Here is a 53,527-nt window from a genome sequence, read left to right on the forward strand (position 1 = left end):
TCGAATTCCGGGGCGTCCTTCAGGATCGGGTCGCCCCAGCGCAGGATGGGCTCGGCGCGATAGCCGCGCGCGACATGATGGGTTTCATCCACGCCATGCTCGATTTCAGTGAATTTGAAGCGGGTGGGGTTCGGCTTTTCCGGTTCGGCGGCCTTCTGCGGTTCGCCGGTATCGTCGCAGGCGGCGAGCGCCAGAGGCGCGGAGGCCACACCGGCCAGCAGGGCGGCATTGCGCATTCCTTTCAGGAGGCCGCGACGGCCGATGCGCCGGTCCCAGATTTCGTTCAGCGAGGGCGCCGTTTCCCTTGCGGCCGGTTCGTCGTCAGCCGTTTCCAGTTGCCGGTCGAAAGAATCGCCATCCGCCATCATGCTCTCCTGATTTCAAAGCAGGCCGAAAAGCTATGGTTGGCCCATGACGATTGAATGACAAGCGGATGACCGCGCTATTGGCGCGCAGCGCATGAGCGGGCATAGTCGCGGGCAAAGAGAACCGAGAACAGGGAGTAAAAGACATGGCCATCTATGCGCTGGGCGACACGCAGCCGATTCTACCGGGCGAGGGCGACTATTGGGTCGCGCCGGATGCGCAGGTCATGGGCAATGTGAAGCTGGAGAAGAATGCCAGCGTCTGGTTCAACGCGGTTCTGCGCGGGGACAATGAGCTCATCACCATCGGCGAAAACTCCAATGTGCAGGACGGCTCCGTGCTGCATACCGATATGGGATCGCCGCTCACCATCGAGAAGGACGTGACCATCGGTCATATGGTGATGCTGCATGGCTGTACGATCGGCGAGGGAAGTCTGGTGGGTATCGGCAGCATCATTCTCAACAACACCAAGATCGGGAAAGGCTGCCTGATCGGCGCCAATACGCTGATCGCGGAGAACAAGGAAATCCCTGACTATTCCATGGTACTGGGCGCGCCGGGCAAGGTGGTCAGGACGCTGGAGAAAGAACAGTATGAAGCGCTGCGCCTTTCCGCCGAGCACTATGTGCAGAACTGGAAGCGCTATGCGGGCGGCCTGAAGAAAATCGGCTGATGCGCCGGCTGGTCCTTCTCGCCGCGCTGCTCTCGGTTTCGCTGCCGTCTTGCGCGATGGCGGCGGAAGCTCAGGCGGGTTCGGAGGGGCTTCGCCCGCTCGCTATCGCCGGGCAGGGCGGCAGGCATGATTTCCAGGTTGAAATCGCCGACGATAATGCCGAAAGGCTGCGCGGGCTTCAGGGGCGCGAGACGCTGCCGCGGGGGCAGGGAATGCTCTTTATCTATGAGGGCTGCCGGCGGGTCAGCTTCTGGATGAAGGATACGCCGGTTTCCCTCGACATCGCGTTTCTGGATCGCAATGGCGATATTCTGGATATCGCGGCCGGGACCGAGCCCTATTCGCTCGCGGGGATCGGTCCGGACAGGGATGTCTTCGCCGTGCTGGAGGTCGGCGCGGGAGAACTGGCTGCGCGAGACATTTCCGCAGGCGACCGGGTGCTCTACCCGGCGCTTGAGGGCCCGGCCTGCGAGTGAGGGATCGGCGTTAGACGGGGCGCTATCGGCTGATAGACTGTCCCGACCGTCATTAATGAAACGGCTTTGAAACAACAGATCAGGGAGTTGAGACCATGAGCGTTGCCGAGGACAGCACCGCGGCACCACAGGAGGTGCTTTACGAGGTTGCGGATCATATCGCGACCATCACGCTCAATGCGCCGGAGCGGATGAATACGATTTCCGCGTCCATGCTCAATCAGCTTACGGATTGTCTGCTGGAAGCGGATGGCGATCCGGATGTGCGCGTCGTCGTGCTGACGGGGGCGGGACGCGCCTTTTGCGCCGGGCTCGACCTGAGGCCCGGGCAGGGCGGCGGTATTCTGACCGGCGCGTCGCAGCCGACCTCGCTCGATCTGAAGTACACGCCGCCGACGGTGCTTCAGGCGATGGAGAAGCCGACCATCTGTGCGCTGAATGGCGGCGCGGCGGGCTATGGCATGGATACGGCGATGGGCTGCGATATTCGTATCATGGCGAAGTCGGCGAAACTTGCCGCGGCCTTCACCAAGCGCGGGCTGGTGCCGGAATCGGGCGGCACCTGGATCCTGCCGCGTCTGCTGGGCTGGTCCAAGGCGGCGGAACTCATTTTCACCGGCCGCACGCTCAGCGCCGAGGAATCGGTCGAATGGGGACTTGCCTCGGAAGTGGTCGACAATGAAAAGCTGATGGAGCGCGCCATGGAAATGGCCGGGGAGATCGCCGCCAATGCGCCGCTCGCCGTGCAGGCGTCGAAGCGCATGATGCGGATGGGGCTGAACGAGCCGTTCCCGGAGCATGTCCATCACGTCTATCTCCAGCTTCTGCCGCTGATGAAGACGGAAGATCTGCGCGAGGGCATGACGGCCTTCATCGAAAAGCGCAAGCCCGAGTTCAAGGGCAAGTAAGCCGAAGGAGAGCGGATGCGGGGCGGGGCGGATCAGGCTGGAGAGTGGTTTTCGTACGGTCGCGTCCCGCCGTTCCTGCAAGGGGTGTTGCTGGCGATTCTTCTGCTGGCGGCATCCGCCTTGCCACTCAGCGCCGCCGGGCTGTCGGGACGTTATGAGGGGATCGGTGCCGGGGCGGGCATGTCGCTCGTGCTCAACGAAACGGGGGAGCGCATCGAAGGTGCGTTCCGGCCGCGCGAGGGGCTCGAATACCGCCTGTCGGGCGAGCGTTCGGCGAAGGGCGCGGAAGGCTCTCTGATTATTGGCGGCAAGGCATCCGCCGCCTTCTTTCATCTTGAGAAGCGGCCCCTCGGTGTTCAATTCCTTTTCATTCCGTCCAATGCGAAGGGCCTGCCCGATATTGCTTCGGCGCGGGAATATTCCTTCCTGAACGAAGACGCCCGCAAAGCGTCATCGCCCGATTATCGCCCCGCGCCACAAGCGCCGGTCGATGTCGTGCGTTTCGTCGATCGTTATACGGAATGGTCGCCACGCGATGTGGCGCGCCAATATGCGGCGCTGCCGGACGATATGCGGGCGCTTATTCTGCTTTACGATTATGCCAGCGTGGATGTCATCTGGCGTATCTGCCGAAGCGGACCGCCCAACGATGTTTTCCCGCAAGCGGCCTTGGACGAACTGCTTGATCGCCAGACCGCCGATTGCCGAGAAATTCTCCGGCTCGTGAAGGACGTGCAGGACAAGAAGCATTTCGGCGAATTCCTGCGCCGCGCCAAGTTCGAGATGCAGCTTGTGCGCTCGACCGTGCAATGCGCGCGGGGGCGGATGCCGCAGGCGCGCTGCGCGGATGTAAGCGCCATTGGCGGGCCGCTCATATTGCGCTGGCAGGATGCGACGGTCTTGCTGGGGGGTGCGGCAAAGGGGGAGGCGGCCGTCACTGCGCCGCCTGCCGATTTGCCGCCGGATATGTCCGACGATGCATCGGCCGGGACGGAAGAGGTTCGCGGGCAGGTGCTTGTGCCGCTCTCGCGTCCGTCCTTGTCCGAGGTTGAGTCTTCGGGGAGCGTGCCCCCGGCCGACCGACCGGATGGTGCCGGGGCGGCTGGCCGTGAGGTGGAAACGCCGGGTGCGGATATGCGGACTACTCTCTCCGCTCCGCTGCCGCTTGCGCGGCCCCGGCGTTAAAAAGCGATGCGAGCGCGGTCCTAGTCGACCGAGACGAGTTCGATCTCGAAGGTCAGGTCCTTGCCGGCCAGCGGATGATTGGCGTCCAGGCGAACGGCTTCGTCCGACATTTCCGTCACCACAAGCGGGATCTCGCGGCCGTCCTGCGCGGTCGCGGTCAAGCGCATGCCGAGCTGGATTTCCATTTCCGCGGGAAGTTCGGTACGGGGCACTTCCTGCACGAGGCGGGGATCATGCTCGCCATAGGCCTGCTCGCTGGGAATGGTGAAGGTCTTGCTCTCACCGGGCTCCATGCCGACCACTTCCTGCTCGAAGCCGGGAATGACCGTCTGGCTTCCGACCGCGAATGCAATCGGCTCGCCATTCGCGCTGCTGTCGAACACAGTGCCGTCGCTGAGCTTGCCCGTATAGTGGACGCGGACCGTATCGCCATTTGCTGCTGCCACAATTTACCTTTCCGCATGCCCGCAGCCTCGCGGCGAACATGCAATATCCGGATAACAAAACGGGCCTTCAGCCATGTGCTGAAAGCCCTTATCGGCGGCAAGCCTAACATCCGCCAAGGCGCAATGTCACCCGCGCGCGGGCCGATAAAGGCCCGCTGTCGTCAAATCGTGACGTTCGGCAGCCGGGTTTCAGATGGGACGGCGCCAGACCTTGCGGATTTTGGCGTCCACTTCCGGTCCGCGCGAGTTCCACGCGGCGCGGTCCCGCGTCGCGTCGACCACGAAGATCGTATCGGTCGATCCGATATGCTGGCTCAGATCGTTGAGAAGGGCCGGGGCCGTCAAATCCGGCGCGGCGTTCACGCACCAGACATTCGGCGCCAGCTTGTAGGCGGGGCCGAGCGACATGATCGACTGTTCGAGCGGGCCCGCATAGCGCGACTTCACATCGAGCACGATCATGAAGTTGCTGCTTTCGGGCCGTTTGCGGCGGTCCTGCTGCCCCTTGCCCGGGCCGTATTTCGGACGGGCTTCCGTGCCGTCGATGACGGGGCGGTTGGTTTGGGTGACCGGGTATTCGGCCTCCTGCTGTTCGCCTTCATGCCGGTGGGCTTCACCCCCGAGGTCCTTGCCCCCCAGAGCAAAGAAATTCGTGAAATGGGGAACTTCGTCGGCGCGGCGCCAGTCGGCAGCGGCGAGCGGCGTGCCTTCGGGCGCGATCAGGCTATGGCCTGCGATACGCCCCTCGGCGATATATGTCTGCATCGCCTGAAACGAGTAGGGGCCGTAAATCCTGTCGCCATATTTGAGCGTCCAGCGGGTTTCCGCCTCGGGGCTCTCACCGGCCGACATGTCTTGTCCTGTGGGATTTGCCGCGCTCATGACTGTGCAGAATCAACCTGGAAAACGGGTGTGGCCGCGATCCCCCCGCATTGGCCGCGAAGGGGGTGATAATGAAGCCTAGAACCACTTGGTTAACGCGAGGTCAATTGCCGGAAACTTGCTCCATACGGAGAGCAGGGGCAGGATCGGCGGCCAAACGGGCAGAAAAGTCCCGTTTCAACAGCTATTTGCGGCGCCCCGGCGGGGCGACCGCCGACAGGGATGGATCTAAAAATGGGTACAGAATTCTGCACCGCGGAGCGCGAGGGAAATGTTCTCGTCGTAACGATCAACCGGCCCGAGCGCATGAATGCGCTGCATCCGCCGGCGAATTTCGAGCTGGAGGAAATCTTCAACGATTTCGAAGCCGATGACGATCTCTGGGTGGCCATCATCACCGGCGCGGGCGAAAGAGCGTTCAGCGCCGGCAACGATCTGCGCTTTCAGGCAGAAGGCGGCAAGATGGAAGTGCCGGCGACGGGCTTTGCCGGTCTTACGGCGCGCTACAACATCACCAAGCCGGTTATCGCGGCGGTGAACGGCGTTGCCATGGGCGGCGGTTTCGAGATTGCGCTGGCCTGCGATCTCATCATTGCATCGGACAATGCGAAATTCGCGCTGCCTGAGCCGAAAGTCGGCCTTGCCGCGCTGGCCGGCGGCCTGCACCGTCTGCCACGCCAGATCCCGGTGAAACAGGCCATGGGCATGATCCTCACCGGCCGTCAGGTCTCCGCCGAAGAAGGCAAGGAACTCGGTTTCGTGAACGAGGTCGTGCCGCAGGCGGAATTGCTCGATGCGGCGAAGCGGTGGGCGGGGCTCATTGCGGAATGTTCGCCGATGTCGATCCGGGCTTCCAAGGAATCCGTCTATCGCGGTCTGGACGAGGCCGATCTCAAGAAGGCGGTCGAAGGCAAATATCCCTCCGTTGCCGCGCTTTTCAAATCGGAAGACCTCATCGAAGGTCCGCGGGCCTTTGCCGAGAAGCGCAAGCCGCAGTGGAAAGGCAAGTGAGAAGGGGCAGGTAAGTCCCGTCAGGGCGTCGCGGCGGCGCGCGTTTCCGCCAGCGAGGCCGTCATCTGCTTGAAGCGCCGGGCCGCCGCCATGAAAGGCGGCTCGGTGCCGGGCGGCGGCAGGTTCGCGAGAACCGCCGGCCCGTCCTCGCCATCCGGATCCAGCGCGACCCAGATATAGGGCCGGCGATGCGACTGACGCATCAGCCATTCATAGGGCGCCTGTCGCCAGGGCAGGATTTTCCAGGTCATATTGTCGAGCACGAGATCGCCGCGATCGGTGGCGACCAGCAGAACGGCATGTCCTTCGCCGTTCCATTGGCGGACCACGGCGACGGAAAGCGCCGTGAGCGGCCAGCCGCGCTCCGTGAGCAGGCGTTGTTTCAGAAGCGCAAGGTCTTCGCAGTCGCCGCCCCGGTCGGGATCGGCATAGGCCCAGTATTCCCGCATTCCATAGAGCGAGAGATCGTCCCGCTCGGGAATGGACCTGTTCACAAAGTCGTTGATGTCGTTGAGTTCCCGCCACCGCTCCGACGACAGATGCATGGGGGCGGGGTGGTCGCTGCCGCCCGTGCACCCGGCCGGATTTCTCAGGCAGAAGCCGATATAGCCCGCAGGCGGCATGACCTGACGGCCAACGGGCAGCAATGCGCCGCTTTCGACGGACCGCTCTCCTGGTGCGGGGGCTGTGGCATCGCGTGGTATTTGCGAGGCCGTGCCGGTGACAAGGCCCGGCGGCGTGGCGGGCTGAAGCGCCAGGCCGAGCAGGACCAGAATAGAGCCGAGCCGTGCCGCGCGGGCATAAGGCCGGTTTGTCCGTTGCACCATCTCTCTTGTCTCGTCCGGTGGTTGCTGCGATTGCGACCGATACGTGTGTAGATCGATGGATGTATACTAAAGGGTGTGTCTTAAGTTTGTGTCAATGCGGCACAGCCAGGCCGGACCGGATGCGTTTACGAGTGCGTTTGCAGATGAGGCCGAAAAACAGCCGGCCCCGCCGGGGGGAACGGCGGGGCCAGCCTCTTTCGGCCGGACGATGTTGGGCGCATCGGCCCGGCCTGGGGTCAGTTGAGGGACAGGGTTGCCGTCGGCAGGTCGCCCTTGGCGCGGGCTCCGGCGCCGGATTCGTCGTCCGTCATCGTGGAACGCAGCCCGGCGCTCTCTTCCCTTTTCTGCATGCGCGCTTCCTTGCTTGCCGTGGTCACACGGCGCGCGGCCGTCAGGAAGGGCGGTTCGGCGCCCAAGGGCGGCAGCGAGGCATCGGCAAGGCGGGCCGGTTTCGCCGGATCGAGGCTTACCCAGACATAGGGCCGCTTGCGGGACTGCTTCTTCACCCAGGTGTAGGGCGTGTCCTTCCAGGGTTCGATTTTCCAGGTCTTGTTGTCGAGCACGACATCGCCCCTGTCGGTGGCGACGACGAGCACGGCATGGCCGGCGCCATTCCACTCCCGGACGACGGCGATGCTCAGCGCCTCTGCGGGCCAGCCGCGTTTTTCAAGCATCTTCTGCTTGAGGAGCGCGAGGTCTTCGCAATCACCGCCGATCTTCGGGTCTGCGACGGTCCACCATTCGGAGCGTCCGAAAAGCTGGCGGTCCTCATATTCCGGCACGTTCTGGTTCACCCAATCGTTGACCTTGTTGAGTTCGGCCCATTTCTGCGCATTCATCGCAATGTCGCGAGGCGCATCGGTGCCGCCTTCGCATGCCTTCGGGTCGCGCAGGCAAAAGCCGATATATCCATAGGGCGGCATCACCTGCCGTCCGGACGGCATCCTGGCCGAGGCCAGCTGAATGCCGGATGTGCTATTGCCTGTATCGAAGGCCTTTCCCGTTGCAAATGAATCTTCCGGTGCCTGACAACCACCCAGCGTCAGGCACACTCCCGCCATCGCGGCGAGATATTTCCACCACACCATTTTCTATGCCCAATCTCTTGCCCGCCTTAGCGGGCGGTAAGGAGCCCCTTCTGGGCTCCCCTTGATGGGCATATTGCGTATGAGAGGTTTGACGGCGTTTAACCGGTACGAGCCGGTTTAAGGCAAATGAAAAGCGTGTTTGAAGAACAGTCGATTCAAATTTTATCTAGTCGATTTTTAATCGAATTTCTCGTTTTGGCAGGAGGCAAAGATCCCGAAATTACGGTGACTTAGCTTGTAGCGGACCGCCTATTTTGTGGGTAAACAAGGCCCTAAATCCACATTTCGTTAGGAAATACCGCCATCGAAAAAATTTTCGGGGACCCTCGATTTTTGGCCCGAGGCCTCCGGTATGGGCGGGGTTGGCGCTTCTTCAGGGGTGGGGACAGACGAAACCCCGCCTTGAAGGGCGGGGCTCGAAGCCGGTCTGGAATAGGCGAGGGGCGTGTCGAGAGGTCAGCCGAACGGCTTGGACAGCGCCGATGCGTGTTCCGGCACGTCGATGAACTGGATGCCGATACCTTCTTCGGTATGACGGACGATGCGGCCCTTCATCCGGCCGAGCATGACCGGCGTGCCGATGGGCGGCCGGTCCTGGATCTCGACCTGGGCACCGCCAAGGGACATATCGATGATCCGGCATTCGATGGGCTGTGCGCCGTCGATCTGGAGCATCGACCTCGTGTCGACGCCGGCTTCGCCGGCGGCATAGCGCTGGAAGGTCCGGCGGCTGGTCGCGGCATCGCCTTCGCCACGCGCGTAGGAGGCGAGACGTTCCTGAATGCGTTCGCGGCGCGGGCCGTTGATGACGGTTTCGATGGCGAAGCCGCCTTCGAATGTCCGCACGATATTGCCCTCGAAGCGGCCGAAATTATCGAGATAGATGATGACCCGGTCTCCCGGCTGCGCTTCGTAGTCGGAGGAGATGCCAAGTCCGCCGAGCGACATATCGCGCAGCGTACATTGGTGCTCGGTTCCGTCCGGCGCGAGAAAACGGCCTTTCGCCTCGATGGCGACGCGCTCGTAGCGGCGGCGTTCTTCGTGTGCTTCAGTGGCCATGTCCAAACCGAATTTTCCGGAATCGAGGGGTTTGCTCAGGTTCAATAATAGAGGGGTCAGCGTTAACAAAGCCCTACATATGAAGTGTTCAGAACTGGTAATCCGTCCGATGCGGAGGCACAATTTGTATTGCCGAAAGACGTAGGGGCTTTCGGCAAACTGCCCACATGAGACGGGAATTTCCAAATTGACGCTTGCGTCAGCTTGGGCGATTCCGGAATATCGGGCCAAGCCCGCCCCGGACCGGCCGTCTGGGACGGGGTTTTCAACTACGCGAATGCCGCGGACACCGGAACAACCGGGCCTGCCGCGCGGACGGCAGGTATCCACGAAGGGCCCTTAGATGGCCTCCCCCCGGCGACAACAGGGACAGGAAACGATGAGTAAGTACGATTACATCATTATCGGCGCCGGCAGCGCAGGCTGTGTGCTGGCTGCAAGGCTGACCGAAAATCCGAACAACAAGGTTCTGCTGCTGGAGGCCGGAGGCAAGGACAAGAACATGATGATCCACATGCCCGCCGGTGTGGGATCGTTGATCGGTGGCGAAAAAGAGAACTGGTACTACTACACCGAAGAGCAGAAGCACCTGAACAACCGCAAGCTGTTCTGGCCGCGCGGCAAGGTGCTGGGCGGTTCGTCCTCCATCAACGGCATGATCTATATCCGCGGCCATGGGCGCGATTACGATATGTGGCGCCAGATGGGGCTCGAAGGCTGGGGGTTTGCCGATGTGCTTCCCTATTTCCGCCGCTCCGAAGGCAATGAAAACGGCAATAGCGCCTTTCATGGCGGAGAGGGGCCGCTCGGCGTTTCCAATTCGCGCAAGACCAATGTGCTGTTCGATGCCTTCGTGGAAGCCGGCAAGCAGGCCGGTTATCCCTATACGGATGACTTCAACGGTCCGCAGCAGGAAGGCGTGGGGCCTTATCAGCACACCATCAAGAACGGCCAGCGGTGCAGCGCCGCCAAGGGATATCTCGTACCGGCACTCGACCGGCCGAACCTGACGGTGGAAACCGAAGCGCTGACCAATCGCATCCTGTTCGAGGGCAAGCGCGCCATCGGCGTCGAATACACGCAGAAGGGGCAGGTGAAGACCGCGCATGCGGAGGCGGAAGTGCTGCTGTCGGGCGGCGCCGTCAATTCGCCCCAGGTGCTGATGCTGTCGGGCGTGGGCAAGAGCGACTATCTGTCGAAGTTCGGCATCGAGACGGTCGCCGACCTGCCGGGCGTCGGTCAGAACATGCAGGACCATCTGGACTGCACGATCATCTATGAATGCACGCAGCCCATTACGCTGCATTCCATGTCGAACCCGCTGCGCATGCTGATGGCGGGTATGCAGTACACCTTCTTCAAGTCGGGTGTCGCGACGTCGAACGGGCTTGAATCCGGCGCCTTCCTGAAGACGCGTCCGGAACTGGAAATCCCCGATGTGCAGATCCATTTCGTGGCAGCCATGATGCGCGACCATGCGCGTCAGCAGTCCGACCGGCATGGCTTTACCGTCCATGTCTGCCAGCTCCGTCCGGAAAGCCGCGGCTATATCGGCCTCCAATCGGCCAATCCGGCCGATCATGCGCTGATCCAGCCCAACTATCTGGAATCGGAAAACGACCTGCGCGTGATGCGCGACGGGACGCGCATGGTGCGCAACATCCTGGAGCAGCCCGCCATGGACGCCTATCGCGGTCCGGAATTCTGGCCGGGCGCCGACAAGCAGTCCGATGCCGAAATCGATGGCTGGATCCGGGACACGGCCGAGACCATCTATCATCCCGTCGGCACGGCCAAGATGGGCCATGACGAGATGGCGGTGGTGGATGAACGCTGCCGCGTGCACGGGCTGGAAGGCCTGCGCGTGATCGACGCCTCGGTCATGCCGACGCTGGTGGGCGGCAATACCAATGCCCCGACCATCATGATCGCGGAGAAGATTTCCGACGATATCCTCGGCAAGAAGCCGCTGCCGCCGGAAGATGTGACGATCGCGGAAGACCGCGTGGGCTCGGCTGCCTGAGCAGGCCGGGATCGTTGAAATGACGAAGGGCCGGTGCGATGCACCGGCCCTTTTCGTTTGCGCGAACGGAAGTGCCGTCAGGCGCTTTCCTGACCGCCCTTCACCAGGCGGAGATAGCTGCGTTCGGCGCGAAGCGGCGGGCGCTGGGCCATCTGGTTGCCGAAAGGCACGGTGCGTGCCGGGGGACGCTGGCGCAGAATGCGGCGCGCGGCAACCTGGGCCGGGCGTTCGCTCTTCGGCATCAATTCGGGATCCTTGAGCTGGACCCTGTCGATCCACTGGCGCGACAGAAGCCGGTCGCCGATCCAGGATACGTCGTCCAGCGGCACGATCGCGCCGAGGACACGGGTGATGGCGCCGTTTTCATGGGCGAGCGGCATCAGGATCATTTCGAAAGTGACTTCGGCACCGTCAGCGGTGGTCGCGGTATATTCGACCATGGCGATGCTGGCATTGCGGGTGACCTCGTTCAGCGTATTGCGCATCGTCTCGGCGCAATCGTCGGACCAGGTGGCGAGCATGTCGTGCCCGCGGAATTCCATGCCGTAGATATTGCAGAGGCCCGTGCCGGCAAGGCGGAAGGGATAGCTGTCTTCCGCGCGGCGCTCGAGGATGAACACATAGGGAAGAAGGCGCCGGATGTCGCCCGGGTCGATCTCGCTGCGGCGCGGGGCCGGGCGGCCGGCCCGGATCGCGTTCCAGTAATCGAACAGCGTCTGCGTGATCTTGTGTTTCATTATCGTGCCCCCGGCGATCCGATTGCCCTGGTTTCGAATGCCACCCGTGCCGTTTCTGAACGGGACCGGCGCATTCGCCTGACTTGCCCCGTTAAGAGCAGAAAGCGTGCCAGACATTAATGGCACCCCGACGACGACCGGCGAATTTTGGGAGGTGTTTTTATTTTTCATTTCAAATCAATTGGTTAGGAAATATCCGAAGCCCGACAGGCTGAGGCAAAGTTCTTAATGGCGCGGCGGGCGGGATGCGGCTGAGGCTTGAAAAAGTTAATGTTTTTGTTGGATTTGCGTATTTCTGCGGCGGCTGGACGGCTTTCCGGCATGGAAAACGCCGCGCGGCATGGCATCTGCATTTAGTTGGGCACGGTGTCCCGAAGGGGCTCCAAGCGACCCGAAACGGGTCGGCTCAAGGTGCAGGAGTAGCGATATGAAACAGACGACGAAGTATCTCTCGGCAAGCGCGATCGCGCTGGCTGCCGGTACGTTCTTTTATGCGATGGGCGGTGTGACCGCGGCTCAGGCCTGTGGCAGCGGTTGCGAACCGCCTCCGCCGCCTCCGGTGGACGATTGCGGCTGCGACGATGGCGGTGGTGGCCATGGGGGCGGTCACGGCCATGGTGGCGGTGGCAACTGGAACCACAACTCAAACTGGAATCAGAACAATAACCAGAACAACAACTGGAACCAGAACAACAATCAAAACAACAACCAGAACACGAACAACAATACGAACAACAACAATGTCGATGTGAACAATCAGAATACCGTCAACAACAACGTGAATGTGAATGTCGACCTGTCGAACCAGTTCTCGGGCTCGGCGACGGCTTCGGCCAGCGCGTCTTCGGCCGCGAGCACCTTTGCCAACGCGCAGGCGGCCTCCAAGGCGACCTCCGCGGGCATTCGCTCGGCGGTATTCGGCGATGAAAAGCGCGGCGCGGGCGGCTCGGTCATCCATGCGCCCAAGCCGATCACGACGATGGGGCCGATCCCCGTCTTCGTGGCGCAGAAGTTCACGCGCAAGCCCGTGCGGGGCATCTGCACCGACGCCAAGGGCATGGAAGAAGCTGCGAAGCTTCTCGTGCCGGGACCGGATGTCGATGTGACGAAGGGCCGTGGCGAGCTGATGTCCTGCCTTTCCGGCGAGACGCTGGTCGTGACCATCGGGTCGCTGGTGGAAGGCGAAGGGCATGACCAGGCCGACTATACGGGCGGTTATGTGATTACCTGCGGCGAAGGCGAAACGCTTCACTATGGCGATGGCGGGCGGCTTGCCTGCGGCGCCTCGACCGGTCATCTCGCGGGCGGCAAATATGCAACGTCGTTCCGGGGCAAGGCGCATTTCGCCCAGCTCTGGCTGACCCGTGGCGGCCATGGCCGCTATGAGGCAATGGAAACGACTTATGCCGGGCCGGTGAGCTATTCCGGCGGCGTCGGCTACTAAGCTAACGCGCGACTGCACCTCGTGCGTGGGGAGAGCTTCGGCTCTCCCCTTTTTTGTGTCTAGAGTGGGGGCGCTTGCCGGAGAGAGGAGGCCGCCCCATGAAGGTCAAACGCATCGTCGCCAATATCGCGGCGGAAGATGTCGCCGCCGCGCAGCGCTTTTATGGCGAGGCGCTGGGGCTCGACACGCTGATGGATATGGGCTGGATCGCTACCTATGGCTCGGACGCGCGCATGACCGTGCAGCTCTCCGTCATGTCGGAAGGTGGGTCGGGGACGCCGGTGCCGGATATCTCCGTCGAGGTGGACGATCTGGAGGAAGCACAGGCGCGGCTCTCCCGCGCGGGCTTCGAGCCGGAATACGGTCCGGTGGACGAGCCCTGGGGCGTCAGGCGCTTCTATGTCCGCGATCCGTTCGGTCGGCTCGTCAATGTGCTGGTGCATTTGCCGCGTTAGGTAGCGTTGTCTGGATGCTTTGCATCACACCAAACCTGCGCTGTCATCCCGGCGAAAGCCGGGATCCATCTGGTTTTGCCTCTGTTCACAGACGCTTCATGGACCCAGGATCAAGTCCGGGGTAACGCGGTGTATTGGCAGGAGCCGTGGAGGGATCGATCCACCAACCGAGTGCCGAGTGGAGAGGCCAATGGGTCCCGGCTTTCGCCGGGATGACACCTGGTTTTTCGATATTGCTGCGGCTACCGGGCAAGACGCACGGGGCAGGACGAAGCCCCGGACAAAAAAGAAGGGGGACCGAAGTCCCCCTTAAGTCGCTCTCAACGAACTCAGTTGAAGCCACCTCCGCCATCCGGTGTTCTCGCATCGAAGGCGGAGGATCTTGGTCTACGGGATCAGTTGTAGGTCCCGCGCAGCGTGCCGGTGTAAACGGGCTCGCTGTAATAGGTGTAGGGATCTTCCGGTTCCGGCGCCTTCATCGGCGTGGGCGCAGGCTTGGCCTGCGTGTCGGCCTGGGCGACCTGGCGGCCATCCTTGTTGGGATGGGGAACGGGCGCGTTGTAGTGGATCTCGCCCAGCGGGTCGCCGTTCTTGCCGAAATTGGCGCAAGTCTTCGGATTGACGTGATAGAGCGGCACGACCATCGACAGTACGGCGCGTTCGATCACCGAGCGCACGGCGAGCTGGATCGGCTCTTCGGCCTTGTCGCCTACACCGATGTCGATCGTGTTGATGCCGAAGAAGGAGAAGACGCCCGCCGTGATTTCACGGCCGATGATCTGCTTCTGGTAGGAAACGACATCCACGACTTCCAGCGTGCGGCTGTCCACGAGGCGCAGGTCCAGGCCGACATTCAGCACATACTGGCGCGCGGTGAGCGAACCGGCGACGCCTTCCGGATTGAGGTTGGAATAACCGCCATCGATACCGCCTTCGCGGATATCGGCGTTGAGCTCCGTGATGCCGCCGACGATGTAATAGTCGCTGCCCGCGATGGAGCCGGCCATGATGCGGCGATAGCCGCCGTCGGAGGCGTTGTTGCCCTGATCGCCGATCAGCTTGCTGCTGGCATATTTCAGCTCAAGCTCGGTGACCGAGGTGTCGTAGCGCTCCACCTGGCGGACGCCGGCCTTGGCGAGCGCCGAGATCGCCATGAGGGAGCCGCCCTGCGTAAGCTTGGCGCCGCCATCCTTGTCGATCTTGCCGGTGTAGTCGCGGATATTGCCGACCGCGATGCGCGGCGCATTATGTTCGCGGCGGACAATGCCACCCACGCAGCGCAGCGCATTGGAATAAGGGGTTTCGTTGTTGATCACCGGGGCGGTACCGATGGGATCCGCATAGCGGCCATCGCTGCCCGCCTGCGGGCTGATGCAACCGGCCAGCGACATGGTGAGGCCGACAAGCGCGACAACGCGCTTCGGGCCTTTCGCCGCTTCCAGAATGGTTGTTACCGTCGAGAACACTTTTTCTACTCCTGAGTTCAGAGTTATGAACGGCGGCCAGTTTGTTTGGTGCCCTTTTGGCCCGGTTCCGCCTCCATGCCACGGAGGTAGCAACCGCTATGCCATGAGTAAGGAGCCGTTAACTTTTGGCGCTCAGGAGCTTAAAAGTGGCGGGAAACAAAGGTTTTTCGTGTTAGGACTTTGAGAGGATTTCGGGGGCGTTCCAGGCGAGTCCCGGTGTGACGCGGAGGTTGGCCCGCGCGGAGTGTCCCGCTTGTGGACACCGGGTCCTGAAACAAGGGAGCCCCGGCGGGGGCGAAGGGAGAAACGAGATGAGCCGGCTGGAATTCTTTTTCGACTGTTCGAGCCCCTGGACCTATCTGGCCTTCTCCCGTGTGGAAGAGGTCGCGGCGCGCGCCGGCGCGACGATCGACTGGCGTCCCATTCTGGTCGGCGGCATTTTCAACAAGGTCAATCGGGACGTTTACGATGCGCGTGCCAATCCGCATCCGGTGAAGGGGCGCTATTACGTCAAGGATTTGCAGGACTGGGCGCGCTATTGCGGGATCGAGATCGGCAAGCCGCCGGTTTTCCCGGTCCGCGCGGTGGATGCGATGCGCGGCGCGATCGTCGCGCAGGACGAAGGCAAGCTGGTTCCCTATGCGCGGGCGGTCTTCGAGGCCTATTGGGGCCAGCTCAAGGATATCAGCCAGCCGGATGTGCTGCGCGACATCTGCAAGAGTGTCGATCTCGATCCGGGCATGGTAAGCCGTCGCATCAAGGATCAGGATGTGAAGGACCGCCTCCTGGAGAATACCGAAGAGGTGATCCGGCGCGGGGGCTTCGGGTCGCCCACCATGTTCGTGAATGGAGACGATATGTATTTCGGCAATGACAGGCTGCCGCTGGTGGAAGCGGCATTGAAGGCGGGCGCGCATGGCTGATCCGTTCCCCCGGGGCGAAGAGGACTACAAGGAACCGCCTGCCTTCAACGTGCCTTCGCCGGTGCTCTGGCTCATCATGACCATGGTCGCCGCCTTCGCCGTTTTCGCCTATGTCCTGTCGAGCGATATGCAGGATGAGGCGATCGTCACATTCGCGCTTTTTCCGGTGCGCTATTTCGGACCGGAAGGGGGCGGGGCGTTCTTTACCTTTCCCGGCGGGGCGGCAGGCGCGTTGTGGACGCTCGTTACCTACACCTTCATGCATGGAAGCTGGGTGCATCTGGGCGCCAATGCGGTGTGGCTGCTTGCCTTCGGCTCGCCGGTTGCGCGGCGGCTGGGGACGACACGCTTTCTCGTCTTTTATTTCGTCTGCGGCATTTTCGGCGCGCTGACACATATTCTTTTATATCCGCATTCCATCGTGCCGGTGATCGGCGCCTCGGCGGCGATTTCCGGGATCATGGGCGGCGCGGCGCGGTTCGTGTTTCTCTCAGGCGGGCCGCTCGGCGCGCTGGGCGGCGGGGCGCAGGTGCCCAGCGGCAAGGCAAGCATCGGCGCGGCGCTGACCAACAAGAACACGCTGATCTTCGTGGGGGCGTGGGTCGGGATCAATCTGCTGTTCGGTCCCACGGGTTTCACCTCTGCGCTCGGTTCGTCCGCGCCGGTGGCGTGGGAGGCGCATATCGGCGGGTTTCTCGCCGGGCTGCTCTTGTTCGGCTTTTTCGATCCGGTGCCCATGTCGCCGTCGGGCGGGCCGGGTAATGTGGGGTACGGACAATGGCTCGGCGGCGGGCGCTGAACGCCCGTCTGGGGCTGTGCGGCGGGCGTTGACCCGTCCGCCCGGCTGTTTCCGCGGGCCGCACGGGCGAATAGTTGCCAGTCCGATTATTGAAACCCCGGCCGATCTCCCCACATCTGTTAGGCATATTCGTTCCCCAACCCCCCAGGCTTTGGGGACCCATGCCTTTCAGGAGGAGATAAGCGATGAGCGACCCTTCCGCTTCGACCACCGGCAGCAGCGACGGCGCAGGCTCCGGCGGCACGACCGAAACGAAAGCCGACCGCTCGGAACTCTTTGGGCGGCTGCTCTGGATGATTGCTTTCGGTTTTCTCGGCTATGTGGCCTTCTGGGCCTCGATTTTTCTCGGTCTCGTGCAGTTGATCGTGGTCGCCGTGACCGGCTCGAAGAATGAGGAGCTGCGCGGCTTCACCCGCAATCTTGCTCAATATGTATGGGAATGCGTCGCCTTCTTCGTCTTTGCGCGCGACGACAAGCCGTTTCCCATCGGGCGTTTTCCGAATGTGAATCCCGGCGTCGACGACGCTTGACGCGACAGGCCGCCCGGCACGATCGGGAAGGGGTCAGCGCCTCTCCAGGCGCGTTCGCCCCTTCTCCGAGACAAGGCCGCGCATGATCGTTTCCGCCGACAGGTCGAAGCGTTCCTGCGCGGCTTTTTCGTTGGTGTAGTAGCCCGCAAGTTCCATGCTGCAGAGCCCGTGTACATGAGCCCAGAGCATGTCTGCGACATCGCCGGCGTCGAGCTCTTTGCGGAAGAACCCGGCCTCGATGCAAGCCTCCACCGCCTGCCGGAGATGGCTGTAGGCAGGGTGGTGGGAGATGCTGCGCGCGGGCGGGTCGTCTTGCTGTCCCTCCAGCACATGATCCGTCAGCGGCATGGTGACGGAGATCATCAGCGCATAATAGGCGGGGTTTGCCAGCGCAAAGGCGCGGTAGGCGGCGCCCAGGCTGGCGAGCCAGATCAGCGGGTCCGGGTCTCGCGGCGCGGCGGCCTGCATGTCGGACAGCCTGTCGAAGGCTTCCTCGAAAAGGGCCTCGATGAGGCCGTCCTTGCCGCCGAAAGCGGTATAGACCGCCATTGTGGAAGCACCGGCCTTCTTGGCGAGCTTGCGCAAGGACAGCGCGCCCGGGCCTTCATGCGCGAGCATTTCACTGGCCGCATCCAGCAGAGCCTGGCGCTGGGCGTCCTTCTTCACTTCCATGCGTGAGCGGTTGTCCGCCCGATCATCGTCGATGGCCATGCTTTCGTATCTGGCAGAGATGCGAGTGTTTGTCATCCGTTGACATGGTCGCGGAGCAGGATTATAACAGTGTTATATATTGGCGAAAAGCGCCGGACCCGGCCAGCGGAGGAGCAAGGCCCATGTCGAAACCATTCCCCCAGACCACCTATCTCCAGCACAATTACGCGCCCGTGATGGCGGAGTGCGATGCGCCCGACCTCGTGATCGCGGAAGGCGAACTGCCGGAGGCGCTTCACGGCACGCTCTACCGCAATGGGCCGAACCCGATGTTCCCGCCGCTCGGGAGCAAGCATCACTGGTTTCTGGGCGAGGGCATGATCCACGCCATCCATGTGGAAGGAGGCAAGGCGAGCTATCGCAATCGCTGGGTCAGAACCGAGCAGTACAACCGGCAGCGCGAAGAGGGACGCAGGCTGGTGGGGCTCGCATTCGGGGAACCGCCCGCACCGGGCGGAGAGGAGCTTTCCCACAACGTCGCCAATACGAATATCGTCCATCATGCGGGGCGCCTGCTGGCGCTCGACGAGGGGAGCCTGCCGGTTTCCATGGACGCCAAAACTCTGTCTACGGATGGATCGTGGAATTTCGCCGGAGCCTATGAGGGCCCGATGACGGCGCATCCGAAATTCGATCCGGAAACGGGCGAAATGCTGTTCTTCGGCTATATGGCGGGCGGTCCCGGCTCGCCGGAGATGTCCTATGTGGTGGTGAACCGCGAGGGGCAGGTGACGCGCAGCGACATCTTCACGGCGCCCTATGCGGCGATGGTGCATGATTTCATCACCACGGACGAGCATGTGATTTTCCCGATCTTCCCTGCGACCATCGATGTGGATCGCATCATGAATGGCGGGCCCGTGATTGCCTGGGATCCGGATGCGGGCAGCCATATCGGCATCATGGCGCGCAATGCGGGCATCGAGACCATTCGCTGGTTCAAGGGCGATCCCTGCTATGTCTATCATCCGATGAACGCCTTCACCTCGCATGAGGGCCGGCGTACGCGCGTCATCGCCGACATGATGAAATATTCCCGCGTGCCGCTCTTTCCCGATGCGAACGGACAGCGCCCGCCCGCCGATCTCGGCGACGAGCAGGGCCAGCTCGTGCGCTGGACATTCGATCTCGACAGCAATTCGGACAGCTATACGGAAGAAGCGCTTACCGATCTGGGTGGCGAGTTTCCGCGGCTCGACGAGCGGTTCGCCGGACTTAACTATCGTCACGGCTATTATGGCGCGCAGAAACGGGGAGACGAGCCGGGGGCGTCGTTCGACACGCTGGTGCATATCGATCTCAAAACCGGCAAGCGGCAGGAATGGGAACCGGGCGCGGGCAAATTCGTGCATGAACCGGTCTTCGTGCCGCGCGCGGCCGATGCGTCGGAGGGCGAAGGCTTCATCACCTCGCTCGTTTATGACGGGGAACGCAATCTCAGCGATTTCGTAGTGCTGGACGCAGAGAACATGTCTTCCGGCCCGCTCGCGCGCGTCGAGCTGCCGACGCGCGTGCCCTTCGGGTTCCACGGGAACTGGCTGGACGGATAAGGCGGTCGGCACAACAGGTCGGACCGTCGGTTCGGTGCAGATCGTTCCGGCGTTCATGCTGAGGGCGCGCCGTCATGATCGGCTCGCATTCCGTCAAAGGTGCTTTTTTCTCCGGCGAGGCTGCATATCTACATTGCAGGGCGTTTGACAGCTTGTCTTACGCTTGGCGCCGGAGGAGAAAGCGAAGTGACAAATGTTCTTGTTCTCGGGGCGACGGGTTTCATCGGCTCGGCCGTCACGCGTGAGCTGATCGCGCATGGCCATCGGGTGACGGCGCTCAGCCGTTCCTCTGCGTCCGATGAGAAGCTGAAGGCGCTTGGCGCGGCGCCCCTCAGAGGCGATCTGCGCAATCCCGAGATGTGGTGCACCGTTATCGGTGAGTGCGATGCCGTCGTGCAGGCCGCCGCAACATTTTCCGACGACATGGGCGATGTCGATGAAGGGGTGTTGTCGGCAATCGAAGCTACGCTCGACGGCCGGCGAGAGCGGCTCAGGGTGGTCTATACCGGAGGCTGCTGGCTCTACGGCAAGACCGGCGACGAAGTTGCAGATGAGAACAGTCGCTTCAACCCCATTCGGTCTTTTGCCTGGATGGTGGGGAATGCCCGCAGGCTTGTCGAAAGCGAACGAATTTCCGCTGCGATCATCCATCCGGGAATGGTCTATGACGCCGATGGTGGTGTGTTCGAAGACTATATCGAAGCTGCCAAAAACGGGCGTCCGGTCGAGGTCTGGGGGGCTTTCGATACAAGATGGCCACTGGTCCATCGGGACGATCTCGCTCGCGCCTACAGGCTTCTCGTCGAAGCGCCCGAGGCGGAAGGGCATTTCAATGCGTCGGCGGAAACCGGCGTCAGGACCGGCGAGATCGCTGCCGATATTGCCCGTCATTTCGGTCGGGGAAGCGAGGTCGAGATCGTTTCCGTCGATGAGGTCGTCGGCAGATATGGCGATTGGGCAGAGGGCCCAACACTGGATCAGCAGATGTCTTCAAACAGGCTGCGCGACGAACTGAACTGGCGGCCGAAGCATGGGAGCTACAAAGGGTCGGATGTGTTCCGATAGAGCTGCCGTCCGCATCGGTGTATGGACGATCGGTTGTCTTGCGCCGTGCCTGGTCAGAACAGCGGTTCGTTGTAGATCGTCTTGCCGTCCATGCTGAGGGATTTAATGGCGGCTTCGCCGTTATCGGCCAGGGCGACATCGACAGTGAGTTCCGCGCGGTTGCGGGCCTTTTCGATGTCGCGACCCGATCCCTCCGGCACGAAATAGCTTTCGATGCCATATTTGATTTGCGCCGTGCCGCAGAGCGGGCAGGGGACCTCACGCGGTTTCCTGCGCTCGGGCGTCAGTCGCGGGCTGCGCTTGTCGATGCGGGTGATCCGTCCACGTATGATGTGGTTGCCCTCGGCGGGCTCCATCATCCTGGTGTCGAGGGCGACGGGGCGCCATTTCCCGGCCGTGTTTTTACTCAGTTCCACATAGACCGTGTCGCCTTTGGCCAGATCGCTCGTACCTTTGTAGGTGGTGAGGGCAATGTTGGAGATGGCGTAGCGCAGCACCACATAGTCGCCGCGAAAGATGTCGCGCGGGTCTACCGGCTCGGTTTCCAGCGTCACCACATTGCCGGAGCTGAGCAGGCTGACGCGGTCGGCAATCATCCAGCCCAGAAAGGCGAGCTGGCCTGCGAGCAGCACACCGAGCCCGATGGCGAAGCGTCTGCTGCCCGTCATGGCGCGGCTCCTTCCTCGTTGCCGACCGCTTTCACCATGCGGCGGCGCAGCCTTTCGAAGAAGAGGCTGCCCGCGATCAGCAGCAGGCCCCCGATGAGGAAGAAGGCGGCTGTGTCGAGCATGGTGCCCAGCGTGGCGAAATAGAGGTAGAGGACTTCGGCTGCGAAAGCCGCGAAGCCGCCATTGATGAGGAAGCGGCTGTGCCGGGCCGTTCCGTAGGAGACGAGCCAGACGGAAAGGGCGAGAAAGATCGCCGAATAGAGCCATTCGATGGCCGGGCCCATCGCGTGCATCAGCAGCGGATAAGCGAGCGCGGCAATCGACATGCCGCCGATGGCGAAGGCGTGGCGTGCTTCCAGCCGGCGCTGGGTCAGCGCGGAAATGCCGATGGCCAAAACGGCAAGCGCCATGACAATCGCGGCACCGATCCAGAGAGTGTTTATCGGACCGGCGTCATTGGCGGGGATCACATGCAGGATCCAGAAAACGGTGAAGGCGACGACGATGCCGTAATCTTCCGCGACATCGGCGAAGCGGGGAAGGCGGGCCTGGAGGGCGAGCGCGGCGAGCCAGAGGCCGATGGCATCCGCCACCACGAGCGCGGCAATGGCTCCCGGGCCGACGCCCATCCAGTTGCCGATGGCATAGGCGTTGAAAGCGAGCCATGCATAGCCGGTAACGATCCAGAGGTGGAAACCGGTGACCCAGGAAAAGCGGAGGATCAGTGCCAGCGCGAAAATCCACGGCAGGAAGAAGCCGATATGGGGAACCTCCTGATGGAGCGAGAGTGCGAAGCCCGACCAGACGATGGCAAGCAGCATGCCCAGCGCCAGCGCGGGGCGCGAGGGCAGGATGGCGGCGGCGGCCAGCGCGGCAACGCACCAGGCGAGGACGCCGCCGGGATCGTCCGTCTGGATATGATAGATCTGGGCGATCAGCATGATGGCCGCGCCGAAGAGGCACAGCCCCGTCAGAAGGGCGGCCTGGGCGAAGGCGGGGTGCCCGCGCCGGTCCGTCTGCCAGGCGATGCCATAGGCGGCGACAAGTCCCGCTCCGATCAAGGCGAGCCTGGTCAGCTTGGAAAGCTCCGCCCAGTTCGCGGCCACGAAGCTCATGGCGGCAAAACCGATCAGCACGGCGCCGAGGATGGCGAGGATGGCAGGGGTGCGCCGCGTGTCAGGCGTACGGGAAGCGTCCTCCAGGATTGCTTCGGCGTTGGCGGGCGTCACCCATCCGCGTTCGATCCAGAGATCGATATCGCGTTTGAGCCTTTGCAGGTAAGAGCGCTGCCACATCTGGAATTGGGCCTCTGAGGGTTGCCCGAACCGAACGGGATGATGTTGAGGGGATTATTCGGGCCGCCCCCCGGCAGTGTCAAAACAACCTTTCGAAAGGTTGGGTAGAACGGGAATCTTACCATTCTGTAATATACATCTTGCCTGGTGCGGCGCGATGCCGCATCATGATTTGGAGGGATGCTGTCTGCGGTATCCGGTGTTTTGGGAGGAATGCCGGATACAGCCCGCTACGGGGCAGTAACACGGGCCGGGATCAAAGGTCTCAAGCCCGCGAGGACGGAGGAGTTGCCATGAATGTTGCCTCAATCCTGAAGGAAAAAGGCTCCGAAGTGTCGACGGTCGGGCCGGACAAGCCCGTCGCCGAGGTTGCACGCGAACTCACCGAGCGCCGCATCGGCGCCGTGCTGGTGACAGAGGGAGAGCGTGTGCTCGGCATTCTTTCCGAGCGCGATATCGTCAAGGCGGTTGCGCGGGAAGGCAAGGAGGCGCTGGAGCGCCCGGCCCGCGATGTGATGACCTCACGGGTCATCACCTGCAGCCTGTCGGATACGGCAGAGCAGCTGATGGACGCCATGACGATGGGCCGTTTCCGCCATCTGCCGGTTATCGAGGATGAACGGCTGGTCGGCATCATCTCCATCGGCGATGTGGTGAAGCATCGCATTGCCGAGACGGTGATGGAGAAGGAAGCGCTGCAGCTTTACATCGCCAACGGCTAGGTTTTCCTACCGGGCCATTTCGATCGATTCGCGGATCAGGGGAAGAGCCTCTTCGGCGGCTTGCTCGCCGCGCGCGATCAGCTCGTCCGCATGGTCGAAATCCAGCAGGCTCAGATGCGCCACGCGCGGCGCGATCATGATGTCGGGCGGATCGCTTGCCATGCGCATGCGGCCCACGCGGTCCGTCACGATATTGAGCGAGGCGAGCATGACGGAGGCGATGCCGGGCTCGCGCGGGCTTTCGCGGCCGACCACCTTTTTCATCAGCTCCATCTCTTCATTGTTCTTGCGGCTCCAGCCGAACAGCATGTCGTAAATGCGTTCCGACATGCTGTCGGGTTCGCCGTCGCCGTTGCGGCGCAGGCCCTTGGCGCGTTCTTCTTCCTCCAGCTCCTCTTCCAGTTCCTCCAGGAGCTGGTCGTCGGACCGCGCTTCCTCCGGCGAGCGGTAATAGGGCTCGGGCTGGCGGCCCACATGGCGCGCGCGGCCGGAAGGGTCGAAGGGATCGTTATTGAGGTTCACCGCGATCACCACATGAGCGCCGAGCGCGCGGGCGACCGAGACGGGCACGGGGTTCACCAGCGCGCCGTCGATGAGCCAGCGGCCGTCCACCGAGACGGGCGAAAAGACGCCGGGGAGCGCGTAGGAGGCGCGGATCGAATCGATAAGCCCGCCTTCATGCAGCCATAGCTCGTGGCCGGTGGTGAGCTCGGTTGCCACGCCCACGAAGCGGCGTTCCATATCCTCGATGTTCAGGTCGGCGAGATGGGTGTGCATGATTTCGCGCAGCTTTGCATCGCCGATGAGGCCGGATGAGCGGAAGCGGAAATCGAGCAGGCTCAGCATGCGCCGCCTTGTGAGCGAGCGGGCGAACTCCTCCAGCACGTCGAGCTTGCCCGCCGCCTCGCAGCCGCCGACCAGCGCGCCGATGGAGGTGCCGGAAATGATGTCGGGCTCGATGCCGGCCTTGCGCAGCGTGCGCAGGACGCCGATATGCGTCCAGCCGCGCGCGACACCGGCGCCCAGTGCTATGCCGACTACAGGGCGGCGTTTGGGGGGAAGGGGGACCTGTTTCATCGGGGGGCGCTCACTCGGGGACAATACTCATAATCCTCCCTATGTGTGCATTGCGGCAAAAAATAGCCACCATCTGGAAGCTTACGCGGATTTAAAGTTTCTCAGCGCCGGTAGGTTCGAGCGCCAGCGGCTTGCCCGCCGCGCCCTTCAGCGGCACCCGGCGGTAGAAACAGGAGCGGTAGCCGACATGGCAGCAGCCACCATCGCCGCCGACATTCACCTTGAGCTGGAGCGTGTCCTGGTCGCAATCGGTGAGCATTTCGACGACCGTCTGGATCTGGCCGCTCGTGTCGCCCTTGTGCCATAGCTCGCCGCGCGAGCGGCTCCAGTACCAGGCCTCGCCGGTTTCGATGGTTTTGCTCAGGGCTTCCTCGTTCATATAGGCGACCATGAGGATGTCGCCCGTTTCCGCGTCGGTGGTGACGACGGTGATGAGGCCGGCCGCGTCGAATTTCGGCGAAAAGCCCGAGCCTTCTTCCAGCTCGGCCTTGTCCCCTCGCGGACTGAAATAGGTATCGCTCATTTCGTGCTCCGAAAATGAAAGGCCCCGCCATTCAATGAAGGGCGGGGCCTGATGTCAAAGCGGGGACTTACCGTCCCGGATCAGTATCCGCGGATCATCTGCATGAAGCGTGCTTCCATGCGGGGGTCTTCGCGGAAGACGCCGGTGAATTGCGAGGTGATGGTCGCAACTTCGGGCTTCTTCACGCCGCGCGTGGTCATGCATTGATGCTTCGCCTCGATCAGGATGGCGACGCCCTGCGGCTCCAGCGCCTGATTGATGCAATCGGCGACCTGCGCCGTCATGGTTTCCTGCGTCTGGAGGCGCTTGCCGAAAATCTCGATCACGCGGGCGAGCTTGGAAATGCCCACCACTTTGCGCGTCGGGACATAGGCGACATGGGCGCGGCCCAGGATCGGCACCATGTGGTGTTCGCAATGGGATTCGATGTCGATATCCCGGAGCATCACCATGTCATGGTAGCCCTCGACCTCCTCGAAGGTGCGGCCCAGTTCCTTGTAAGGGTCTTCCTGATAGCCGGCGAAAAACTCTTCATAGGCGCGGGTCACGCGACCGGGCGTGTCCAGCAGGCCCTCGCGGTCGGGGTTGTCGCCCGCCCATGCGATGAGGGTTCGTACAGCGGCTTCGGCTTCTTCGCGGCTCGGCTTCTGGATCACCTTGTTACGCTCTTCTTCTTTGTGGGCCCGAAGCCCATCAACCGGATTCATGTCCATTTCGACCAATCTCTTTTAGGGGTTTCCCGACCGATGCCCGCCGCTTTTGCGCCGGGCGCCTGCCGGTTCAAGTCATAGGCAGCTCCGGCTAATCCATTGCCGTATCTACCTATTTTGCCCATCAAGCACGGGTCTTATGCCATGCCGTAGTTGATGTGACACCGTCTAAAGGATGCATATAGCTTTGCGAAAACTGGCTATCAAGTTTTGCAGGTTTCTTACTGGGCGCAAAGTGGCGGCCTGACGGAGGGCCGGCCCGCTTCTTTAGACGCAGGAAACCGCCGTTTGGATCGCCGGTATCGCGGCCTTGCGGGGGGAAAACCCTTCCTTTAACAACGGCACAGAAGGGCGGAGCAAGATGAGGCCTCCCGCCCGGTGGAGCACTTCATGAATTCTGACAAAAGCGGCTATACGCTCACCCTGCACAACTCGCTGACCCGCAAGAAGGAGGTCTTCGAGCCGCTCGATCCGCAGCGGGTGACGATGTATGTCTGCGGCCCCACCGTCTACAACTACGCCCATATCGGCAATGCGCGGCCCGCCGTGGTGTTCGACGTGCTGGCGCGGCTGCTGCGCCGCCTCTACCCGCATCTCGTCTATGCTCGCAACATCACCGATATCGAGGACAAGATCATCAAGGCGGCGGCGGAGCAGGGCGTGCCCATTTCCACCGTGACGCAGAAATATGCCGATATCTACCGGAACGATATGGGGACGCTCGGCGTGTTGTCGCCCGATATCGAGCCGCTGGCGACCGAGACCATCGACGGCATGATCTCGATGATCGCCCGCCTCATCGAAAGCGGGAACGCCTATGAGGCGGAGGGCCATGTGCTCTTCAACGTGCCGAGCGATGCCGAGTATGGCGCGCTGTCGGGCCGCGACCGCGACGACATGGTGGCGGGCGCCCGCGTGGAGGTCGCACCCTACAAGAAGGATCCGGCGGACTTCGTACTCTGGAAGCCGTCAACGGACGATCAGCCCGGCTGGGACAGCCCCTGGGGCCGGGGGCGGCCTGGCTGGCATATCGAATGCTCGGCCATGATCGAGAAGCATCTGGGCGAAACCATCGACATTCATGGCGGCGGTATCGACCTTCAGTTCCCCCATCACGAGAACGAGCTGGCGCAAAGCACATGCGCGCATGGCGGCAAGACCTTTGCGCGCTTCTGGCTCCACAATGGTTTCGTGAACATCGAGAAGGAGAAGATGTCGAAATCGATCGGCAATGTTCTTCTCGTGCACGACCTCATCAAGGAAGCGCCGGGCGAGGCCATTCGTCTTGCGCTGCTGAACGGCCATTACCGTCAGCCACTGGACTGGACCGCCGAGGGCCTTGCCCAGGCGCGCCGCATGCTGGACCGGCTTTACGGGGCGCTGCGCGGGCTTGCCGATGTGAAGGCGGAGCGGGGCGCGAATGACGGCGTGCCGCCGGCCTTCATGGAAGCGCTGTGCGACGATCTCAACACGCCGAAGGCGCTGGCCGTGCTTTTCGATCTGGCGTCGCGGGCCAATAGCGAGACGGACCCCGGTACGCGGGCGCAGCTCAAAAGCGAGCTGATCGGCGCGGGCGCCGTGATCGGGCTTCTGCAGATGGACCCTGAAGAATGGTTTGCAGGGGCGGGCCTCGGACCCAATATAGAGGCTGAGGAAATCGAGAAGCTGATCGCCGCGCGCAATGCGGCGCGCAAGGAGAAGAATTTCGCCGAGGCCGACCGCATTCGCGACGAGCTGGCGGAAAACGGGATCCAGATCGAGGACGGACCGCAGGGCACGAGCTGGCGGGTCGCCGGCTGAGGTTTTAGACGCATGCTGAACGACATCTACAACAAGCGCATTCTGGAGCTTGCGGCGGATATTCCGTTCTGCGAGCGCCTCGACGCGCCGGATGCGTCCTCGACGCAGGTGTCGAAGCTGTGCGGTTCCAAGGTGACGGTGGATGTGAAGATGGAGGGCGACAAGGTGGTCGCCTATGGCGCCGACGTAAAGGCCTGCGCGCTGGGCCAGGCCTCATCCTCCATCATGGCGCGGCATGTGATCGGCTCCACCGCGCAGGAACTGCATGAAGTCGGCGCCGCCATGCGCGCCATGCTGAAGCAAGGCGGCGAGCCGCCGCGCGAGATTTATGGCGGCAAGTGGAAGGACCTCGAAGTGCTCGAGCCCGTCCGCGACTACAAGGCCCGCCACGCCTCCACGCTGCTGGTCTTCGACGCGGTGGAAGACGCCGTGGACAAGGCGATGGCCGCGGCGGAGAAGGTTTGAGGGGTTCTTCTGGAGTTAGGCCTTCACTTGAGCAATCGTGATTGCTCCCAGACGCAGCTGTAGATGTTTGGCCGTTCTAAGAAGCTCTGCCGCCTCAGCTGGAGCAAAGACCAATCCGACCCGCCGTGTTTCGCCCACTTGAATCGGTTTTCCCTCGAAAATCAGTCTGCAAATAGCGACTGAATTGCTGCTGCTGTCGTCAAGATAGCAGGACGCCTGAAAACCGCTTGCCAACTCTGCGTGGGGAGTTGCTTCGCTTCCGACGAAGGAGACGTCTGCAAATAGTTGCGGTTCCTGCAAGTAGGGCATGTCTTGGTTGCGAGTTGGGAGGGGCTGAGAACGAGTGTAACAATAAGCGACCGCGCTATTCACTCTTCGGATTGAAAAGGTCTGGGGCCGTATTTTCGACCTTTTCAGAATGCGAAAAATCCAGCCAGAAAAACGATAGCTAAAATCGGAACCAGTAGGATTGCGGCTGCTAGTGCGACTACCGCGGAAAAGGCAATGGCAGGCCGGTAGGGGGGCGTTTTGTGAAGGCGGTCCCTCAGCTCGTCGAGGGAGAGGCTCCAGATTTCCGGATCGAGCGGACGATTGTGGAGGCTGGTAGCGCTCTTCCCTCGCCGGAACGCTTGCCAGGTTTCGCGCGGAGCCATAAAGCAACCCAGGAACACCAGCGGCAGGCAGAAAACGAGCGTGGCCGGATGACGAAACGGCTCCGCGCCAAATTCCCAGCTCGCGATGAGGCATTCACCTTTGATCGAACAGGGATAGTTTGTCACGAGGTGGTGGATGTCATGCGCGACGATGGCTTTTCTGCGCCAATGGAAATTGGGCAACCTGAGAGACAGGGGGCCGAGTCTGACCGCCCAGCTCTGCGCCTCCGCGTAGTTCTCCGGCAGTTGCTGGGATTGCCGGAATGTCGCAAGGGCGGTGGCAACGGTTTCAGTTCCGTCGGTGCGCCGGGTCGTCATGGCGTATTCCCAATATTTGCCTGCTGTTTGGACGCTATCGACAGGGCTCTGTTGCTGACCGGGCTGATGCCTCGACGGGGCGGTAGGTTCGCTGGAAGTTTAATGTCCCACGCCAAGCCTAAATATTCGAGCAGCCGGATGAAATGCCACCCAAGGTCGATCTGGCCCGGATAGAGACCGTGCCGCGCGGAGCGAGGAAATGCGTGGTGATTGTTGTGCCAGCTTTCTCCCATGGTCGGGATGGCCATGAGCGGCACGTTGTGCGCCTGTATCACTGCACCGTCGACAATCCAGTCCTGCGGGCCCTGAGTGTGGGCGAAGTAGGAGATGAACCAGTGCATGGTGGTACAGGCGGCGACGCGTACGAAAACGCCCCAAACGAGCCACGGCATGCCACCAATCAGGTAGAAGAGCAAAGCGATCGGGATCTGTTGAAGCATCCATGTCCGGTCGATGAAACGATAGAACCAGTCATCTGCGATGCCGGGGCCAGGATTGAATCCGGGCGGCTTTTCCAGCTGCAGTCTGCCGTGCAGATAAAGAAGGCCGTCAGCAAGGAGGCCTTTCTCATGACGAAGAAACGGGTGGCAGTCGGGCTGGCGTTGCGCCCAGTCGCGGAAGTCGTGCAGCTTGATGGTCCAGAGTGGACCTCCCATCCCGACGGCGGTGCCCATCCAGACCAGTATGCGTTCGAGCCATTTCGGGCATTCGAAGCTTCTGTGTATGAGGCGACGATGGAAGCCGACGGAGTGGCCAGTACAAAGGGTCAGAGCGGAAAAGGCCAGAAAGAGTAGGAACGCATCCCAAGTGAAATAGATAGGTCCTAGGATCACGGCTGCGGCAAGCATCATGGCGTTCCAGATGGAGCGGGCAGGGTCCCAAACGACTTTTCCGCCCGAGGGGCTCGCCCGGTCGAGATCGGTCAGGGAATTGACCTTGAAGGCATCGTTTTCCACGGGTGTCGTTTTCCTTCTCAATCTGGGGGCTGCCGGCGTCGGGCGGCCGGCCCCCTTCCGAACATTCGCGCGGCTGTCCTGCCGACCCCCACGAGCCGTTTCAGTGCATGCGGAGACAGCCTCTGCGCCTGGAAATCGAGGGCGGCGATGTCTTTGGCCATTTCGTAAAGCTTGCGGAGCTGCCTTTCTGTGGTGCTGTCCACCGCGCCGTCATCCCTCGCTTCGCGCCAGCAGCTTTCGAGCGTCTCGAGGGCTTCCGGGAGGTCCCGCTCGCTTCTCTTTGCGAGACCGGCCAGAAGCATCTCCCAAGGATCTTTCGCGGTTTCCCAGCCACGCTCGTGGCTTCCGAAAACCAGACCGAAGCTTTTGAGAAATTCGACTGCTTCCCCGGCCTCGGTCGTGGAAAGGTCCAGACTGCCGGAAATTGCGGAAAGCGGCACCGGTCTGGGACTCGCATACAGCAGGGCATGGAGACGGCACGGCGTTTCTGGCAGGCCCCAGCGCGGTCCCAGCTCGCCGAAATAGTCGACGAATTTCTCGATCGGTGCGGAAACGGTCAAGCTCTTCACCAGCCCCCCTTCTGGAGTTGCTTTGACATTTGGAAGTGTTACATAGAATTAAGCGGAATGTGTTGTCCTGATTTCTGGTCAAGGCGGGACGCCGCCGCTTTGTTTGAGACGAGGATGATCGCGTGTTCGATGAAAGCGCCATATTTTCCGACCTGAGGAGTGGGACTGGCTCGCAGCCCGATACCCTCACTAGCACCGGCCCGGCGGACTGACCCCGGGCCCGGCCGCTCCTGCGCGCCTGATCTCCGTCCGGGCGGCCTCATTTTCCTGATTTTTCGTCGTTTTCCCAAGATTTCACAGGGTTTCCGGCCTCACTCCGTCCGTGCGGAGCGCCGGTTGTGCCCCCCGGAAATTAGGGCTAACAAGGTCCCGTTCCGCCCGGTTTTTGCGGGCGAATCGGGATTGGATGCCAAAGCACGCAAGAGTGGCGCATGACAGCCGACCGCCCGGTTGGAAAAGCTGTTTCCTTCGCGATGCGGGGCATGATCCGGGCCTACAGCCTGATCGTGTCGCCGCTTCTGGGGTCGAATTGCCGGCATTTGCCGACCTGTTCGGCCTATACCGCGGAGGCGATCGACCGCTTCGGGCCCTGGCGCGGCTTCTGGCTGGGCTTGTCGCGCATCCTGCGCTGCAGGCCCGGCGGCAGCCATGGTTTCGATCCGGTGCCGCTGACGCTGGAGCCGGAGCCTTTCTGGGCCCCCTGGCGCTATGGCATCTGGACGGAGCGCGCGATGAAGAAAAAGGCCGCCGAGACCATGAAGGCGCATGAGGCGGAAAAAGACGCTGCACGGACTGTTTGAGAAACGACCCGCATGACGGGCATGAGAGACGATAATGATTGCACTGAAAATGCCGGACGGCTCGGTCCGTGAAATCGAAAAACCGGTGGATGGCTTCGCCTTTGCCGAAAGCATCTCCAAGTCGCTCGCCAAAAAGGCGGTTGCGCTGAAGATCGACGGCGAGATGAAAGATCTCTCCACAACAATCGATCATGATTGCGCCATCGAAGTGGTGGTGCGCGAGAGCGACGACGGCGTGGACCTGCTGCGCCATGACGCCTCGCATGTGATGGCGGAGGCCGTGCAGGAGCTGTTTCCCGGCACGCAGGTCACCATCGGCCCGGTGATCGAGAACGGCTTTTATTACGACTTTGCGCGCGAAGAACCCTTCCGCATGGAAGACCTCGAAAAGATCGAGGAGCGGATGCGCGAGATCGTGGATCGCGACGAGAAGATCCAGCGCGAGGTCTGGAACCGCAATGAGGCCATCGAGCACTTCAAGGAAATCGGCGAAGTCTACAAGGCGGAGATCATTTCCGACCTGCCCGAGAGCGAGGAAATCTCGGTCTACCGGCAGGGCAACTGGAAGGACCTTTGCCGGGGCCCGCATCTGCCCTCCACGGGCATGCTCGGCAAGGCCTTCAAGCTCACGAAACTCGCCGGCGCCTATTGGCGCGGCGACAGCCGCAACGAGATGCTTCAGCGCATCTATGGCACGGCATGGGCGAATGAGAAGGACCTCAAAGCCTATCTGACCATGCTCGAGGAAGCGGAGAAGCGCGACCACCGCAAGCTCGGCCAGGAGATGGATCTGTTTCATTTCCAGCCGGAGGCGCAAGGGTCGGTCTTCTGGCACCCCAAGGGCTTTCTCATCTGGCGTCAGCTCGAAGCCTATATCCGCCGGCAGCTCGATGCGGACGGCTATAATGAGGTGAAGACGCCGCAGCTTATCGACAACAAGCTGTGGGAGCAGTCTGGCCATTGGGGCAAGTTTCGCGAAAACATGTTCGTCGTACCGGATGAAATTCCGTCCACGGATGATGACTCGCCTGTCATTACGGGCGAGGCGAACCTGCTTGCGCTGAAGCCGATGAACTGTCCGGCTCATGTGCAGATTTTCAAGCAAGGCACGAAGTCCTATCGCGACCTGCCGCTGCGCATGGCCGAATTCGGCTGTTGCCACCGCAACGAGCCGCATGGCGCGCTGCACGGGCTGATGCGCGTGCGCCAGATGACGCAGGACGATGCGCATATCTTCTGCCGGGACGATCAGGTGACGGACGAGACGCGCCGTTTCCTCGATCTCTTCTCCCGCGTCTATAACGATATGGGACTGACCAAGATCGCCTATAAGCTTGCCACGCGGCCGGACGTGCGCGCGGGCGACGATGCGACATGGGATCGCGCGGAAAAAGCGCTTGCCGACGCGCTGACCTCCGCCGGGCTCGATTTCGACTATGCGGAAGGCGAGGGCGCGTTCTACGGGCCGAAGCTCGAATTCCATCTGACGGATGCCATCGGCCGGACCTGGCAGGCGGGCACGCTGCAGCTCGACTATGTGCTGCCGGAACGCCTCGATGCGAGTTATGTGGGCGAGGACGGCAATCGCCATCGCCCGGTCATGCTGCATCGCGCGGTGTTCGGCACGTTCGAGCGCTTCATGGGCCTTCTGATCGAGCATTATGCGGGCCGCTTCCCGCTCTGGCTTGCGCCGGTACAGGTGGTGGTGGCGACGATCACGTCAGAGGCCGACGCGTATGCGGAAGAGGCCGTGCGCCAGCTTCGCGCGGCGGGCATTCGCGTCGAGGCCGATCTTCGCAACGAGAAGATCAACTACAAGGTGCGCGAGCATTCTGTGGCGAAGGTGCCGGTCATCTTCGTGGCGGGCAAGCGCGAGGCGGAGGAACAGACCGTCTCCATCCGCCGCCTCGGTAGCAAGGAGCAGTCCTCGATGACGCTGGAAGAGGCGCTCCGCCATATGGTGGACGAGGCGACGCCGCCCGATCTTGTGCCTGCCAAGGCAAAGGCTTCTCAGGCTGCCGACTAAGGTTTGAAAAGGGGAAGCGAAGGCTTCCCCTTCTTCGTTTGTTTCAGGGTCCCGGACAATGCCATTTCCCAATCCCGTCGAAGCTGTGATTTTCGATATGGATGGATTGCTGCTCGATACGGAGCGTATCTACAAGGTCGTGCTCCAGCGGGCCTGCACCGCGCTCCGGTATGAGATGAGCGATGAGCTGTTCCATTCGCTGATCGGCGTGCCGGGGCAGGAGGGGTACCGAATGCTGCAAGCGCATTTCGGTCCGGATTTTCCACTCGATGCCTATAAGTCGGAAATCGGCGTCATCGCGGGAGAGTTGCTTGCCGATGGCGTGCCGCTCAAAGCGGGGGCGGCGGATATTCTCCTGGCGCTGGATAGCTGGGGCGTGCCCATTGCTCTTGCCACCTCGTCCAACCGGTCCGTTGCGGAAGGGCATCTGACGAAGGCGGGCATTCGCCAGCATTTCGAGCTCATCTTCACGGGCGACGAAGTGTCGAAGGGCAAGCCGCATCCGGAAATCTTCGAGAAGGCCGTGGCGGCTCTGGGGCTCGCGGCGGCGCATTGCGTGGTGCTGGAAGACTCCCATAACGGTATCCGTGCCGCCCATGCGGCCCGCACCATGCCGGTCATGGTGCCCGATATCGTCCTGCCGACCGATGAGATCCGTGCCAAATGCGTTGCCGTTGCGAGCGACCTCCATGAGGTGCGTTCTCTGCTTGCGGATCGCCTGGCGCCATAAGCTTCGCCTACTCGACGGGAAGGGCCGGCCGGATTATGGTTAGCTCACGCGACGGGGTACTTCGCGAGAGGGAAGGGGCTTCTTATGAAGCTGCTGACGGTGTTCTGCGCCGGATTGGTCTTGATGCTGGCCGGTGCGGCGGTTGCGCGTGCGGAATCCATGGCGCCTGTGGGCACGGCGCTGGACGGACCGGACTATGCGGCGGGCCGCGCGCCTGTCGACGCGCAGGCGCCGCGCGATTTCCAGTGGCGGATTACCAAAACGGCATGGACCGAAAGCGACGAGCGCGCCTTTGCTGCGTTCGTGACCGCGATCGGGGAGAGCGGCTGCCGGACCTTCGATGAATGCCTAAAGGGGCCGTGGAACATCTATCGGGCTTCCGATCCCAAAGGCCTCTTCTTCTATGCCGATTGCGCAGACCTGCCTTACATGCTGCGGGGCTATTTCGCCTGGAAGAACGGGCTGCCCTTTTCCTATGCCAATGGCGTGGCGGCGGTAGGGCGCTCACGGGACCTGCGTTATTCGCGGCACGGCAATTACGTTTACAGCCGTCGCGATTTCGTCTCGTCGGTCTCGGGGAATTATCCGAACGGCTATCAGGCCATGCGCGAGATGGCGAACACGATTTCGACCGCCATGTACCGCTTCGAACCCGGTATCGCGCGCGGACAGCCTTTCGACTTTTACCCGGTGAAGATTTCCCGAAGCTCGATCCGTCCGGGCACCGTTATCTACGATCCGAACGGGCATGTCGCCGTCGTCTACAAGGTAACGCCGGACGGGCGTATCCGCTTCATCGACAGCCACCCGGACAATTCGCTGACACGGGGAAGCTATGGCCAGCGTTTCGTGCGCGCCTCGCCTGGCATGGGGGCCGGGTTCAAGAATTTCCGTCCACTGACTCTGGTCGGGGCATCGCCGGACGAGAACGGCTCGCTTGTCGGCGGGCACATCGTGCCTGCATCGAATGCCACACTCAAAGACTGGTCGGACGAGCAGTTCTACGGCAATGCCGACAGGCGCAACCGCAACTGGCACGCGGCGCGCTTCCTCTTCAAGGGGCAGGCCATGGGGTATTACGATTATGTGCGTCAGGCGGTTGCCGCGCATAATGTCGTCTACGATCCCATTCGCGAAACGCGCCTGATGATGCGCGAGGTCTGCGACGATCTTCATTACCGCGTGCAGGCAGTCGATACCGCCTTGCGTGCCGGTATTCAGGAGCGTGCGCAGCCATCGCATCTGCCGAACAACATCTACGGCACGTCGGGCGACTGGGAGACTTATTCCACGCCGTCACGCGATGCGCGACTTAAATCCTCATTTGTCGAATTGAAGCAGCAGGTGGCCCGTTTCCTGAAGATGGCGGAGGAGGGCAGTGCGAAGCTCGATTATGCGGGCGGCAATCTCGCCATCGATCTTGCCGCGCTTTATGGAAGTGAGGCTCAGCTGTGCCGCATCGTCTATGTGGCAAGCGATCAATCGCGCCGCGGCTTGAGCTTTGAGGATGTGCGCAAGCGGCTCTTTCGCCTGTCCTTCGATCCCTATCATTGCGTCGAGCGCCGCTGGGGCGCGCGGGGCGCGGAGCTGGACAGCTGCCGCGACGGGGGCACGAAACAGGCCTGGTATCGAGCCGAGCAGCGGCTGCGCAACCAGACCGAGCGGAGCTATGAGACGCAGATGGGGTTCACGCTCGCCGAGCTTCGCCGTGCCGTGCCGGGCTCGGGCGTGGATGCGCCGCCCGACACGGATGTCCTTTCCATGCTGCGGATCGCGGCGGGCAAGACAGACGCGCCGGTGGTCGACGTTGTTTCCGGTGGCGATGTGCCGATCAGAAGCGGTGCCACACTCCCAGAGTGACTCCGCTTTCCTCCAGCGCATTGCGGCCGAACACGGTATGGAGCGCGCCCACTTCCAGCGACCAATCCTTCGCTACTTCATAAACGAGAGAGACGGCGAGTTTCGATTCCTGCGTGCCTTGGCGGCGCAGATCGCCGAGATTGGCGGCGTTGCGGCTTTCGAAGAGCAGCATCACGTTGCGCCATGGCTTCAGTCCCAGCGTGACGTCGGCCCGGAGCTTGTCCGGGCGGCCGCCGCTGGAGAAGCTATAGCCGATTTCCTGGACGCTGAAGATATCCATGCCCAGTAATGTGTCGCTGCTGGCGAGTGTGCCGCCCGCCTCGATATCCGTGTCGCCGGGACCGGGCATGGAGGGGTCGTCGCCGGATCTCATCAGATGGATGGTTGCGATGGGCTGGAGGGAAAACTCCGTACCCTGCCATTCTCCCAGCGCGTAGCGGATGCCGAGCTTCGCCCGAGAAAACCCCTGACTGGTGAAGCGGGCGCCCGCGTGCCAGTTCTTTCGGTCCTGTTTCCAGGCCAATTCCCCGAGAAGGGTCAGGTCTTTGAAAAGCCCGTGCTCGCCATAGGCCGTGATTTCGCGTTTCCGGTAGGGGAGGAGGTCGTATCGCCTGCCATTATGGTCGAATTTGGTGTCGGCACTGGATTGCGTCGCGCGAATGATTATCTGTGATTTGCCGGGTGGTACAGGCCAGCCGCCAGCGTGCGCGTCCGGCGCACATGCCAATATAGCGGTGCAAGCCAATACGGCCGCACGTGAAATATGCGGTCCCACCAGCCGCTCTCCCGCCCAAATCGTGGTTCAAGTTTCCGGCAGGGGCTTGCACCTGTAAAGCGGCAATGCATATTTGCCTGATGCAAGCGCAGAATGCCGAATGAGCGAAAGGAAGCATCCTTGTCAGAGTCCGCCTCTTCCAAAAATGTGGATGTCGCCAGTGAATGGCCTCGTTCGCCCGAAACGATCGAGCTGCTGCTGAAGCGCCGGTCCGCCAAGGCGCTCACCATGAGCGAGCCGGGGCCGAGCGAAACGGAGATCGAGACGATCCTGCGCGCGGGCGCCCGCGTGCCCGATCACGGCAAGCTTGCGCCTTGGCGGTTCATCCTTTTCGAGGGCGAGGCGAGGCGCGAATTCGGCACGCATCTGGCGGATGCCTATTCGAAGAACGAGCCGCGCGCGGGCGAGGACCAGCTTGAGGTGGAGGCGAACCGCTTCATGCGCGCGCCGCTGGTCATTTGTGTGGTTTCGCGCGTCGACCCCCAGCATCCGAAGATCCCGGCTTGGGAACAGACGCTCTCCGTCGGCGCGGTGTGTCAGAACATGCTGATTGCGGCGACGGCGCTCGGCTATGCCTCGCAATGGCTGACGGAGTGGTATTCGTTCGATAAGGATATCGCAAAGGCGCTCGGCCTTGGTGAGAAAGAGCGCGTGGCGGGATTTCTGTATTTCGGGACGCCAACCCAGCCCAAGGACGAACGTCCGCGCCCGGAGCTTTCCGATATCGTCACTCGCTGGACGGCGGAGAAGGGCTAAACGGTTTGTCAGCCCGTATGGCCGGGTGTTCCGCCCCGGACTTCGCCGGACTGGAGCCGCGACATGGCATGGACATGGCTGACGGCTGCGCGCTGCGCTTCCTTGCTTGCCTTTTTCGCTTTGACCTCTCCGCCGAACAATCCCTGCCGGTTGTCATAGACGAAGGCGACGAAGCACAGCGCGGCCAGCGTGCCGACGGAGATGCCCGCGCCCCGGTTCTGCAAGAGGATCAGTATGGTCAGGGCTGCGCCGCCAATGGCGAGAACGCCTGCCGTGAACATTCGCAACATACGCATGGTGCTACCTCCCATTTCGTCCTGCCGCATGGCGCCTGGACGCCCGATTGAGGCATTATAACCGCTCATATGGCGATATAGCGACGAGATTGATAGCGAGCGAGGCGAGATGTTCTACGATGTGGAAAAGAACGAACACGGGCTGAAGCACGACCCGTTCAAGGCGCTGGTGGTGCCGCGGCCGATCGGCTGGATTTCGACGCTGGACAAGGAGGGTGTCGCCAATCTCGCGCCCTACAGCTTCTTCAACGGCGTGGCGACCGATCCGCATATCGTGATGTTCGCCAGCGGCCTCCGCAAGGACAGCCAGCGCAACGCAGAGGAGACGGGCGAATTCGTCTGCAATTTTTCCGGCTGGGCGCAGCGCGAGGCGATGAACGCCTCATCCGCCTCGGTGGCGCCGGAGGTCGATGAGTTCGAGCTGGCCGGGCTCGAAAAACTGCCTTCGCAACTGGTGAAGCCGCCCCGCGTGAAAGGCGCTCCCGCGCATTTCGAATGCGTCTATCTCGACACGATCCGGCTGAAGGACCGGCATGGGGAAAAGCACCCGCTCTTCGAAGTAGTGCTGGGACAGGTGATCGGCATTCATATCGACGACCGTTTCATCGCTGACGGCATGGTCGATTCAGCCGCCATGAAACCGCTGTCGCGCCTCGGCTATATGGACTATGCGGTGGTGGAGGAGGTCTTCCGGATGGATCGGCCGAAATAGGTGGGGGCGATGGGGAAGACGGTGGAGATCAAGGGGCTGCTGTTCGACAAGGACGGCACGTTGTTCGATTTTCATCGAAGCTGGATATCGGTCTTCGGCGACGCCGCGAACCGGCTTGCCCATGGCGACAAGGTCCTTGCGCTGCATCTGATGGTGGCGGGAGGATATGACGTCCCCTCAGGCCGGATTGCCGCGGGCAGTATTTTCGCCGCGGGCGATACGCGGGATCTCGCCGAGGCCTGGCGTTCTCATTTGACCGCCTGGGAGAACGACGATCTCGTTTCCTGGCTCGATGCGCTCTTTGCAGAGATGGGACCGGATGCATCGGTGCCCGTTACCGACCTGGCCGTTTTCTTTGCCGGGCTGAAGGCGAGGGGGCTCGTTCTTGGTGTCGCGACGAATGACAGCTATGCGTCTGCCATGGGGGCGGTGGAGCGTTTCGGCTTCGGGCCGCATCTTTCCTTTTGCTGCGGATATGACAGCGGACACGGATCGAAGCCCGGGCCGGGGATGGTGAAGGCCTTTTGCCGGGAAACCGGGTTGGAGGCGTTATCCGTCGCCGTTATCGGCGACAACACGCATGACCTTGAAATGGCGCGCGCGGCGGGCGCCGGGCTTGCCATCGGCGTGCTGACAGGCACAAGCGGGCACGACGACCTCATGCCGTTTGCCGACATGGTGATCGACAGCATCGCGCTCTTGCCGGAAATACTCGACCGTGGCGTCTAGCGCCGCCAGCTCATCGGCTTGATGTCGAAGGCGAGGCTGATGCGCTGCGTGTCACCCTTGAAGGGCAGCGTGCGGTGGAAGAGGTAGGACGGGAAGAAGAAGGCATTACCCGCCTGCGGCTCGAAGGTCACCGTTTCCAAGTCGAAAGCCGGCGTAAAGTCCGGCGGCGGCGCGCCGAACTCGATCCAGCCTTCCTTCGTTTCCTTGTTGGCGTCGTCGTTTACGACAGGCGGCAGCGCCACGTAATAGACACCGCTCATCCAGCCGCCGACATGAATATGAGAGTGCTGGTGGCCGCTTTCCGACAGAAGCGTGCCCCACATGTCGATCTGGTAGCTTTCAGGCACCTGGCCGAAAAAAGGGTGTCCCGTCTCGCGGCGGATCGACGCGAAATGCGCATCGACGGCCTTGCGCAGCATCTTTTCGAAAGCGACGAAAGGTTCGCGAGGATGGTCCAGTAGCAGACCGGTCTGGCCGCCGCCGCGTGTGGCTTTGCCGGCGGGCTCCCAAACGGTGGTCGGGTCTTCGCGCAGGGCCTCTGCAAGTGCTGCGTTGAAATCCTCCATCGAGGCGTAGCCTTGCGGCACGTCCAGTGCGGCGCGAGAGACCACGCGGCCGATCTCGGCACGATAGCCTGCGGGAAGCTGGCCCAGCTCCTGTGCGCGGACAAAGGGCAGCCATGCGGCGGCGCGTCGTTCCGGCCCGTAGCTTCCAAGCGCTTCCTCGAAGATGTCCGCGGCTTCCTTCCAGCGGCCGAGTTTCATCAGCGCCATGCCCCGGCTCACAAGCGGTAGTACATCTTTCGGGCTCAGCTCGTGGCAACGCTTGTAGGCTTCTTCCGCCGCCTCGTAGTTCTCACGCTTCTGCTCGGCATTACCGAGATTGCCATAAGCGGCGGCATTCTTCGGATCCTGTTCGACGGCGGCCTGAAAATGCGGGATCGCTTCATCGACCCGTCCCTGCCGCAGTACCACCATGCCCAGCATGTTGTGGAGCTGTGCGGAAGGATCGAGTTGCAGCGCTGCGCTGAAGGCCGCTTCCGCTTCGGCGAATTTTCCGGCTCGCTGCAGGAGCTGGCCGAAGGTCACGATGACCCGTGCTTCGCCGGGAAAGCTGCGCACCGCATTGGCGTAATGCGTCAGCGCATCGCCCCAGCGGTTCGTCTGTTGCAGGAAGCGCCCGTAATTGAGCCAGGGCGTTACCTCATGAGGCCTCAGCTCGATGCATTTGCGCAATTCCTTCTCGGCGATGTCGAATTTGCCCATGGGCAGCAACGCGCTGGCGCGCAGGGCGTGAAGGTCCGGATCGTCAGGGTTCGAGGCGATACGCGCCCGTGCCTTTTCATCGGCCTCCGCGAATTTGCGGGCCTGAAGCAGTTCCTGGATTTCCTGGGTCGGGGACGGGCCAAAGGGATTCGACAAGGGGTGTTCCGTTCTAGGTGAATGATTGCGAAGCGCGCTCGACGAGGCGGCGTGCCTGTTTCAGATGGGGCATGTCGAGCATCACGCCGTCAAGCGAGACGACGCCGACATCGCCTGCGTCCTCGAATGCCTTTATGACGGCATGGGCATGGGCGAGGTCTTCCTCGCTCGGCGTGAAGACGCGGTTGATGATGGGCACTTGCGCCGGGTGGATCGCCATCTTGCCGGTAAAACCGTCCCGCGCGGCGGCGCGGGCATCGGTTTCAAGGCCAGCTTCGTCGCGGAAGTCGGCATAGATGCTGTCCACGGGATCGACGCCTGCGGCGACCGCGCCGAGCAGCGTCAGTGTGCGGGCCAGGCGATAGGGGCCGGTATAGAGGCCGTCATCGTCCTTGTTGGAGCGGGCGCCGAGATCGGCGGCGAGGTCTTCCGCCCCCCAGGTCATCATAGAGAGGCGGGGCGATGCGCCCTGATAGGTACCGAGGGTGAAAAGCGAGGCGGCGGTTTCCGTCGCCACACAACAGAGCTTGGTCGATCCGGCAGCGATACCGGCTTCCTGCTCATGCTCGGTAAGGGCGAAGGCGACCGTCTTGATACAGTCGCCGGATTTCGTCTTCGGGACCATGATGCCGTCGGGTTTGGCTTTCACCACGGCGGCGAGGTCGTCTTCCCAGAAGGGCGTATCGAGCGCGTTCATGCGCACGAAGAGTTTCGGGCCGGTGCGGTCGGCGCCGGCGAGATAATCGGCGGTGATGCCGCGCGCGGCTTCCTTGTTGGAGAGCGCGACAGAATCCTCCATGTCGAGGATCAGCACATCCGCGCCGCTCAGATGCGCTTTTGCGAGTTTCTTCTCGCTGTCGCCGGGGACGAAAAGCCAGGACCGCATCGCTTACTCGCTTTCCGTCTTCGCATGCATGAAGGCTTGGCGGGTGCAGGAGGCGACTTCCTCGCCATGCTGGTTATAGGCCTTGTGCTCGAAGGTCACGATGCCTGCCTTCGGCCGCGATTTGGAGCGGCGCTTGCCCATCACTTTCGTTTCGATGCGCAGCGTATCGCCGTGGAAAACCGGCTTGGGGAAGACCACGTCGGTCATCCCCAGATTGGCGATGGTCGTCATATGGGTCGTCTCATGCACCGAAATGCCGATCATCATGCCCAGCGTCAGCAGGCTGTTCACCAGCGGCTTGCCGAACTCCGTCTCGCGGGCGGCATAATCATGGTCGATATGGAGCGCGGCCGGGTTCATGGTCATGGTCGAGAAGAAGGTATTGTCCGCCTCCGTCACCGTGCGGGTGATGGCGTGCTTGAAGAGCTGGCCTTCCTCGAATTCCTCGAAATAGAGTCCCGGCATTTCGTCCTCGGTTGTGTTGTCTTATGTGGCTACCTTATAGCCTCCAAGAGGGACACGAAAAAAGGGATGGCCCGGAAGAAGGCCGAAAGGGAGGAAGCCCATGGATTTCACCTTCTCACCCGAACAGGAGGCGATTCGCGACGCCGTAGGGCGGATTTGCGCGCGTTACGACGATGCCTATTGGCTGGCGCATGATCGAGATGGCGGCTTTCCGGAGGATTTCGTGACCGAAATCGCAGCCGGCGGCTGGCTCGGCATTGCCATGCCGGAGCATCTGGGTGGCGCGGGGCAGGGCGTGACCGAGGCCGCCATCATCGCCCAGACCATTGCCGAATCCGGCGCCTGCCTGTCGGGAGCGTCGGCCATCCACATCAATCTTTTCGGGCCCATGCCGCTCGTCGTCTTCGGGACCGACGAGCAGAAGGAGCGCAATCTGCCGCCGCTCATCCGGGGCGAGGACCGCTGCTGCTTCGGCGTGACGGAGCCCGATGCCGGGCTCAATACGACTTCCATCAGCACCAAGGCCGAGCGCGACGGCGATCATTATGTGGTGCATGGGCGGAAGATGTGGACCTCGACGGCGCAGACCGCGAACAAGATTTTGCTGCTGGCGCGCACCACGCCCAAGGAGCAATGCGCCAAACCGACTGCCGGACTGTCGCTCTTCTATACCGATCTCGACCGGGGCGGGGCGACGGAGGTGCGCGAGATCGAGAAGATGGGCCGCAAGGCGGTCGATTCCAACGCCGTCTTCTTTGATGGGCTTCGCGTGCCGGCGAGCGATCTGATCGGCGAGGAGGGGAAGGGGTTTCAATATCTGCTTCACGGGCTCAATCCGGAGCGCGTTCTGATCGGCGCGGAAGCTGTGGGCGTGGGGCGCGCCGCGCTTCGCAAGGCCACGGACTATGCGCGCGACCGGGTAGTTTTCGGTCGGCCCATCGGCCAGAATCAGGCGATCCAGCATCCGTTGGCCGCCTGCTGGGCGGAGCTGGAGGCGGCGAATCTCATGGTCTTCAAGGCGGCCTCGCTCTACGATTCCGGCGCCTCCTGCGGCGCGGAGGCCAATGCGGGGAAATATCTGGCGGCGGAAGCGGGCTTCAAGGCCTGCGAAACCGCAATCATGACCCATGGCGGCATGGGCTATGCCAAGGAATTCCATGTCGAGCGCTATATGCGCGAGGTGATGATCGCCCGCATCGCGCCGGTGAGCCGGGAGTTGATACTCAGCCATATCGCGGAGAGAGTGCTGGATCTCCCCAAGAGCTATTGAGGCCAATCATGCCCTTTACCCTCCATGAACGCCTCGCCGCCGACACGTTGCCGGTGGTCGATCTCGACCTTTGTCGTGTGTTGCTGATGAAGGACCGGCGTTATCCATGGCTCATTCTCGTGCCGCGGCGGGAAGGGCTCCGGGATTTCGATGAGGTGCGGCCTGAGGACAAGCACGCCTTCTATGAGGAAATCGAAAGGGTGAGCGAAATTCTCCGGGAGGAGGCGGCGGCGGAGAAAATGAACGTGGCCGCGCTGGGCAATATGGTGCCGCAGCTTCACGTTCATATCATCGCCCGCTTTGCGGCTGACGCCGCCTGGCCGGGGCCGGTCTGGGGCGTGGGGGAGGCGGAACCTTATTGGGCGAATGAGGAAGGGGTTCTAATCAAGCGGCTTCGGGAGAGGCTGGAAAAGTAGATACTCACAGGCTGTCATCCGGCTTTATGCCGGGATCCAGGAGCCAAGAGCCCGGCGTGTGCGGCCCCTGGACCCCGGGACAAGCCCGGGGTGACAGGTAAGGGGGACAGGCATCCGGAACGGGGTCTTGCCCTTCGAGATGCGGCTTGGCGCTCATGGTTAACCTTTGATTTATTTCTTCGGGCGAGGGTTGTTCGAAAGCGGGACAGGTGAGTCGTCCTGCATGAGCCGGATAGACCAACGCCATGCTTACAGCCCAGATCACAGGCCCGACCGGAGCCACCAAGCTGGGGATCGCCTCGATCCTCACGCGGCTTCGTATCGAGCTCGTACCCGCCTCCATGCAGGCACGGCTTTATCTCGTAGCCGATGAGCCGGACGAGCAGGCGGCGGTGATCCGTCAGCTGCGCTCGTCGCCTGCGAGCCGCCATGCGCTGGTGCTTGCCGTTGCCGACAATGCCTCGCCCGCCCATGTGCGCGAGGCGCTGGCTGCCGGGGCGGACGATTATCTCGTCTGGCCCTTCGATCCGGAGCTTCTGCTCTTCAAGCTGGAGCAGGCCAGCGCCCGGGGGCGCCTCAAAGCCGGTTGAGAAAACGAGTCCGCTCCGCGCTCCAACTCATTGAAACCAGACTCTATTTCTCGTGTTCCTTACTCCATGCCTCAAGATAGTCGAGGCTCTTGAGATAAGGCTTCAGCGCGAGGAAGCCGGCCGTCGTGGCAAGCGTCAGGATGACGGCGGGCGCCCAGACCAGCGAATAGCGCAGCATCATCTCGTCGCCGAAGACGAAGTCCGTCACCACTGCGATGGAAGTGGGACCGAGGCCGAGGCCGATGAGGTTCACGACGAAGATCAGGGCCGCCGAGGCGAACCCGCGCAGCTGGTTCGGCATCAGCTCCTGCAGGGCGGAGGGCCCGGCGCCGGTGGAGAAGGTGGCAAAAAAGGTCGAGGGGCAGAGCAGGACGAGCGCCCAATGGGGGTCGTTCATCAGCGGATAGCCGAGTGTGAAGGGCATGGCGGCAAGGCCGGTGGCCGCACAGACCAGCATCCGGCCGTTGCGTATGCCTTTTGCCGTCAGCTTGTCGGCGAGCCAGCCCCCCGCCACGACGCCCGAGGTGCCGAAGATGACGATGATCCAGCCATACCACCGACCGGCGTCGACATAGCTCCAGTCATAGGTGCGGACGAAGAAGCTGGGGATCCATGCGGCCACGCCATAAGCCATCATGGCGCATAGCGCGTAGCACAGGCTGAGGGGCAAAAGGGTCTTCCAGTTGTCCTTGAAATATCCCAGAACCTCGCCGAGCGGCACATCGACCTGCTTTTCCACGCCGTCCGCGCCGATCTCCTTGCGCATATGGCCGCGCCGCACTGGCTCTTTCAGGCTGAGCGTCCAGAGCGCAATCAGGATGCCGGGCAGGCCCACCACGAGGAAGACGACCTGCCAGGCGAAGACGTCGCCGACGAGGGGAAGGGTGAGATTGCCGCCATTGGAGACGAGGCCGATTACCTCCGCGCCGATGACGAGCGCCAGCCCTGCGCCGATATAGACGCCCATGCCGTAGACGCCGAGCGCGAAGCCCAGCCGCTTGGGCGGGAAATAGTCGGCGATCATGGAATAGGCCGATGGCGTCAGCGCCGCTTCGCCCACGCCAACGCCCATGCGGAATATGAAGAGTTGCCAGTAAGCCTTTGCCAGACCACAAAAAGCGGTCATCAGGCTCCACACAAAAACACCGGCGGAAATGATGCGGACACGGTGGCTGCGGTCGACCATGCGGCCGATGGGTAGCCCCATCAGCGTGTAGAAAATGGCGAAGGCCAGGCCCTGCAACAGGCTCATCTGGGTGTCGGAGATGGCCAGATCGCGCTTCATCGGGCCCACCAGCAGGCTCAATATCTGCCGGTCGATGAAGGAGAAGGTATAGGCGAGCACCAGCACGCCGACCACGTACCAGGCGTAAAGCCGGTTGGGATAAGGCAGCCCGATCCGGTCCTTATGGGGATGATGAAGCTCTTCTTCGACCTCGGCGGCGATTTCTGTCTCAGCCATTCCCCAATTCCTCCCTCTTGCAGAATGTCTGCACGATTCCTCCGTGCTTGGCGGGCAGCTTATCCGATCTCCGTATAACCGTTCTCAAAAACCATCATTTTCCGCAAGATGGAATGGCATGGGGCTTGCTCCTGTCTTTTCAGAATTGGAAAGGAAGTCCCATGTCGCTCGTAGCCGCGCTCACCGCGCGTCCCGACATATCCGCCGCCCTGCAGCAGGCAAGCCGGAAGACCGGCGCAGATTTCGACTATCTGCTGCAGACGGCCATGCGCGAGTCGAGCCTCGATTGTTCCGCGAAATCAGGGACTTCGAGCGCGACGGGGCTTTTTCAGTTTACCGAGCAGAGCTGGCTTTCGACGCTCAAGAATTACGGCGGAGAGCTTGGGCTGGGCAATGAGGCGGCCAAGATCACACAGGGTGCGGACGGCAAATACTGCGTGGCAAATGCTGCCGACCGGTCGGAAATTCTTTCCCTGCGCAAGGACCCGGAAGTGTCCGCGCTGATGGCCGGAGCCTATACGCAGGAAAGTGCGAACATTCTGCAGTCGCGTCTGGGGCGCGAGCCGTCGGGCGGAGAACTCTATATCGCGCATTTCCTCGGGGCGGGCGGGGCGTCGAAGCTGATCTCGACTGCCGAGGACGATCCGGCGATGCCCGCGGACATGCTCTTCCCGGCGGCGGCGAAGGCGAACAAGTCGATTTTCTACGAGGCTTCCGGCCGTGCGCGCACGGCGAACGAAGTCTATCAGAAGCTCATCAGCAAACATGCGGATGCCGGCACGGGTGGCGGTGCGGCAAGCATGGCGGCGGCCATTCCTTTCGACGTAAAGGGTGGTACGGGAATGGCCGCCAGCCATGCGGATAGAGAGGCTTCGCCGGGGAGGCGGTACGTACCGTCTTCCGGGCAAGCCCGTCTCTTCAGGCCCGACAACATGCCGGGGAGCGGGGCGCTGAAGCTCAGCCCCGCCGTGGTGCAGATCCTCGCCTCGCTGGATCCGTTGCCGGAAGGCGACAAGGTGACGAAGGGCAAGGACGAGCCGCGGGCGCAGCACGGCGCCATCGGTACCTGGCAGGACCTTGCCCGGCCATCTTACGAGGCGTTCAAAGCCACCGCCTGAGCGGCCTAGCCGATCGCCCCGGCCTTTGTCGGTCGGGTCAGCTTTGCTCGACGATGGCGCGGACCGCTTTCACGATGTCCTTGTCGAGTTCGCGCCGCGATACGGCGATCCGGCCTTCGACGCCTCTGAAAAGCGACAAGCCCTCGAGCAGGCTCATCAGGATGACGGCGCAGCGCTTAAGCTGTGCCGGTTTCGCCTGGGGGTATTCCGAGGCGACGATGCTCTCCACATAGGATTGGTAACGCGCGTAATAGCGGGCAAGGACAGCGTTGGCCTTGTCGTCGCGCGCGGCGAGTGCCCAGAGTTCGAAGAACATCCGGCAGTTGCTTGCGGAAAGCTGATCTTCGAGCACGAAGGCGACCATGGCTTCGATCCCTTCGCGTTTCGGGCGGGTTTCGAAAACCTCGATCGAGCGTGTGAGCGAGCGGTCGAAAATCGCTTCCAACAGAGCGTCGGGCCCGTCGAAATAGTACTGAACATGCGAGAGGCGCAAGCCGAGCCGGTCGGCAACACCGCGCATGGACAGGCCTCCATACCCCACCTCGACCAGAATTTCCTCGGCTGCATCGAGAATTTCTTCGATGCGTTGCTGGCCCTTGGCGCCTGTCCTTCTCGCCATCTTCCCTCGCTGTCTCCGGTCATTCGCGGATATGCCGCCCTTTTATCCCAAAAATGGTCTCTTGACCAAAAAATATAAAAATGGTCACATGACCAAAAATGAGGATGGCAAATGCAGCGACATAGAAGTCTTTCAAGGCGGGGTTTTCTGAAAGCCGGGGGCGCAACTGCGGCAGGCGTGGCGGTGCTGGGGCTTGCCGGCGTAGCGGTGCCCGGCGGTGAGCACTATGGCGAGATCGTGGGCGACGAGCGGCCGGGCGTTTTGACGGAAAAGGAGTTCGCCGTTCTCATCCTTGCGGTGGACAGCCTGATCGGCCAGGCGGGGGATCTGCCTTCGACACGCGAGACCCGGACCGCCGCGCGGATCGATAGAGAGCTCTCTCTGGTCGGCGGACAACTTCTCGAGGATATGAAGGCGTCGCTCCTTTATCTCGAATACCGGCCGCTTCTGGGCGGTGGCCTCACGCGGTTCACGAAGATGGCGCCGGGCGAGCGGCTTGGTCTTCTGACGGAGTTGCAGCATTCCGGGGATGTTCTCGAGCGGAGCATCTATGCGGGCATCCGTTTTATGGCTGTCTTCTTCTTCTACACCGATCCTCGGGCATGGGCGCATATGGGCTATGGCGGCCCTCTTGTCTCGCCGAAGTTTTTCCCGGGCGGCAACCGGATCGAAAATCTTGGAGCGCCGGCATGATCGTAGAGGGACGGGACGCAAAGGGGGCACTCCGCGAGACGGTGGATGTCGTCATCATCGGATCGGGCTGTGGCGGCGCCACCGCGGCGAAACATCTCGCGGAGGCGGGACTTTCGGTCGTCATACTGGAGCAGGGCGGCTATTTCACGGCTGGTCGCGGCGATCTCGATCAGCTGTCCGACAATATGCTGGCCCGCATTGACGGGGGCCGTGGCCTCGGGACGAGCGTGAACGGCGAAATTGCCTTGATGTATGGCAACTGCGTCGGCGGCGCGAGCGTGCATTACTGGGCCGATAGCTGGCGATTGCCGGAAGACCGCAATGCGCTCTACCAGTCGCGTGGCATCAGTGGGCATGAAGTCGAGGTGCTGGCACCGATCTTCGAGGAGATCGAACGCGACCACAATGTGCATAATGCCGCTCCGCACTATCGCAACCGGATGAACGAGCTTTTCATCGAGGGGGCAACGAAGCTCGGCTGGCATGTGGAGGACGTGCCGCAGGCGCGGCGGGGGTGCGTTGCAAGCGGACACTGCTATCAGGGCTGTTCTTACGACGCAAAACAGAGCCAGCTCGTCACCTATGTCCCCGCGGCGCTGAAAGCCGGGGCGCGGCTTTATGCCGATTGCCGTGTCATCGCGATCGAGCGCGATATGAAGACGGGTCGGGCGAGCGGCGCGCGGGCCGTTTTTGTCGACAGCGCGAGTGGACAGCCGACGGACGCGACACTGGAGGTGAAGGCCCGGGCGGTGGTGCTTGCGGCAGGCGGTTACGGATCGCCCGCCGTCTGGCTCCAGACGGGGCTTCCCAATGGTTCAGGGCAGGCGGGAAAAAACCTCTTCACCAATCCCAATCCCTATCTCTATGCGCTTTACGACGAGTCGGTCTATATGTGGCAGAATATTCCCGCCGCTGTCGGCACGTCCGATTTCCGCCTTGCCCGCTATGAGGATGGCGTTTATCGCGAAGGCGGTTATCTGCTGCATCCCAATCAACTCCAGCCGGAATTCCTGGCGGCAACATTGCCCGGGTTCGGCAATTCACATGCGTCGCTTATGGCCGAACTGCCGCAGATAGGCGGCGCGGTGAGCTGGATCGACGATGAGCATGGCGGCGAAGTGCGTCTGAACGCCGACGGCTTGCCGGAATATCACTACAAGCTTCGCGGCGACGACATTCTGAAGCTGCGCGATGCGATGAAGAAGCAGGCGATGCTGCTTTTTGCCTCCGGCGCGCGGGAGGTTCTGGTGCCCGATATTCGCGGGACCAGGCTCAGCGGCACAGACGAGATCGGGCTGCTCGACGAAATCGATGTGGAGAACGGTGCGATCCTGTTCGGGGCGCCGCACCCCGCCGGTGCGCTGCGTATGGGAGACGATCCTGCGACCTCGGTTGTTGCGAGTACGCATGAGGCACATGAAGTGCCGGGGCTGTATGTGGCCGATCCGAGCGTCTTTCCGCTACCGCCCAGCGTGGACCCGTCGCTGACCATCATGGCGTTCTCCGTTGTCGCCGCGCGCCATATCCAGAACGCGTTGCTCTAGGGGGTTTCCATGATCCTTGTTCCTTTTCTTCTCTGGCGTTTCTTCTTTCTTGTTCTTGCCGTGAATTACGGCATGACGGTGCAGACCATTCTGGCAGGCGAGTTCGATCACACGGGCCTGCCCGCAGCGATGACGACCATGGAAGCCGTGGCCAATGGCGTCGAGGCTTTCGGCTGGTTGCTTGTATTCGTGCTTTCGTGGACCGGCAGACGGCAGGGCGCGGCGCGGATTGCGGTGTTCCTGGCGGGACTTCTCTTCTTCGACGTCATCACGACATTCGTCCTGCCGATGCCTTTGCCGCCCTATTTCCTTGCCTGGGGGACGGCGCTTGTCGGTGTCGAGCTACTGGGCGCACGGGCGCTTTACCGGGAGGTGCAGCATGAACCGGTCGCATAACTCCGAATGGGGACTGCCTCTGTTCTTCACACTGATCGGTTTCATCTTCTGGGCAAATGTACCGGGTCTCCATGCCGGTCTCTTTGCGCGAACCGGATTGCCTGACGCTGTCATCCCTCTGCACATGATTGCCAATGGGGCCCAGGGGACGGGTTGGTTTCTCGTGGCCTGGCTGAGCTGGACATGCCGCTGGCGTATGGCGGCGTGGCTTGCCTATTTCCTCGCCGGTATGTGGTGCTGGGACATGATGACTACGGCCTATCTGCCGCATATGCCCGTTCCACCCCTTCAATGGTGCTGGGGGCCGGCAAGCGTCGTGCTGATGGTGGCCGCGGCGAACCGTCTTTGGCGCCGCCCTTCCATTGCATTCTGATCCACCTCTACAACCAGGTATTCCAGTGACCAATGAAACTGTGCTCATTGCCGGCGGTTATGGCGTTGTCGGCTCGCAAATTGCCAGGCTTCTGAGAGAGCGTTATCCGGAAATCGAGATATTGCTGGGCGGGCGATCGCCGGGGCAGGGCAAAGAGCTTGCCGAAGAGCTGGGCCGCGCGGCGGCCGTGCGGCTGGATCTTTCCCGCCCCAATCCGTTGGCCGGGCTCGAAAGGCGGCCCACCATCGTGCTCGGGGCGGTCAACGATATCGATGACAATCTGATGCTCGACGCGATCAGCGCGCATATTCCCTATATCGACATCACGCGCTGGACCGAACGTATGCGGGGATCGATTTTGCGGGCGGCGATGGAAGATACTTCCGGGGCGCCGGTCGTTTTCGCTTCCTCCTGGATGGCCGCGACGATCGGCATATTGGTGCGTGATATGGCAGCTGGTTTCCGGCAGGTCGACCGGATCGAAGTCGGCATCCTCTATGCGGCGAAGGATAAGTCCGGTCCCAATTCGGTTGAATATATGGACAGGATGGCGCTTCCCTTCGAGGTTCGTGAAGAAGGGCGGGAGGTGATGGCTTATCCCTTTCGCAAGGGGATAAAGACAGACTTTCCGGGAGTGGGGCGCTTTCCGCTCTATCGCTTCGATACGCCGGACCAGATGACGCTCCCCTCCATCACAGGGGCGAGAAGCGTGTCGGCGCGTATCGGTTTCGACGACCGAACTTCGGGCCCGTTTCTGAGTTTTCTTGTGCGCTCCGGCTTGTGGGGGCTCATCAGTGGCGAGCGGTTCCGCAAGTTGCGGCATGGGCTGATGTACAATCCCGGAGAAGGCGGGGCGCATCGGGTTCGTATCGATATCGAAGGAGAGGGCGCGCACGGACCGGCGCGGGAGAGTTGGATCGTCACGGATTCGCAGGGCCAGACCCATTTGACCGCGACAGGAGCCATGATCCAGCTCGACCGGCTGCTCCGTCAGGGGACACACCAAGCCGGGATTCAGGTCGCGGAAACGGTTACCGACGCTGAGACGGCGAGGCGGATCATGAATGAGGAGGGTATCTCCGTCGACCGCCTCGCGCAGATGGAGGACGCGGCCTAACCGATCGCCCCGGCTTTTCTCAAGCTCTCGATTTCCTCATCGCTGAAGCCCGAGGCCTTCAAGGTGTCGATGGTGTGTTCGCCGAGCGCGGGCGCCGGGCCCTTGGGGCCGTCATCGGCGCCGGGAAAGCGGATGGGCGAGGCCGGCGACAGATAGGTGCCCTCTCCGCCGCCTTCTTCGGGCACTTCCACATAGGCGCCGGCGGCCTTGGCCTGCGGATCGGCAAAGACATCGGCGGGGCGCAGAAGCGGGGCCCAGATCATGTCCTCGGCGTCCAGCTTCTCGCGCCAATAGTCCAGATCGTGCTGGATGAAGGCCGCGTCCAGGATATCCACAAGGTCGGCTGCATTGGCGCGGCGGTTCTTCGGATTGTCGAAGCGGGGATCGGTTTCGAGTTCGGGGCGGCCGATCACCTTGCAGATCGCGGTCCAGTCGGTCGAGCCCTGACGCGGGACGATTACGATCCAGGTGTCCCTGGTCTTGAAGAAATTGCTGATGGGCTGGACGGCCTCATGGCGCGTCTTGGTGGAGCCGAGCTTGCCGTAGCGCAATTGAACGGCGGTGTCGGATCCGGCGGCATAGATGCCGGCGCGTAGAAGCGAGGCTTCCACCAGGCGGCCCTTGCCGGTGGTCTGGCGTTCGAAGACGGCGGCGAGGATGCCGCCGACCGTGGCCATGCTGGTGGTGTGGTCGCCGATGCCGGTCCGCAGCGATACGGGTTCGCCGCCCTTGACGGTCTGCAGCCAGCCGACGCCGGACCGGGCATAAAAGGCGGCGATGTCGAAGCCGGGGCGGTCCCGGTCAGGGCCTTCCAGCCCGTAGCCGGTGACGCTGGCATAGACGAGGCGCGGATTGATCTCCTTCAGGGAGTCATAGTCCAGCCCTGCGCGCTCCAGCCCGCCGGGCCGCACATTGGTGATGAAGACGTCGGCATCCTCGACCAGCCGTTTCACTGCCGCCACACCCTCGGGCGTCGCGGTATTGATGGCCAGCCCCTTCTTGCCGCGATTGTCGAGATCGAAGATGGGGCTGCCCTTCAGATGGTCCGCGCCGACATTCGCCATGGTGTAGCGCATCGGGCAGCCGTTCAGCGGCTCGATCTTGATGACGTCCGCTCCCCAGTCGGCGAGGATCCCGCCCGCGCCCGGCGCAGCGATATAGGTTGCCATTTCGATGACTTTAAGACCTTCCAGCATCAGGGTTCCCCGTCCGTTTTCTTGTGTTTCCGGTTGCGGCGATCATCCATGAAAAGCGGGGGGAGTCAAAAGCGCGGTTTTGCCGCCGTCTGACCTGGAAACGGGCGGCCGGACCATGCAAATCCGGACGCCTGAAGGTCAGGCGGATATCCAGGTCCGGTGGCGATCATCGTAAACCGGTCCTTAATTATCTTCCCCTAATTTGATCAAGCAGATACAGGCGGGTGAGGTGGGATTTGCCCGTTGCTTCTTGAAAATCGGGTTCAAGGCGGGGCAATGCGTAGGAAACTCAGCATACAGGATGTGCAGCGTCTGATGGCGCATCCCTCCGGCACGGCGCGTGCCGAGGTGGCCGAAAAGGTGGCGCAGCAGTTCGAGAATGTCGATCTGTCGCCGCGCGAGCGCGAACTGGCGCGCGAGGTGCTCGGCTATCTGGTGCATGACGTGGCGATCATTGTCCGTGAAGCGCTGTCCGACAGCCTGAAAGACATGCCCGGCGCCCCGCGCGGCATCGTGCTGGAGCTGGCGCGCGATCTCGACGAAGTCGCCATCCCCGTTCTGAGAAATTCGCCGGTCCTCTCCGATGAGGATCTGGTCGGGCTCGTCACCTATGGCAGTCCTGCCAAGCAATGCGCCATTGCCAGCCGCCCGTCAGTCAATTCGTCGGTTTCGGAAGCCATCGTTTCGCAGGGCGACCGTAGTGCGGTGCTGACGCTGGTCGCCAATGAAGGCGCCATCATCGATGAAGCCGCCGCCGGGATGCTGGCCGAACGATATCCGGACGACCGCGAGATCGTGGAGCCGGTCGTCACGCGCAGAGACGTGCCGCCGCTGCTGATCGAGAAACTCATTTCGCAGGTTTCCGAAAGCCTGCGGGACTATCTGGTCAACAAT

Annotated in this window: 59 protein-coding genes (2 of these 59 cut by a window edge); 33 read left to right on the top strand and 26 right to left on the bottom strand. The window is 62.2% G+C overall.

Features of this window, described 5'->3' with window-relative positions; translation table 11 throughout:
* Positions 1–365: the start of a PhoX family protein gene (locus ACSSVQ_RS17450; protein WP_454184558.1), read on the bottom strand. Its footprint begins 1,651 nt before the window's first position; the window shows 365 of its 2,016 coding nt (coding positions 1–365); the start codon lies at positions 363–365; its stop codon lies off the left edge, out of view.
* Positions 366–511: 146 nt separating this feature from the next.
* Between ACSSVQ_RS17450 and ACSSVQ_RS17455 the strand changes: the two genes are divergently transcribed.
* From ACSSVQ_RS17455 to ACSSVQ_RS17470, 4 genes are all read left to right on the top strand, one after another.
* Positions 512–1,042, top strand: a complete 531-nt coding sequence (locus ACSSVQ_RS17455) for a gamma carbonic anhydrase family protein (protein ID WP_293329332.1) — start codon at positions 512–514, stop codon at positions 1,040–1,042.
* A complete protein-coding gene (locus ACSSVQ_RS17460) occupies positions 1,042–1,518 on the top strand; it encodes a DUF192 domain-containing protein (RefSeq protein WP_454184559.1) in 477 nt (158 codons plus the stop codon). The genes ACSSVQ_RS17455 and ACSSVQ_RS17460 overlap by 1 nt, the downstream gene beginning before the upstream one ends.
* A 95-nt stretch (positions 1,519–1,613) precedes the next feature.
* Positions 1,614–2,426 (top strand): enoyl-CoA hydratase/isomerase family protein, encoded by an 813-nt coding sequence (locus tag ACSSVQ_RS17465; protein WP_293329334.1) that lies wholly within the window; start codon positions 1,614–1,616, stop codon positions 2,424–2,426.
* Between the two features lie 87 nt (positions 2,427–2,513).
* Positions 2,514–3,611: a hypothetical protein gene (locus ACSSVQ_RS17470; RefSeq protein WP_454184560.1), complete on the top strand. Its 1,098-nt coding sequence runs from the start codon at positions 2,514–2,516 to the stop codon at positions 3,609–3,611.
* A 20-nt stretch (positions 3,612–3,631) separates the two neighbouring features.
* Here ACSSVQ_RS17470 and ACSSVQ_RS17475 read toward each other — a convergent pair whose 3' ends face one another.
* Both ACSSVQ_RS17475 and ACSSVQ_RS17480 read right to left on the bottom strand, forming a co-directional pair.
* A complete protein-coding gene (locus ACSSVQ_RS17475; RefSeq protein ID WP_454184561.1) occupies positions 3,632–4,057 on the bottom strand; it encodes an FKBP-type peptidyl-prolyl cis-trans isomerase in 426 nt (141 codons plus the stop codon).
* A gap of 189 nt (positions 4,058–4,246) precedes the next feature.
* Complete coding sequence (locus ACSSVQ_RS17480; RefSeq protein WP_454184562.1) at positions 4,247–4,909, bottom strand: DUF4339 domain-containing protein; 663 nt, start codon at positions 4,907–4,909, stop codon at positions 4,247–4,249.
* A gap of 264 nt (positions 4,910–5,173) precedes the next feature.
* On the opposite strand from ACSSVQ_RS17480, the gene ACSSVQ_RS17485 reads away from it, so the two are divergent.
* Positions 5,174–5,950, top strand: a complete 777-nt coding sequence (locus ACSSVQ_RS17485) for an enoyl-CoA hydratase-related protein (protein ID WP_293329337.1) — start codon at positions 5,174–5,176, stop codon at positions 5,948–5,950.
* Positions 5,951–5,970: 20 nt separating this feature from the next.
* Here ACSSVQ_RS17485 and ACSSVQ_RS17490 read toward each other — a convergent pair whose 3' ends face one another.
* The 3 genes from ACSSVQ_RS17490 to ACSSVQ_RS17500 all read right to left on the bottom strand — a co-directional run bounded on the left by ACSSVQ_RS17490 (position 5,971) and on the right by ACSSVQ_RS17500 (position 8,924).
* On the bottom strand, positions 5,971–6,777 hold the full coding sequence (locus ACSSVQ_RS17490) for a transglutaminase-like cysteine peptidase (protein WP_454184563.1): 807 nt from the start codon (positions 6,775–6,777) through the stop codon (positions 5,971–5,973).
* A 236-nt stretch (positions 6,778–7,013) separates the two neighbouring features.
* Positions 7,014–7,865, bottom strand: a complete 852-nt coding sequence (locus ACSSVQ_RS17495; RefSeq protein WP_454184564.1) for a transglutaminase-like cysteine peptidase — start codon at positions 7,863–7,865, stop codon at positions 7,014–7,016.
* A 456-nt stretch (positions 7,866–8,321) separates the two neighbouring features.
* Positions 8,322–8,924, bottom strand: coding sequence for a PilZ domain-containing protein (locus ACSSVQ_RS17500; protein WP_454184565.1), 603 nt, complete (start codon positions 8,922–8,924; stop codon positions 8,322–8,324).
* Positions 8,925–9,303: 379 nt separating this feature from the next.
* Between ACSSVQ_RS17500 and ACSSVQ_RS17505 the strand changes: the two genes are divergently transcribed.
* Complete coding sequence (locus tag ACSSVQ_RS17505; RefSeq protein ID WP_454184566.1) at positions 9,304–10,947, top strand: choline dehydrogenase; 1,644 nt, start codon at positions 9,304–9,306, stop codon at positions 10,945–10,947.
* A gap of 77 nt (positions 10,948–11,024) precedes the next feature.
* On the opposite strand, the gene ACSSVQ_RS17510 is transcribed toward ACSSVQ_RS17505, so the two are convergent.
* Positions 11,025–11,684: a PAS domain-containing protein gene (locus ACSSVQ_RS17510; protein ID WP_339614227.1), complete on the bottom strand. Its 660-nt coding sequence runs from the start codon at positions 11,682–11,684 to the stop codon at positions 11,025–11,027.
* A gap of 427 nt (positions 11,685–12,111) precedes the next feature.
* Between ACSSVQ_RS17510 and ACSSVQ_RS17515 the strand changes: the two genes are divergently transcribed.
* Positions 12,112–13,128 (top strand): hypothetical protein, encoded by a 1,017-nt coding sequence (locus tag ACSSVQ_RS17515; protein WP_454184567.1) that lies wholly within the window; start codon positions 12,112–12,114, stop codon positions 13,126–13,128.
* Between the two features lie 98 nt (positions 13,129–13,226).
* Positions 13,227–13,583 carry a VOC family protein gene (locus ACSSVQ_RS17520; protein ID WP_454184568.1) on the top strand — a complete coding sequence of 119 codons (357 nt, stop codon included), beginning with the start codon at positions 13,227–13,229 and terminating at the stop codon, positions 13,581–13,583.
* 395 nt (positions 13,584–13,978) lie between these two features.
* Here the strand turns inward: ACSSVQ_RS17520 and hfaB are convergent, their stop codons facing one another.
* Positions 13,979–15,049, bottom strand: a complete 1,071-nt coding sequence (hfaB, locus tag ACSSVQ_RS17525) for a holdfast anchoring protein HfaB (protein ID WP_339614223.1) — start codon at positions 15,047–15,049, stop codon at positions 13,979–13,981.
* 311 nt (positions 15,050–15,360) lie between these two features.
* Here hfaB and ACSSVQ_RS17530 point away from each other — a divergent pair, with 311 nt between their 5' ends.
* The 3 genes from ACSSVQ_RS17530 to ACSSVQ_RS17540 all read left to right on the top strand — a co-directional run bounded on the left by ACSSVQ_RS17530 (position 15,361) and on the right by ACSSVQ_RS17540 (position 17,301).
* Positions 15,361–15,972: a DsbA family protein gene (locus ACSSVQ_RS17530; protein WP_454184569.1), complete on the top strand. Its 612-nt coding sequence runs from the start codon at positions 15,361–15,363 to the stop codon at positions 15,970–15,972.
* Complete coding sequence (locus ACSSVQ_RS17535) at positions 15,965–16,771, top strand: rhomboid family intramembrane serine protease (RefSeq protein ID WP_454184570.1); 807 nt, start codon at positions 15,965–15,967, stop codon at positions 16,769–16,771. The genes ACSSVQ_RS17530 and ACSSVQ_RS17535 overlap by 8 nt, the downstream gene beginning before the upstream one ends.
* Before the next feature lie 185 nt (positions 16,772–16,956).
* A complete protein-coding gene (locus tag ACSSVQ_RS17540) occupies positions 16,957–17,301 on the top strand; it encodes a DUF4389 domain-containing protein (RefSeq protein WP_339614217.1) in 345 nt (114 codons plus the stop codon).
* Positions 17,302–17,334: 33 nt separating this feature from the next.
* On the opposite strand, the gene ACSSVQ_RS17545 is transcribed toward ACSSVQ_RS17540, so the two are convergent.
* Entirely contained in the window at positions 17,335–18,012 is a 678-nt protein-coding gene (locus ACSSVQ_RS17545) for a TetR/AcrR family transcriptional regulator (RefSeq protein WP_454184571.1), read from the bottom strand.
* Between the two features lie 122 nt (positions 18,013–18,134).
* Between ACSSVQ_RS17545 and ACSSVQ_RS17550 the strand changes: the two genes are divergently transcribed.
* Positions 18,135–19,562 (top strand): carotenoid oxygenase family protein, encoded by a 1,428-nt coding sequence (locus ACSSVQ_RS17550; RefSeq protein WP_454184572.1) that lies wholly within the window; start codon positions 18,135–18,137, stop codon positions 19,560–19,562.
* 186 nt (positions 19,563–19,748) lie between these two features.
* Positions 19,749–20,627, top strand: a complete 879-nt coding sequence (locus ACSSVQ_RS17555; protein WP_454184573.1) for an NAD-dependent epimerase/dehydratase family protein — start codon at positions 19,749–19,751, stop codon at positions 20,625–20,627.
* Between the two features lie 53 nt (positions 20,628–20,680).
* On the opposite strand, the gene ACSSVQ_RS17560 is transcribed toward ACSSVQ_RS17555, so the two are convergent.
* Entirely contained in the window at positions 20,681–21,295 is a 615-nt protein-coding gene (locus ACSSVQ_RS17560) for a GDYXXLXY domain-containing protein (RefSeq protein WP_454184574.1), read from the bottom strand.
* Positions 21,292–22,590, bottom strand: coding sequence for a DUF2157 domain-containing protein (locus tag ACSSVQ_RS17565; protein ID WP_454184575.1), 1,299 nt, complete (start codon positions 22,588–22,590; stop codon positions 21,292–21,294). The genes ACSSVQ_RS17560 and ACSSVQ_RS17565 overlap by 4 nt, the downstream gene beginning before the upstream one ends.
* A gap of 293 nt (positions 22,591–22,883) precedes the next feature.
* Here ACSSVQ_RS17565 and ACSSVQ_RS17570 point away from each other — a divergent pair, with 293 nt between their 5' ends.
* A complete protein-coding gene (locus ACSSVQ_RS17570) occupies positions 22,884–23,312 on the top strand; it encodes a CBS domain-containing protein (RefSeq protein ID WP_293325153.1) in 429 nt (142 codons plus the stop codon).
* Positions 23,313–23,318: 6 nt separating this feature from the next.
* Here ACSSVQ_RS17570 and ACSSVQ_RS17575 read toward each other — a convergent pair whose 3' ends face one another.
* The 3 genes from ACSSVQ_RS17575 to folE all read right to left on the bottom strand — a co-directional run bounded on the left by ACSSVQ_RS17575 (position 23,319) and on the right by folE (position 25,619).
* On the bottom strand, positions 23,319–24,389 hold the full coding sequence (locus tag ACSSVQ_RS17575; protein ID WP_454184576.1) for a patatin-like phospholipase family protein: 1,071 nt from the start codon (positions 24,387–24,389) through the stop codon (positions 23,319–23,321).
* Between the two features lie 91 nt (positions 24,390–24,480).
* A complete protein-coding gene (gene hisI / locus ACSSVQ_RS17580; RefSeq protein WP_454184577.1) occupies positions 24,481–24,912 on the bottom strand; it encodes a phosphoribosyl-AMP cyclohydrolase in 432 nt (143 codons plus the stop codon).
* Between the two features lie 80 nt (positions 24,913–24,992).
* On the bottom strand, positions 24,993–25,619 hold the full coding sequence (folE, locus tag ACSSVQ_RS17585) for a GTP cyclohydrolase I FolE (RefSeq protein ID WP_167089973.1): 627 nt from the start codon (positions 25,617–25,619) through the stop codon (positions 24,993–24,995).
* Between the two features lie 393 nt (positions 25,620–26,012).
* On the opposite strand from folE, the gene cysS reads away from it, so the two are divergent.
* A complete protein-coding gene (gene cysS, locus ACSSVQ_RS17590; protein WP_454184578.1) occupies positions 26,013–27,422 on the top strand; it encodes a cysteine--tRNA ligase in 1,410 nt (469 codons plus the stop codon).
* A gap of 12 nt (positions 27,423–27,434) precedes the next feature.
* Positions 27,435–27,887, top strand: a complete 453-nt coding sequence (locus tag ACSSVQ_RS17595; protein WP_454184579.1) for an iron-sulfur cluster assembly scaffold protein — start codon at positions 27,435–27,437, stop codon at positions 27,885–27,887.
* Between the two features lie 15 nt (positions 27,888–27,902).
* Here ACSSVQ_RS17595 and ACSSVQ_RS17600 read toward each other — a convergent pair whose 3' ends face one another.
* The 4 genes from ACSSVQ_RS17600 to ACSSVQ_RS17615 form a co-directional block, all read right to left on the bottom strand.
* Positions 27,903–28,196, bottom strand: coding sequence for a hypothetical protein (locus tag ACSSVQ_RS17600; RefSeq protein WP_454184580.1), 294 nt, complete (start codon positions 28,194–28,196; stop codon positions 27,903–27,905).
* Positions 28,197–28,300: 104 nt separating this feature from the next.
* Positions 28,301–28,858 carry a hypothetical protein gene (locus ACSSVQ_RS17605; protein WP_454184581.1) on the bottom strand — a complete coding sequence of 186 codons (558 nt, stop codon included), beginning with the start codon at positions 28,856–28,858 and terminating at the stop codon, positions 28,301–28,303.
* Complete coding sequence (locus ACSSVQ_RS17610; protein WP_454184582.1) at positions 28,855–29,814, bottom strand: acyl-CoA desaturase; 960 nt, start codon at positions 29,812–29,814, stop codon at positions 28,855–28,857. The genes ACSSVQ_RS17605 and ACSSVQ_RS17610 overlap by 4 nt, the downstream gene beginning before the upstream one ends.
* Positions 29,815–29,831: 17 nt before the next feature.
* Complete coding sequence (locus ACSSVQ_RS17615; protein ID WP_454184583.1) at positions 29,832–30,383, bottom strand: GbsR/MarR family transcriptional regulator; 552 nt, start codon at positions 30,381–30,383, stop codon at positions 29,832–29,834.
* A gap of 431 nt (positions 30,384–30,814) precedes the next feature.
* Between ACSSVQ_RS17615 and yidD the strand changes: the two genes are divergently transcribed.
* From yidD to ACSSVQ_RS17635, 4 genes are all read left to right on the top strand, one after another.
* Positions 30,815–31,183 carry a membrane protein insertion efficiency factor YidD gene (gene yidD, locus ACSSVQ_RS17620; RefSeq protein WP_454184584.1) on the top strand — a complete coding sequence of 123 codons (369 nt, stop codon included), beginning with the start codon at positions 30,815–30,817 and terminating at the stop codon, positions 31,181–31,183.
* 34 nt (positions 31,184–31,217) lie between these two features.
* Positions 31,218–33,209 carry a threonine--tRNA ligase gene (gene thrS / locus ACSSVQ_RS17625; protein WP_454184585.1) on the top strand — a complete coding sequence of 664 codons (1,992 nt, stop codon included), beginning with the start codon at positions 31,218–31,220 and terminating at the stop codon, positions 33,207–33,209.
* A 58-nt stretch (positions 33,210–33,267) separates the two neighbouring features.
* Positions 33,268–33,939 carry an HAD family hydrolase gene (locus tag ACSSVQ_RS17630; RefSeq protein ID WP_454184586.1) on the top strand — a complete coding sequence of 224 codons (672 nt, stop codon included), beginning with the start codon at positions 33,268–33,270 and terminating at the stop codon, positions 33,937–33,939.
* An 84-nt stretch (positions 33,940–34,023) separates the two neighbouring features.
* A complete protein-coding gene (locus tag ACSSVQ_RS17635; RefSeq protein WP_454184587.1) occupies positions 34,024–35,799 on the top strand; it encodes a hypothetical protein in 1,776 nt (591 codons plus the stop codon).
* Here the strand turns inward: ACSSVQ_RS17635 and ACSSVQ_RS17640 are convergent.
* A complete protein-coding gene (locus ACSSVQ_RS17640; protein ID WP_454184588.1) occupies positions 35,771–36,574 on the bottom strand; it encodes a hypothetical protein in 804 nt (267 codons plus the stop codon). The two genes, ACSSVQ_RS17635 and ACSSVQ_RS17640, sit on opposite strands and share 29 nt — an antisense overlap.
* Positions 36,575–36,694: 120 nt before the next feature.
* Between ACSSVQ_RS17640 and ACSSVQ_RS17645 the strand changes: the two genes are divergently transcribed.
* Complete coding sequence (locus ACSSVQ_RS17645; protein ID WP_454184589.1) at positions 36,695–37,330, top strand: nitroreductase family protein; 636 nt, start codon at positions 36,695–36,697, stop codon at positions 37,328–37,330.
* 8 nt (positions 37,331–37,338) lie between these two features.
* Here the strand turns inward: ACSSVQ_RS17645 and ACSSVQ_RS17650 are convergent, their stop codons facing one another.
* Entirely contained in the window at positions 37,339–37,626 is a 288-nt protein-coding gene (locus ACSSVQ_RS17650; protein WP_454184590.1) for a hypothetical protein, read from the bottom strand.
* Between the two features lie 109 nt (positions 37,627–37,735).
* Between ACSSVQ_RS17650 and ACSSVQ_RS17655 the strand changes: the two genes are divergently transcribed.
* Both ACSSVQ_RS17655 and ACSSVQ_RS17660 read left to right on the top strand, forming a co-directional pair.
* A complete protein-coding gene (locus ACSSVQ_RS17655) occupies positions 37,736–38,338 on the top strand; it encodes a flavin reductase family protein (RefSeq protein WP_454184591.1) in 603 nt (200 codons plus the stop codon).
* A gap of 9 nt (positions 38,339–38,347) precedes the next feature.
* On the top strand, positions 38,348–39,067 hold the full coding sequence (locus tag ACSSVQ_RS17660) for an HAD family hydrolase (protein WP_454184592.1): 720 nt from the start codon (positions 38,348–38,350) through the stop codon (positions 39,065–39,067).
* Here ACSSVQ_RS17660 and ACSSVQ_RS17665 read toward each other — a convergent pair.
* From ACSSVQ_RS17665 to ACSSVQ_RS17675, 3 genes are read right to left on the bottom strand one after another with little or no spacing between them, the layout of a single operon-like run.
* Complete coding sequence (locus ACSSVQ_RS17665) at positions 39,064–40,488, bottom strand: tetratricopeptide repeat protein (protein ID WP_454184593.1); 1,425 nt, start codon at positions 40,486–40,488, stop codon at positions 39,064–39,066. The genes ACSSVQ_RS17660 and ACSSVQ_RS17665 overlap by 4 nt on opposite strands.
* Before the next feature lie 13 nt (positions 40,489–40,501).
* Positions 40,502–41,374: an HpcH/HpaI aldolase/citrate lyase family protein gene (locus ACSSVQ_RS17670; protein ID WP_454184594.1), complete on the bottom strand. Its 873-nt coding sequence runs from the start codon at positions 41,372–41,374 to the stop codon at positions 40,502–40,504.
* A gap of 3 nt (positions 41,375–41,377) precedes the next feature.
* Entirely contained in the window at positions 41,378–41,839 is a 462-nt protein-coding gene (locus ACSSVQ_RS17675) for a MaoC family dehydratase (protein WP_293323093.1), read from the bottom strand.
* Between the two features lie 100 nt (positions 41,840–41,939).
* Here ACSSVQ_RS17675 and ACSSVQ_RS17680 point away from each other — a divergent pair, with 100 nt between their 5' ends.
* From ACSSVQ_RS17680 to ACSSVQ_RS17690, 3 genes are all read left to right on the top strand, one after another.
* On the top strand, positions 41,940–43,109 hold the full coding sequence (locus tag ACSSVQ_RS17680) for an acyl-CoA dehydrogenase family protein (protein WP_293323095.1): 1,170 nt from the start codon (positions 41,940–41,942) through the stop codon (positions 43,107–43,109).
* Between the two features lie 8 nt (positions 43,110–43,117).
* Positions 43,118–43,525, top strand: a complete 408-nt coding sequence (locus ACSSVQ_RS17685; RefSeq protein WP_454184595.1) for an HIT domain-containing protein — start codon at positions 43,118–43,120, stop codon at positions 43,523–43,525.
* A gap of 245 nt (positions 43,526–43,770) precedes the next feature.
* Positions 43,771–44,115 (top strand): PleD family two-component system response regulator, encoded by a 345-nt coding sequence (locus ACSSVQ_RS17690; RefSeq protein WP_293323099.1) that lies wholly within the window; start codon positions 43,771–43,773, stop codon positions 44,113–44,115.
* A 43-nt stretch (positions 44,116–44,158) separates the two neighbouring features.
* On the opposite strand, the gene ACSSVQ_RS17695 is transcribed toward ACSSVQ_RS17690, so the two are convergent.
* Positions 44,159–45,577 carry a spinster family MFS transporter gene (locus ACSSVQ_RS17695; RefSeq protein ID WP_293323101.1) on the bottom strand — a complete coding sequence of 473 codons (1,419 nt, stop codon included), beginning with the start codon at positions 45,575–45,577 and terminating at the stop codon, positions 44,159–44,161.
* Between the two features lie 161 nt (positions 45,578–45,738).
* On the opposite strand from ACSSVQ_RS17695, the gene ACSSVQ_RS17700 reads away from it, so the two are divergent.
* Positions 45,739–46,695 carry a lytic transglycosylase domain-containing protein gene (locus ACSSVQ_RS17700; protein WP_454184596.1) on the top strand — a complete coding sequence of 319 codons (957 nt, stop codon included), beginning with the start codon at positions 45,739–45,741 and terminating at the stop codon, positions 46,693–46,695.
* 37 nt (positions 46,696–46,732) lie between these two features.
* Here the strand turns inward: ACSSVQ_RS17700 and ACSSVQ_RS17705 are convergent, their stop codons facing one another.
* Entirely contained in the window at positions 46,733–47,314 is a 582-nt protein-coding gene (locus ACSSVQ_RS17705; RefSeq protein ID WP_454184597.1) for a TetR/AcrR family transcriptional regulator, read from the bottom strand.
* 111 nt (positions 47,315–47,425) lie between these two features.
* Between ACSSVQ_RS17705 and ACSSVQ_RS17710 the strand changes: the two genes are divergently transcribed.
* Genes ACSSVQ_RS17710 through ACSSVQ_RS17730 form a run of 5 tightly spaced genes read left to right on the top strand, consistent with a single transcriptional unit; the run spans position 47,426 to position 51,437 of the window.
* Positions 47,426–48,007, top strand: a complete 582-nt coding sequence (locus ACSSVQ_RS17710; protein WP_454184598.1) for a twin-arginine translocation signal domain-containing protein — start codon at positions 47,426–47,428, stop codon at positions 48,005–48,007.
* Positions 48,004–49,551: a GMC family oxidoreductase N-terminal domain-containing protein gene (locus ACSSVQ_RS17715; RefSeq protein ID WP_454184599.1), complete on the top strand. Its 1,548-nt coding sequence runs from the start codon at positions 48,004–48,006 to the stop codon at positions 49,549–49,551. Before ACSSVQ_RS17710 ends, ACSSVQ_RS17715 begins: the two co-directional genes overlap by 4 nt.
* 9 nt (positions 49,552–49,560) lie before the next feature.
* Positions 49,561–49,947, top strand: a complete 387-nt coding sequence (locus ACSSVQ_RS17720; RefSeq protein ID WP_454184600.1) for a hypothetical protein — start codon at positions 49,561–49,563, stop codon at positions 49,945–49,947.
* Positions 49,931–50,320: a hypothetical protein gene (locus ACSSVQ_RS17725; protein WP_454184601.1), complete on the top strand. Its 390-nt coding sequence runs from the start codon at positions 49,931–49,933 to the stop codon at positions 50,318–50,320. The genes ACSSVQ_RS17720 and ACSSVQ_RS17725 overlap by 17 nt, the downstream gene beginning before the upstream one ends.
* Positions 50,321–50,345: 25 nt before the next feature.
* Entirely contained in the window at positions 50,346–51,437 is a 1,092-nt protein-coding gene (locus ACSSVQ_RS17730) for a hypothetical protein (protein ID WP_454184602.1), read from the top strand.
* Here ACSSVQ_RS17730 and ACSSVQ_RS17735 read toward each other — a convergent pair.
* Positions 51,434–52,633: a CaiB/BaiF CoA transferase family protein gene (locus ACSSVQ_RS17735; protein WP_454184603.1), complete on the bottom strand. Its 1,200-nt coding sequence runs from the start codon at positions 52,631–52,633 to the stop codon at positions 51,434–51,436. The two genes, ACSSVQ_RS17730 and ACSSVQ_RS17735, sit on opposite strands and share 4 nt — an antisense overlap.
* A 276-nt stretch (positions 52,634–52,909) precedes the next feature.
* On the opposite strand from ACSSVQ_RS17735, the gene ACSSVQ_RS17740 reads away from it, so the two are divergent.
* Positions 52,910–53,527 carry the 5' portion of a DUF2336 domain-containing protein gene (locus ACSSVQ_RS17740; protein WP_293323119.1) on the top strand. It continues 528 nt past the right edge of the window, so only the first 618 of its 1,146 coding nucleotides appear in the window; its start codon is at positions 52,910–52,912; its stop codon lies off the right edge, out of view.

This window comes from Parvibaculum sp. MBR-TMA-1.3b-4.2 (assembly GCF_053628815.1).

What these genes read in the sequence shown, in the direction of transcription:
- ACSSVQ_RS17455 (WP_293329332.1), top strand. Translation starts at nt 512, where the DNA reads ATGGCCATCTATGCGCTGGGCGACACGCAGCCGATTCTACCGGGCGAG.
- ACSSVQ_RS17460 (WP_454184559.1), top strand. Translation starts at nt 1,042, where the DNA reads ATGCGCCGGCTGGTCCTTCTCGCCGCGCTGCTCTCGGTTTCGCTGCCG.
- ACSSVQ_RS17465 (WP_293329334.1), top strand. Translation starts at nt 1,614, where the DNA reads ATGAGCGTTGCCGAGGACAGCACCGCGGCACCACAGGAGGTGCTTTAC.
- ACSSVQ_RS17480 (WP_454184562.1), bottom strand. Translation starts at nt 4,909, where the DNA reads ATGTCGGCCGGTGAGAGCCCCGAGGCGGAAACCCGCTGGACGCTCAAA.
- ACSSVQ_RS17485 (WP_293329337.1), top strand. Translation starts at nt 5,174, where the DNA reads ATGGGTACAGAATTCTGCACCGCGGAGCGCGAGGGAAATGTTCTCGTC.
- ACSSVQ_RS17490 (WP_454184563.1), bottom strand. Translation starts at nt 6,777, where the DNA reads ATGGTGCAACGGACAAACCGGCCTTATGCCCGCGCGGCACGGCTCGGC.
- ACSSVQ_RS17495 (WP_454184564.1), bottom strand. Translation starts at nt 7,865, where the DNA reads ATGGTGTGGTGGAAATATCTCGCCGCGATGGCGGGAGTGTGCCTGACG.
- ACSSVQ_RS17500 (WP_454184565.1), bottom strand. Translation starts at nt 8,924, where the DNA reads ATGGCCACTGAAGCACACGAAGAACGCCGCCGCTACGAGCGCGTCGCC.
- ACSSVQ_RS17505 (WP_454184566.1), top strand. Translation starts at nt 9,304, where the DNA reads ATGAGTAAGTACGATTACATCATTATCGGCGCCGGCAGCGCAGGCTGT.
- ACSSVQ_RS17510 (WP_339614227.1), bottom strand. Translation starts at nt 11,684, where the DNA reads ATGAAACACAAGATCACGCAGACGCTGTTCGATTACTGGAACGCGATC.
- ACSSVQ_RS17515 (WP_454184567.1), top strand. Translation starts at nt 12,112, where the DNA reads ATGAAACAGACGACGAAGTATCTCTCGGCAAGCGCGATCGCGCTGGCT.
- ACSSVQ_RS17520 (WP_454184568.1), top strand. Translation starts at nt 13,227, where the DNA reads ATGAAGGTCAAACGCATCGTCGCCAATATCGCGGCGGAAGATGTCGCC.
- ACSSVQ_RS17530 (WP_454184569.1), top strand. Translation starts at nt 15,361, where the DNA reads ATGAGCCGGCTGGAATTCTTTTTCGACTGTTCGAGCCCCTGGACCTAT.
- ACSSVQ_RS17535 (WP_454184570.1), top strand. Translation starts at nt 15,965, where the DNA reads ATGGCTGATCCGTTCCCCCGGGGCGAAGAGGACTACAAGGAACCGCCT.
- ACSSVQ_RS17540 (WP_339614217.1), top strand. Translation starts at nt 16,957, where the DNA reads ATGAGCGACCCTTCCGCTTCGACCACCGGCAGCAGCGACGGCGCAGGC.
- ACSSVQ_RS17545 (WP_454184571.1), bottom strand. Translation starts at nt 18,012, where the DNA reads ATGGCCATCGACGATGATCGGGCGGACAACCGCTCACGCATGGAAGTG.
- ACSSVQ_RS17550 (WP_454184572.1), top strand. Translation starts at nt 18,135, where the DNA reads ATGTCGAAACCATTCCCCCAGACCACCTATCTCCAGCACAATTACGCG.
- ACSSVQ_RS17560 (WP_454184574.1), bottom strand. Translation starts at nt 21,295, where the DNA reads ATGACGGGCAGCAGACGCTTCGCCATCGGGCTCGGTGTGCTGCTCGCA.
- ACSSVQ_RS17565 (WP_454184575.1), bottom strand. Translation starts at nt 22,590, where the DNA reads ATGTGGCAGCGCTCTTACCTGCAAAGGCTCAAACGCGATATCGATCTC.
- ACSSVQ_RS17570 (WP_293325153.1), top strand. Translation starts at nt 22,884, where the DNA reads ATGAATGTTGCCTCAATCCTGAAGGAAAAAGGCTCCGAAGTGTCGACG.
- ACSSVQ_RS17575 (WP_454184576.1), bottom strand. Translation starts at nt 24,389, where the DNA reads ATGAAACAGGTCCCCCTTCCCCCCAAACGCCGCCCTGTAGTCGGCATA.
- hisI (WP_454184577.1), bottom strand. Translation starts at nt 24,912, where the DNA reads ATGAGCGATACCTATTTCAGTCCGCGAGGGGACAAGGCCGAGCTGGAA.
- folE (WP_167089973.1), bottom strand. Translation starts at nt 25,619, where the DNA reads ATGAATCCGGTTGATGGGCTTCGGGCCCACAAAGAAGAAGAGCGTAAC.
- cysS (WP_454184578.1), top strand. Translation starts at nt 26,013, where the DNA reads ATGAATTCTGACAAAAGCGGCTATACGCTCACCCTGCACAACTCGCTG.
- ACSSVQ_RS17595 (WP_454184579.1), top strand. Translation starts at nt 27,435, where the DNA reads ATGCTGAACGACATCTACAACAAGCGCATTCTGGAGCTTGCGGCGGAT.
- ACSSVQ_RS17600 (WP_454184580.1), bottom strand. Translation starts at nt 28,196, where the DNA reads ATGCCCTACTTGCAGGAACCGCAACTATTTGCAGACGTCTCCTTCGTC.
- ACSSVQ_RS17605 (WP_454184581.1), bottom strand. Translation starts at nt 28,858, where the DNA reads ATGACGACCCGGCGCACCGACGGAACTGAAACCGTTGCCACCGCCCTT.
- yidD (WP_454184584.1), top strand. Translation starts at nt 30,815, where the DNA reads ATGACAGCCGACCGCCCGGTTGGAAAAGCTGTTTCCTTCGCGATGCGG.
- thrS (WP_454184585.1), top strand. Translation starts at nt 31,218, where the DNA reads ATGATTGCACTGAAAATGCCGGACGGCTCGGTCCGTGAAATCGAAAAA.
- ACSSVQ_RS17630 (WP_454184586.1), top strand. Translation starts at nt 33,268, where the DNA reads ATGCCATTTCCCAATCCCGTCGAAGCTGTGATTTTCGATATGGATGGA.
- ACSSVQ_RS17635 (WP_454184587.1), top strand. Translation starts at nt 34,024, where the DNA reads ATGAAGCTGCTGACGGTGTTCTGCGCCGGATTGGTCTTGATGCTGGCC.
- ACSSVQ_RS17650 (WP_454184590.1), bottom strand. Translation starts at nt 37,626, where the DNA reads ATGCGTATGTTGCGAATGTTCACGGCAGGCGTTCTCGCCATTGGCGGC.
- ACSSVQ_RS17655 (WP_454184591.1), top strand. Translation starts at nt 37,736, where the DNA reads ATGTTCTACGATGTGGAAAAGAACGAACACGGGCTGAAGCACGACCCG.
- ACSSVQ_RS17660 (WP_454184592.1), top strand. Translation starts at nt 38,348, where the DNA reads ATGGGGAAGACGGTGGAGATCAAGGGGCTGCTGTTCGACAAGGACGGC.
- ACSSVQ_RS17670 (WP_454184594.1), bottom strand. Translation starts at nt 41,374, where the DNA reads ATGCGGTCCTGGCTTTTCGTCCCCGGCGACAGCGAGAAGAAACTCGCA.
- ACSSVQ_RS17675 (WP_293323093.1), bottom strand. Translation starts at nt 41,839, where the DNA reads ATGCCGGGACTCTATTTCGAGGAATTCGAGGAAGGCCAGCTCTTCAAG.
- ACSSVQ_RS17680 (WP_293323095.1), top strand. Translation starts at nt 41,940, where the DNA reads ATGGATTTCACCTTCTCACCCGAACAGGAGGCGATTCGCGACGCCGTA.
- ACSSVQ_RS17685 (WP_454184595.1), top strand. Translation starts at nt 43,118, where the DNA reads ATGCCCTTTACCCTCCATGAACGCCTCGCCGCCGACACGTTGCCGGTG.
- ACSSVQ_RS17690 (WP_293323099.1), top strand. Translation starts at nt 43,771, where the DNA reads ATGCTTACAGCCCAGATCACAGGCCCGACCGGAGCCACCAAGCTGGGG.
- ACSSVQ_RS17695 (WP_293323101.1), bottom strand. Translation starts at nt 45,577, where the DNA reads ATGGCTGAGACAGAAATCGCCGCCGAGGTCGAAGAAGAGCTTCATCAT.
- ACSSVQ_RS17700 (WP_454184596.1), top strand. Translation starts at nt 45,739, where the DNA reads ATGTCGCTCGTAGCCGCGCTCACCGCGCGTCCCGACATATCCGCCGCC.
- ACSSVQ_RS17705 (WP_454184597.1), bottom strand. Translation starts at nt 47,314, where the DNA reads ATGGCGAGAAGGACAGGCGCCAAGGGCCAGCAACGCATCGAAGAAATT.
- ACSSVQ_RS17710 (WP_454184598.1), top strand. Translation starts at nt 47,426, where the DNA reads ATGCAGCGACATAGAAGTCTTTCAAGGCGGGGTTTTCTGAAAGCCGGG.
- ACSSVQ_RS17715 (WP_454184599.1), top strand. Translation starts at nt 48,004, where the DNA reads ATGATCGTAGAGGGACGGGACGCAAAGGGGGCACTCCGCGAGACGGTG.
- ACSSVQ_RS17720 (WP_454184600.1), top strand. Translation starts at nt 49,561, where the DNA reads ATGATCCTTGTTCCTTTTCTTCTCTGGCGTTTCTTCTTTCTTGTTCTT.
- ACSSVQ_RS17725 (WP_454184601.1), top strand. Translation starts at nt 49,931, where the DNA reads ATGAACCGGTCGCATAACTCCGAATGGGGACTGCCTCTGTTCTTCACA.
- ACSSVQ_RS17735 (WP_454184603.1), bottom strand. Translation starts at nt 52,633, where the DNA reads ATGCTGGAAGGTCTTAAAGTCATCGAAATGGCAACCTATATCGCTGCG.